We start from the raw sequence: 55,407 nt of genomic DNA, 5'->3' as shown, positions 1-55,407 counted from the left end.
GAGGTCATCGGCAAGAGTGTCATGCAGAGCAGCCTGGCCAGCGAGGCGCAAGCCAACCAGTATCATGCCGACTATCTGCGGGTGGTGGCCGAAGGCAAGCCGCTGATCGTTGACCGCCCGCTGCATATTCGCGGGCAACACCTGACGATCTACCACTGGATCCTGCCTTACCGTAACTCCGTTGGTGAGGTCCAGGGCATCATCGGCGGCTGGATCGACATCAGCGAACGTCGCCAATTGTTCGATGACCTGCGCGCAGCCAAGGACCGCGCCGATGAGGCCAATCGCGCGAAAAGCACGTTCCTGGCAACCATGAGCCATGAGATCCGCACCCCCATGAACGCGGTGATCGGCATGCTGGAGTTGACCCTCAAGCGTGCCGACCACGGGCACCTGGATCGCCCGGCCATCGAGGTGGCCTACAACTCGGCCAAGGACTTGCTGGAGTTGATTGGCGATATTCTCGACATCGCGCGCATCGAGTCGGGCCGCCTGAGCCTGGCGCCGGAGCGCGTCAACCTGCGCGAACTGATCGAGTCGGTAGTGCGAGTGTTCGATGGCCTGGCACGCCAGAAGAATCTCAACCTGCTGTTGGCGTTCAATCCCGGCGTCGACGAGCGTGACGTACAGATCGATCCGCTGCGCTTCAAGCAGATCCTCTCCAACCTGGTGAGCAATGCCATCAAGTTCACCGAACAGGGCGAGGTAAAGATCAAGGTGGATATCCAGGCCACCGGGCAGCCGCAGCAAATCCAGATGAAACTGGTGGTCGAGGACACCGGCATCGGTATCAGCCGCGACGACCAGCAACGCCTGTTCGAACCTTTTTCCCAGGCCGACAATTCCGGGCACCTGGCCAGGAGCGGCGCGGGTCTTGGACTGGTGATCTGTCGCAGTCTGTGCGAGATGATGGGCGGGCAACTGGCCTTGAGCAGCGTGCCCAGTGTCGGCACCCAGGTATTTGTCTCGCTGCAGATGACCAGCCTGGCACCTGCCTACCCGCTGATCGAGCTCAAGCCTGCGCCCCAGGATGCGGCAGCAATCCTGAATGTGCTGGTGGTGGACGACCATCCGGCCAACCGCCTGCTCATGTGCCAGCAACTGGGCTTCCTCGGGCACCGGTTCACCGCGGTCCAGCACGGCGCGGCGGGGTTCCAGGCCTGGCGCCAGGAACACTTCGACCTGATCATCGCCGACTGCAATATGCCGGTCATGAACGGCTATGAACTGGCCCGTGCGATCCGTGAACATGAACAACGGGAAAACATGCCGCCCTGCATCATCCTGGGCTTCACCGCCAATGCCCAGCCGGAGGAAAAACAGCGCTGCCGGGATGCGGGGATGAGTGACTGCCTGTTCAAGCCCATCAGCCTTACGACACTGGAGCGCCACCTGGCCGAGATCACCCCGCTGGCGCCAGCGCGGATCTTCGACCTCGATAGCCTGAACGCCCTGACTGGCGGAGATCCGTTGTTAAGCCGGCGCCTGCTGGAAGAACTGTTGAGCAGCAGCCGTCGTGATCGCGAGGAACTGATGGCATTGCTCGCACAAGGCGCTCACCAGGACCTGATCGACCAGGCCCATAAGATCAAGGGCGCCGCCAGGATCGTCCAGGCCCGCACGCTGGCCGAGCAATGCGAGATGCTGGAGCAGGCTGGCGAGGATGCGGATCGGGCCCAACTGGCCATCTGGGTCAAGGCCATCGAAAACGCCATGTGCGATCTTGAGCAAGTGCTGCAAGAGCAACTGGATACCCTCACCCTGTAGGAGCCGGTTTGCCGGCGATGGTCGCTAACGAAGACGTGGGGCACCTGACACCCCCACGCCATCGCAGGCAAGCCAGCTCCCACAGGCAATGCAGCTCATTCAGCAGGCAGTCAACCGCAGAAAAATTGCCGCCAGCCGCTCAATGCCCGCCTGATCCTCTTGCCTGAAACGCGCCAGTTTCGGACTGTCCAGGTCCAGCACCCCAATCAACCTCCCATCCTTGACCAAGGGCACCACCAACTCGCTGTTGGAAGCACTGTCGCAGGCAATATGCCCAGCAAACGCATGTACATCCTCCACCCGCTGGGTTTGCCGCGAAGCCGCCGCCGCACCACACACCCCTCGACCAAACGGAATCCGCACACAGGCGATCTGCCCCTGGAAAGGCCCGAGGACTAGTTCCTCATCACGGTTGAGATAAAAGCCCGCCCAGTTCAAGTCATCTAGCTGGTTGAACAGGAACGCCGAAAACTGCGCCGCGTTGGCGATAAAGTCACGCTCATCGGCCAGCAGCGATTCCAGTTGCGCACAAAGCATGGCGTAGCCATCAAGGCCGCTGCCCGCCTTCTGTAAATCGATCATGGCTGGCGCTCCAGTAATTTAAGGCCCACCCAGTACCGGGCGAATTGGTAGGCGCACCGGCCGTTGCGATTGCCGCGACCCGTGGCCCAGCGCACCGCAAGGATGTCGAGGGCTTCATCGCGCTGCCACGGCAAACCCGCCTTGTTCGCCAGCTCGCCGATCCAGTGCTCCACCACGTCCAGGAAGTGTTCCTGGGTGAACGGGTAGAACGACAACCACAGGCCAAAACGGTCGGACAAGGCGATCTTGTCTTCCACCGCCTCACTGGGATGCAACTCACCATCCACACGTTTCCAGTTGTCGTTGTCGCTCTGGTTTTCCGGCACCAGGTGACGACGGTTGGAGGTCGCGTAAAGCAACACGTTTTCCGGGGCCTGCTCCAGCGAGCCGTCGAGCACGCTCTTGAGCACACGGTAGTCGCCTTCGCCAGCCTCGAACGAGAGGTCATCGCAGAACAGGATAAAACGCTGCGGCAGCTTGAGCAGTTGCTCGACCACACGCGGCAGATCGGCCAGGTGGTCACGCTCGATTTCGATCAGGCGCAAGCCGGCCTTGGCATGCTGGGCCAGCAAGGCGCGGACCATCGACGATTTGCCTGTGCCACGCGACCCCCAGAGCAACGCATGGTTGGCGGGCAGGCCGTCGAGAAACTGCTGGGTATTGCGCGCCAATTGCTCGCGCTGTTTGTCGACACCGATCAGGTCGGACAGGCGCATATCCAGGCTGACTTCCAGGGGCAGCAAAAAGCCGCTGCGCCCCTCGCGCTGCCAGCGGGCCGCCAGGCAGTGGTTCCAGTCAACAGCCACGCGAGGTGCGGGCAACAGGGGTTCCAGACGAGCAAGCACCGCATCGGCCCGCTCAAGAAAGGCATTCAATCGAGAATCCATGACTATTCCTGTGGCAAGTTCTTGAAAAAGATGGCGTATTGGCAACCCTGACGCAGTTGCCAGACGGCTGCACCTTAAAAAACGATTCATACCGGGCAAGGCTGGCGCTGAGGATGTTCAGCTATGCTTGCCGGGCGAAGGGAAACGTGAAGTGGCTCAGCACCCAATGGATATCAAGTTCGCCCACCGCTTGTCTTATAAACAAGCCAGACTGACTGTGCTGGTTGGTTTCGTGTTGGGAACCTTACTCAGCCTGATCCAAATCGGCATTGATTATGCCAGCGAAGACGCGTCCATCAACCGTGAAATACACGCGCTGCTTGAAATCAGTCACAACCCCGCCTCACGTATTGCCTACAACATCGACGCCGAACTGGCCCAGGAGTTGACCCTGGGCCTGCTGCACTCCCCCGCCATCACGCGGGCACAGTTGGTCGACAACAATGGCCTGGTGCTGGCTGACGTTGATCGGCCCCGCAAGGAGAGCAGCTACCGTCCTATCAGCGACTTTTTGTTCGGCGCCAACCGCCAGTTCGAAGACCGCCTGTACCTCACCCATATGCCCGGCGAATCCCTCGGCGTGTTGCGCCTTGACGTCGACACCTACGCATTCGGCAGCCGATTCCTACGTCGAGCAGAGATCACCCTACTCAATGGCTTTGCTCGTAGCCTGATCCTGACCGGCATCCTCCTGGGCCTGTTCTACGTGATGCTGACCCAGCCCCTGGTGCGGATCATCCGTGAGTTGAGCACCCGCAGCCCCGGCAGCGCGCCCCTGGCTCGCCTGGATTGCCCGCCGGGGCACGAACACGATGAGATCGGCGTGCTGGTCAACGTCGCCAACCAACAGTTCGAGAACATGGAGACCGAAATCCAGCAGCGGCGCCACGCCGAGGACCGCCTGACCGAGTACCTTGGCCAGTTGGAGGACATTGTTTCGGCGCGTACCACCGAACTCAAGGCGATCAACCACCGGCTAAGCCAATCCAACGAAGAGCTGGAGGCCTCGAAAATCAACGCCCTGGGCATGGCCCAGGCGCGTGCGGCGTTCCTTGCCAACATGAGCCATGAAATCCGCACCCCGCTCAATGGGCTGCTTGGCATGATCGCGCTGTCTCTGGACAGCGCGCTGAACGCCGAGCAGCGCCAACAATTGTCGATCGCCCATGACTCCGGCAAGGTTTTGGTAGAACTGCTTAACGATATTCTCGACCTGTCCAAGTTTGACGCCGGGCAACTGGAACTCGAAAGCATCCCCTTCGACCTCGGCTCCCTGGTGGAAGACACCGCCAACCTGTTGTCGCAGAACGCTGCGCCCAGCGTGGAGTTGACCTGCCTGATCGATCCGCAGTTTCCTGCCCAGGTCGTGGGTGATCCGACGCGGGTCCGGCAGATTGTCAGTAACCTGCTGTCCAATGCCTTGAAGTTCACCCGGTTCGGTCGCGTCGATGTGCGTCTCAGTGCGCAACCCGACGGCGTGCGCATCGAAGTGTGCGACACCGGCATCGGCATTGCGCAGGAAGCCCAGGCGCGGATCTTCAAACCCTTCACCCAGGCGGGCGCCGGCATTACCCGCCAGTTTGGCGGGACCGGCCTGGGGTTGGCGCTGACCCACAATCTTTGCGAAGCCATGCGCGGTCGGCTGACCATCAGTTCGGAAACCGGCTTCGGCAGCCAGTTCTGCGCCGAACTGCCACTTCCTGCACACACCCCAGCGACACGACTGGCGCCATTGAGCGGTGAAGTCGCGGTGATTACCGGGGCCAGCAGCGGGCTGGCAGAACTGCTGCACACCCTGTTGCCGCACTGGGGGCTGACGCCGCACTGCTACACCATCGACGATGACTTGACGGGCCTGGCACCGGACATCCTGATCACCGACTGCCCCGAATGCCTGTTCCGCCTGCGGCCGACCGTCAGCGCTCCGATCCTGCTGGTCACCGCCTACGGCAATTTCATGCCCAGCGAAGAAGTGGCCGCCCTGGCGCCGCTGCAACAGCAGGCGCGCCCGCTGAGTCGCACGGCGCTGTATCAGGTCTTGCACCGTACCCTGCGCGCCGACAGCGAAATCGTCCTCGACCTGGCCCAATTGGAGACCAGCCCGGTTGCCCATCGGGCGCGTATCCTCTTGGTGGAGGACAACCCGGTCAATCAACTGGTGGCCAAGGGCATGCTCGGCAAGCTGGGCTGCGAGGTGGTGGTCGCGGCCCATGGCGGCGAGGCGCTGAAGCAGCTGGAAGAACAACGTTTCGATATGGTGCTGATGGACTGCAACATGCCGGTCATGGATGGCTACGAGGCGAGCCGGCAGATTCGCCGCAGCGGGCGCTGGCCGCAGCTGCCGATCGTCGCGCTGACCGCCAATGCCCTGGCCGAGGAACGCGAACGGTGCCGGGCCGCCGGCATGAACGACTACCTGGCCAAACCCTTTCGCCGCGAAGAACTCAACGCCCTACTCGACCTCTGGGTGCCGACTACGACAAATCTGTGATCTGCCGGAGCAACTGGTCCAGGCCATGGCGCAGGGTGTCCGCCTGGCTCAGGTCCACGCCGCTGTCGCACAACAAGCGAGCCTTCAGCGGCTGGACGCGCTCACGCAGCGCCTGGCCCGCTTCGGCAAGGCTCAAGTGCACTTCACGCTCATCATGGGTACTGCGCCGGCGCGTGATCAACGTCAGTTGCTCCAGGCGTTTGAGCAGCGGCGTCAGCGTTCCGGAATCGAGTAACAGCCGTTCCCCCAGCGCCTTGACCGTCGGCTGCGGCGGGGCAGCGGCGTGCCACTCCCACAACACCAACATCACCAGATATTGCGGATACGTCAGGCCCAACTGGTCGAGCATTGGCTTATAGGCCCGTGTCACCGCCCGGGAGGCGGCGTACAGTTTGAAGCACAGCTGGTCATCCAGGGCCAGGGATACGGCAGGCAAGTCAGTCATTTGAGCAGCGCTTCGATCTCTTGGGTCAATTCCTGGGGTTTGGTGGTCGGGGCAAAACGCTGGACCACCTGGCCGTCGCGGCCGATCAAGAACTTGGTGAAGTTCCACTTGATGCCCTTGGAACCCAGCAGGCCCGGCGCGCGCTGTTTGAGTTGCACAAACAGCGGATGGGCCTCGCCCCCGTTGACATCGACCTTCTTGAACAGGGGGAAACTGACGCCGAAATTCAGCTCGCAAAACTCGGAAATAGCCCCCTCGTCACCCGGCTCCTGCTTGCCGAACTGGTTGCACGGAAAGCCCAGCACCACCAGGCCCTGGTCCTTGTACTGCTGCCAGAGCTGCTCCAGGCCTTTGTACTGCGGAGTGAAGCCGCATTTGCTGGCGGTGTTGACCACCAGGATCGCCTTGCCGGCGAAATCCGCCAGGGTCTTTTGCTCGCCCTTGATGGTGGTGCAAGGGATGGACAGCAGGTTATCGCTCATGAGATCGCCTCGGACACAAAGAAGAACATGAAACATAGTGTACGATTAAATTGCATGCAATTTAATTGACCAGACTAATGACTCGACATCACCCCGTAGGAACCGGCTTGCCGGCTCCTACGAGGGGCATGGTGTCAGCGTGGAACCAGGTCCAGGCACACCGAGTTGATGCAATAGCGCAGGCCTGTAGGCGGCGGGCCATCAGGGAACACATGGCCCAAATGCGCATCGCACTTGGCACAGGTCACTTCCGTACGGATCATCCCGTGGCTCACGTCACGAATCTCAATCATCGCGCTATCAGCAATCGGCTCATAAAAACTGGGCCAGCCACAACCGGCATCGAACTTGGTCTTCGAGTCGAACAGCGGCTCATTGCAGCAAATGCAGTGATACACGCCATCGGTCGTAGTGGCGTTGTACTTGCCAGAAAACGGCCGCTCGGTGCCCTTGAGACGGCACACCTGATACTGCGCCGGGTCGAGCATTTCCCGCCATTCATCCAGGGTTTTATCCAACTTTTCCATCAATGCACCTCGACAACTGAAAAAGCCTGATCTGTGTCTTTTCCATGGATCAGGCGGCACGTATGATTGCGCCTCTTCAAAGCGCCAGTCTGGCACCCGCGTTATCGGCATTCAAACGTATTTATGGGTCAGGCCACACGCAGGATTCCCAGCACGGTAGTCTTCACATCGTCTGGATCGTTCATTTTCGGGATCACATCGCCATGCAGGTCAGCAAATCGAACAAGCTCGCCAACGTCTGCTACGACATTCGCGGCCCAGTGCTCAAGCACGCCAAGCGCCTGGAAGAGGAAGGCCATCGCATCCTCAAGCTGAACATTGGCAACCCGGCGCCCTTTGGTTTCGAAGCACCGGACGAAATCCTCCAGGACGTGATCCGCAACCTGCCCACCGCCCAGGGCTACAGCGACTCCAAGGGGTTGTTCAGCGCGCGCAAGGCAGTCATGCAGTACTACCAGCAAAAGCAGGTAGAAGGGGTTGGTATTGAAGATATCTACCTGGGCAATGGTGTCTCCGAGCTGATCGTGATGGCCATGCAGGCCTTGCTCAACAACGGCGACGAAGTGCTGGTGCCGGCGCCTGACTACCCGCTGTGGACCGCTGCCGTGACCCTGGCCGGTGGCCATCCGGTGCATTACCTGTGCGACGAGCAAGCCAACTGGTGGCCGGACCTGGCCGATATCAAGGCCAAGATCACGCCCAACACCAAGGCGCTGGTGATCATCAACCCGAACAACCCGACGGGCGCGGTGTATTCCAAGGAAGTGCTGCTGGGCATGCTCGAACTGGCGCGCCAGCACAACCTGGTGGTGTTCTCCGACGAGATCTACGACAAGATCCTCTACGACGACGCCGTGCACATCTGCACCGCCTCCCTGGCCCCGGACCTGCTATGCCTGACCTTCAACGGCCTGTCCAAGTCCTACCGGGTCGCGGGCTTCCGTTCCGGCTGGGTCGCCATCTCCGGGCCCAAGCACAATGCCCAGAGCTACATCGAAGGCATCGACATGCTGGCTAATATGCGCCTGTGTGCCAATGTGCCGAGCCAGCACGCGATCCAGACCGCCCTGGGCGGCTACCAGAGCATCAACGACCTGGTGCTGCCCGCCGGCCGCCTGCTGGAGCAGCGCAACCGCACCTGGGAGTTGCTCAACGATATTCCCGGCGTCAGTTGCGTCAAACCCATGGGCGCCTTGTACGCGTTCCCGCGGATCGACCCGAAAGTCTGCCCGATCCACAACGACGAGAAGTTCGTCCTCGACCTGTTGCTCTCGGAAAAGCTGCTGGTGGTCCAGGGTACGGCGTTCAACTGGCCGTGGCCTGATCACTTCCGCGTGGTGACCTTGCCCCGTGTGGATGACCTGGACATGGCCATCGGCCGCATCGGCAACTTCCTGAAGTCCTATCGCCAGTGACCTCGCTTTCGCTGTACGACCCACAAGAGGTCGTACAGCGAGTATCTGGCAACACATCTACGCGCCACACTGGCAGAAACACCCGTTGGCTTCACTCTCGTCCCTTTTATCCTGCACTTTCCAGTAATCACGGGGCCCAACGGCTTACGGAGGGGAATTTCCATGGGCATAAAGCCTCGGAAAATCCCTGCAAGGTTCTACATTCGCGCTGTAGGACACAGTTTGAAATAGTCGCCCGGTTGAATAGCCCACTGCCGCACCTTATATACCCCGCAGTACGCGACATATTAAGCATGAGGAGAATTCTACAACCATGATGCGCATCCTGCTGTTCTTGGCCACTAACCTGGCGGTCGTGCTGATTGCCAGCATCACCCTGAGCCTTTTCGGCTTCAACGGGTTCATGGCGGCCAACGGGGTTGATCTGAACCTCAATCAGCTGCTGGTTTTCTGTGCCGTCTTTGGTTTTGCCGGCTCGATCTTCTCGCTGTTCATCTCCAAGTGGATGGCGAAGATGAGCACCAGCACCCAGATCATCACCCAGCCGCGCACCCGGCATGAGCAATGGCTGCTGCAAACCGTCGAGCAACTGTCCCGCGAAGCCGGGATCAAGATGCCTGAAGTCGGGATCTTCCCGGCCTACGAGGCCAACGCCTTTGCCACTGGCTGGAACAAGAACGATGCTCTTGTTGCCGTCAGCCAGGGTTTGCTCGAGCGTTTCTCGCCCGACGAAGTGAAGGCCGTGCTGGCCCACGAGATCGGCCACGTCGCCAACGGTGACATGGTTACCCTGGCACTGGTGCAGGGCGTGGTGAACACCTTTGTGATGTTCTTTGCGCGGATCATCGGCAACTTTGTCGACAAGGTGATCTTCAAGAACGAAGGCGGCCAGGGTATCGCCTACTACGTGGCGACCATCTTTGCCGAACTGGTACTGGGCTTCCTCGCCAGCTCCATCGTGATGTGGTTCTCGCGCAAACGCGAGTTCCGCGCCGACGAAGCCGGTGCCCAACTGGCCGGTACTGCCGCGATGATCGGTGCCCTGCAACGCCTGCGCTCCGAACAGGGCCTGCCAGTGCACATGCCTGACACCCTGAATGCCTTCGGCATCAACGGTGGCGTCAAGCAAGGCCTGGCGCGGATGTTCATGAGCCACCCGCCACTGGAAGAGCGGATCGACGCACTGCGTCGTCGCGGCTGACAGCCAAAGGGTAGAAAAAGGGGCGACTGAATCGCCCCTTTTTTGTGGGTGCGTGTTTTACCGCTGCGCCAACTGGTAAACCCGCTCCTCAAGGCGCGTGACACCGCCCTGGGCGAACTTCGGGCTCTCGGCCAGGATATCCCGCTGCTCCAGGACGCTCAGGCGCCAGCGTCCTGCCAGCAGCCTCCGGACTTCCTCATCACTGACCGCAAACGGCGGCCCGGCCTTCAGGGCCTGCTCATAATCCAGGCTGATCAACAGGCCACTTTGCACCTGGGGCGCAATCGCCTGCAAATGCGCGGCATAGCGCTCACGCATCAACGGCGGCAAGGCAATCAGCGCCGCACGGTCATACAGGGCGGCGCACCCTGCCACATTTTCACGGCTCAATTCGAAGAAATCGCCGCACCACAGCTCGATAGTGCCGGCCTGATAAACCTTGAAACTGCCCCGCTGGCTGACTTGTGCAGCCAGGCACTGCTCCTGGAAAAACTCCTCCACGGCCTTTTCCGACAGCTCCACACCCAGGACCCGGCAGCCCTGCTGCGCCAGCCACATCAGGTCCAGACTCTTGCCGCACAGCGGCACCAGCACCCGGGCCCCGCTGACCAACCCCAGCCCCGGCCAGTGTCGCTGCAAATAGGGATTGACCTCAGGCAGGTGAAAGCCGATCTGATTACGTGCCCAGCGGTCATGCCAAAAGGTGGATTCCATGAATAGCCCAGAAAATTCGATCAAATGGCGCTAAAACTTATATTAGATTTAGATCAATGATCTGATTAAAGATGGTCCCATCTTAACCTTGAGGACCCTGCTCATGCTGCCCAGCCTGTTTATTTCCCACGGCTCGCCCATGCTTGCCCTACAATCTGGCGCCAGCGGGCCGGTTCTTGCACGCCTGGCCGCCACCCTGCCCCGCCCCAAAGCAATCGTTGTGATGTCCGCACATTGGGAAAGCCGTGAACTGCTGGTCAGCGCCAGCCCTGCCCCAGAGACCTGGCACGACTTCGGTGGTTTCCCTCGCGAGCTGTTTGCGGTGCAGTATCCAGCGCCCGGCGATCCGGCACTGGCGCAACAGATCGTCGAGCTGCTCGCCGCCGATGGCCTGCCCGCCCGCCTAGACCACCAGCGCCCGTTCGACCATGGCACCTGGGTGCCGCTGTCTTTGATGTACCCAACGGCCGATATCCCTGTGGTGCAGGTCTCCCTGCCCAGCCACATGGGTCCGACGCTGCAAACCCGAATCGGCCAGGCATTGCGCAGCTTGCGCGAACAAGGCGTGTTGTTGATCGGCTCGGGCAGCATCACCCATAACCTCGGTGAGCTGGACTGGCGGGCCGGCCCGGAAAGCATCGAGCCCTGGGCACGAGAGTTCCGCGACTGGGTCGTCGACAAACTCGACACCCAGGATGAAGCCGCCTTGCACGACTACCGCCGCCAGGCGCCCCACGCGGTGCGCAGCCATCCCAGCGATGAGCACTTATTGCCGCTGTACTTCGCCCGCGGCGCGGGTGGGCAGTTCAGCGTGGCCCATCAGGGGTTCACCCTGGGCGCGTTGGGGATGGATATCTATCGCTTTGATTAGCCGCGGCTTTTTGTAGGGGCCCGGTAAAACCCAGGCATAAAAAATCCCCGAACCAGTCGGGGATTTTTTATGTTCGATCAATCAACCCAAGGGTCGATCAATCTTCGCGATAGCGACGCAGCTTGAGCTGCTTGCCAGCAACACGGGTGTCCTTCAGCTTGGCCAGCAATTTCTCCAGGCCATCTTCCGGCAGCTCCACCAGGGAGAAGCTGTCACGCACCTGGATGCGACCGATCGCTTCACGTGCCAGGCCACCCTCGTTGAGGATAGCGCCCAGCAGGTTCTTGGCAGCGATGCCATCACGCGCGCCCAGCGCGGTACGGCAGCGAGCACGGCCTTCGGCCAATGGAACCGGAGCACGACGCTCACGATCGCCACGGTCCGGACGATCACCGGTACGCTCTGGACGATCACCGCGCGGAGCGTTGTTCGGCACCAGTGGACGTTCTTTTTCGATCGCGGCCAGAGTCAGGGCCTGACCGTTGGTAGCCTTGCGCAGCAGGGCCGCAGCCAGGGCACGCGGGGTGCAACCGATATCGGCGGTCAGGCGGTCCAGCAGGTCGCCGTGGGTCGATTCAGCGTCAGCCACCAGCGGCGACAGGCTGTTGGTCAGTTTCTTGATGCGCGCATCGAGAACAGCCTGGGCATCCGGCAGACGGACTTCAGCAACTTTCTGACCGGTTACACGCTCGATCACTTGCAGCATGCGGCGCTCACGTGGAGTCACCAGCAGCAGTGCACGACCTTCGCGACCGGCACGGCCAGTACGGCCGATACGGTGAACGTAGGACTCTGGATCGTACGGCATGTCCACGTTGAACACGTGGGTGATACGCGGAACGTCGAGACCACGAGCCGCTACGTCGGTCGCCACAACGATGTCCAGACGGCCATCCTTGAGGGAGTCGATCACGCGCTCACGTTGGTTCTGGGCAATGTCACCGTTCAGCGCAGCGGCTTTGTAGCCTTTGGCTTCCAGGGCACTGGCCAGGTCCAGGGTCGCTTGCTTGGTGCGCACGAACATGATCAGGGCGTCGAAGTCTTCGACTTCCAGCAGGCTCAATACAGCCGAGGTCTTCTGGTCAGCGTGAACCAACAGGTGAGCCTGTTCGATCGCGGTAACGGTCTGAGTCTTGGTCTGGATCTTCACGTGTTGCGGATCGCGCAGATGGCGTTCGGCAATGGCGCGGATAGACTGTGGCAGGGTAGCCGAGAACAGTACGGTCTGACGGGTCGGTGGCAGTGCCTTGAAGATGACTTCCAGGTCATCCATGAAGCCCAGCTTCAACATTTCGTCAGCTTCGTCGAGAACCAGGTGGTTCACGGTCGACAGTACTTTTTCGTCACGGCGCAGGTGGTCGCACAGACGGCCCGGGGTGGCGACAACGATCTGTGCACCATTACGGATTGCTTTCAGTTGTGGGCCCATAGGCGCGCCGCCGTAAACGGCCACAACGGTAACGCCTGGCATTTGCTTGGCGTAGGTTTCGAAAGCGGTTGCTACTTGCAGCGCCAACTCACGGGTTGGCGCCAGGATCAGGGCTTGCGGCTCGCGCTTGGCAGGATCGATGCAGTGCAGGATAGGCAGGGCGAACGCGGCGGTTTTACCGGTACCGGTTTGCGCCTGGCCAATCATGTCTTGGCCGGCCATGATGATCGGGATCGATTGCTGCTGAATAGCCGAAGGTTCTTCGTAGCCGGTCGCAATGACGGCAGCAAGAATGTTCGGGTTAAGATTAAAAGCGGCGAAGCCGCCGGTTTCCTGGGTCATGGGTCTGCCTCTAAGTGCATCCGCAAAGACCCATGCTCCAAAGCTGCGCATGCCGTGTTGAGACTCAAGAGTCGCCCTGGCTGCTTTGTCGGCGGGGATTTGCGAAAACGAATGAATGAAAAAGATTCGTCAAGGGAGAGTCCGCTGTGCGGACGTGCAGCCGAAGCTGACTTCGGGGAATTGCGCTACCTAAACGCGGCCCGGTTAAAGGCCGGCGCGCACTATACCGGAAATCCCTGAAAAAGGGAGCTTTTTTTATCGGAAAAGACCATTCGACTGCTCTGCGTCACAGGCTTTGCGCATCCTCGCAGGAGCGTCTATTTTTCAAAGGCCCGGCCCTGTTGGTCATTGCGCTTAAACGCTTCACCTTTTGCAGCGGGCCCTTCGGTCCGAAACTGCCTTTCGCGCCCGAGGATCCAGCCATGAGTCAAGCCAGCAGCAGCCGCGTCAGCCGTGAACTACAAGGGCATGTCCTGCTGCTTGGGCTGGATCGGGTAGCCAAGCGCAACGCCTTTGATCTCGACCTGCTCAACGAACTGAGCCTGGCCTATGGCGAATTCGACCGCAACGAAGAAGCACGGGTGGCCGTGGTGTTCGGGCATGGCGACCACTTCACCGCCGGGCTGGACCTGATCAACGTCGCGCACACCATGGCCCAAGGCTGGCAACCGCCGCTGGGCGGATGCGATCCGTGGGGTGTGTTCGCCGGGCCCAGGGTCAGCAAACCGGTGATCGTGGCCGCCCAGGGCTACTGCCTGACCATCGGTATCGAATTGATGCTCGCAGCAGACATCAACCTGTGTGCCAGCAATACGCGCTTTGCGCAGATGGAAGTACAACGTGGGATCTTTCCTTTTGGTGGCGCCACCCTGCGCCTGCACCAGATTGCCGGCTGGGGCAACGCCATGCGCTGGCTGCTCACGGGTGACGAGTTCGATGCCCATGAAGCCCTGCGCCTGGGGCTGGTGCAGGAGGTCATGGCCAGCGAAGACCTGCTGCCCCGGGCGCTGGCGCTGGCCAACCGGATTGCCAGCCAGGCGCCGTTGGGCGTGCAGGCGACGTTGACATCGGCACGCCAGGCGCGAGATGAGGGCGAGACCGCTGCGGCGGCCGGGTTACCGGCGCTGGTGGAGAAACTGCTGGGCAGCGAGGATGCCAAGGAAGGGGTACGGGCGATGCTGGAGAAGCGGCCGGGGGTGTTCAAGGGGTTGTGAACAGACAGTGATGGCCTCATCGCCGGCAAGCCAGCTCCCACAGGGGGAGATCTTGGCCATGCAGAATAGCCACAGAACAAATGTGGGAGCGGGCTTGCCCGCGATGAGGCCAGTGCAGGCACCTAAGTCGCCGGCCGAACCGCCTTGATCAACGCCTGCAACGAATACCCCAGGCGCGGCGCCAGCGCCTCGGCCCGCGCAGAAACCGCCGCCAGGTCCAGCGTCTGGTCCAGGTCCGCCGGCACGATCAGGATCACATTGCCCTCCTTCACCGGCAACTCCCAGTAATGTCGATGATAAAGCCCACGCAACAACGCAGCGCCCAGGGGCTTGCCATCATCGGTGGCCCACTGGTTGATCACCAGCCAGCCACCCGGATTGAGCTTCTTCTGGCAGTTTTCCAGGAAAGTCCAGGCCAGGTGACCAACCCCCGGCCCGACATCGGTATACAAGTCGACGAAAATCAGGTCCGCCGGCTCCGCTGTCTCCAGCAATTCCAGGGCATCGCCAACACGGATGTACAGCCGTGGATCATCATCCAGCCCCAGGTATTCAATGGCCAGGCGCGGCACATCCGGGCGCAGCTCAATGGCCTCGACGTCTTCCAGCGGCAGGAACTTGAGGCAGGCCTGGGTCAGCGTCCCAGCCCCCAGGCCAAGAAACAGCGCACTTTCGGGCTGCTCATGGCACAAGGCGCCAATCAACATGGCACGGGTGTAGTCGTACTCCAGCCAACTTGGGTCGGCAGTGAACACACAGCTCTGTTCGATGGCATCGCCAAACTCGAGAAAGCGGTAATCAGCCACTTCCAGCACACGGATCAAGCCGAAGTCATCATGGACCTCAGCCAACAGGCGCTCGACGCGCTCCTCAGTCATTTCATCTCCTAATGGGCCCGGGCACGGGTTCAAGCCGCCTGGTACCAAGCGGGAAAGGCGCGATTGTCGGCCAAGCGGCGCCAGCAGGTCACGCACTAATTGCTGATAACATGCACGCTCCCGACATTCATTCGAGTTCACGATGAGCCAACCCTGGAGCCCCGACAGCTGGCGCGCCCTGCCGATCCAGCAACAACCCCGCTACCCCGACGCCGCGCACTTGCTGCAGGTCGAGCAGAGCCTGGCCAGCTACCCGCCGCTGGTGTTCGCCGGCGAAGCCCGGGAGCTGCGCCGCCAGTTTGCCGAGGTGACCCAGGGTCGCGCGTTCCTGCTGCAAGGTGGCGACTGTGCCGAGAGCTTTGCCGAGTTCTCTGCCGCGAAAATCCGCGACACCTTCAAAGTGTTGCTGCAGATGGCCATTGTCATGACGTTCGCCGCAGGCTGTCCGGTGGTCAAAGTCGGGCGCATGGCCGGCCAGTTCGCCAAGCCGCGCTCGGCCAACGATGAAACCATCGATGGCATCACCCTGCCCGCCTACCGTGGCGACATCGTCAACGGTATTGGTTTCGACGAGAAAAGCCGCGTCCCGGACCCCGACCGCCTGTTGCAGTCCTATCACCAGTCCACCGCCACCCTGAACCTGCTGCGCGCCTTCGCCCAGGGCGGTTTTGCCGACCTGCACCAGGTGCACAAGTGGAACCTGGACTTTATCGCCAACTCCGCCCTGGCCGACAAGTACAGCCAACTGGCAGACCGTATCGACGAAACCCTGGCCTTCATGCGCGCCTGCGGCATGGACAGCTCGCCACAATTGCGCGAGACCAGCTTCTTCACCGCCCACGAAGCACTGCTGCTCAATTACGAGCAAGCCTTCGTGCGTCGTGACAGCCTGACCAACGACTACTACGACTGTTCGGCCCATATGCTGTGGATCGGCGACCGCACGCGCCAACTCGATGGCGCGCACGTCGAGTTCCTGCGCGGGGTGAACAACCCGATCGGGGTCAAGGTCGGCCCGAGCATGAACCCCGACGACCTGATTCGCCTGATCGACATCCTCAACCCGGATAACGACCCCGGCCGCCTGAACCTGATCGCGCGCATGGGCGCCAACAAGGTCGGCGATCACCTGCCCAACCTGATCCGCGCCGTGCAGCGCGAAGGCAAGCAGGTGTTGTGGAGCAGCGACCCGATGCATGGCAACACCATCAAGGCCAGCAGCGGCTACAAGACCCGGGACTTCGCGCAGATCCTTAGCGAAGTGAAGGAATTCTTCCAGGTCCATGAAGCCGAAGGCACTTATGCCGGTGGGATTCATATCGAAATGACCGGGCAGAATGTCACCGAGTGCATCGGTGGCGCGCGGCCGATTACCGAGGATGGCTTGTCGGACCGCTACCACACCCATTGTGACCCGCGGATGAATGCCGATCAGTCGCTGGAGCTGGCGTTCTTGATTGCCGAGACGCTCAAGCAGGTCAAACGCTAGGGCAGGCGCGGCCTGATCCACCGCTATCGCGGGCAACCCCGACTCCCACCGTGGTCAATGTGGGAGCCGGGCGTGCCCGCGATAGCGCCCTATCTGCCAGCCTCCAGTGCCAGCATCGCCACCCGCAACCGGGTCGCGCTATGCCGCTGACAATTGATCTGCACCTGCTCCAACCCCAGCCAATCCGCCATCTGCCGCAAGCTCAATGCCAGCGCCAACATCCCCGCCTCGTCCAACCCCAGCTCTTGCTCGTGCACGGCATGTACCGCCAGCCGGCCATTGGCCCGCTCGGCGCGCAAGTCCACCCGTGCGGCGATGCGTTCGTTGTGCAGGAACGGCAGCACGTAATAGCCGTACACCCGCTTGTCCTGCGGGGTGTAGATTTCCAGGCGATAGCGAAAGTCGAACAGGCGCTCGGTACGGCTACGCTCCCAGATCAATGAATCAAAGGGCGACAGCAAGGCACTGGTCGCGACCTTGCGCGGGACGGTTGGCTCGGGCAGGCAATACGCTGGCTGTTTCCAACCCTGGACCTGGCACACCTGCAATTGCCCGTCCTCGACCAATTCGGCGAGGCGCCCACGACTGTCTGCTGGGTCCAGGCGAAAGTAATCGCGCAGGTCCTTTTCCGTAGCGATACCCAGCGCCGTCGCGGCATGCCACAGCAGGCCACGCTGGGCGCTGTGTTCGCTCAAGGGCGCCTGTTGCAGAATCGCCGCCGGGATGACCCGCTCCGGCAGGTCGTACAGGCGCTCGAAACCACGGCGCCCGGCCACCGTCACCAGGCCTGCGGCAAACAGCCATTCCAGCGCGTGCTTTTCATCACTCCAATCCCACCATGGCCCGGCGCGCTCTTCCCGGGTCGACAGGCTGCCCGCGCCCAACGCGCCCTGCTGCTCGACGATGGCCAGCACGCGGCGGATAGTAGCCTGTTGCTCGCGACCAAAACGCGCCATCTGCTGATAGATCCCCCGCCCCTCGGATGCGCGCTGCATGCGCCAGCGCATCAGTGGATAAAGGGCCATGGGCAGCAGCGAGGCTTCATGCCCCCAATACTCAAACAACGTGCGCTGGCGCCCCTGGCTCCAGGCCGCCTGCTCGAGCAACAACGGCGAGTAACGGCCCAGGCGGGAAAACAGCGGCAGGTAGTGGGAGCGCACCACGGCATTGACCGAATCAATCTGCAACACGCCCAGGCGCTCGATCACACGGTTAACCTGGGCGGCCTTGATCTGCGCGGGCGGCTGGCGCCCGGAAAAGCCTTGGGCCGCCAGTGCCAGGCGGCGCGCCTGCTTGAGGGAAAAACTCAGTTCTGCGGGCATGTACATCTCCTGATTGCGCCCGCGAACTGTAGCGCGATGCCGGTCATTTACCCAACGGGTCGTTCCAGAAATGGCGGTGGCGTTCCTGCTCGACATCGGCCCGGGTCAAGCCAATATCCTTGAGTGAGTCATCGCTCATTTGCGCCAGCACCTGACGCTCGCGCTGCATGGCGTACCAACGAAATACCCTTTGAAACAGCCCGGCGAATGGACGTCTCACCAGCAACACATAACCTTTTTGGCCTTTCATCATCTCGCCCTCCAGTGGGGATGACTAAAGTCTGTGCCCAGGACTATGATCAATCCAACGAATGTTTCTTATGCAATACATCTCTGAGATTGATCAATTGAACCACTACCCGAGCATCGATACCGACGTGCTGCGCACCTTCGTCGCCATCGCCGACCAAGGTGGCTTCACCCGCGCCGGCGAGAAAGTCAATCGCACCCAGTCGGCGGTGAGTATGCAAATGAAGCGCCTGGAGGAGGACGTGCTGCAACGCAAGCTGTTCGAGCGCGACGGCCGGCAGGTCCGGCTCACGCCCGAGGGCCAGGTGTTGCTGGGGTATGCGCGGCGCATCCTGAAGCTGCACAGCGAGGTGTTCAATACCTTGCGCGAGCCGCATATGGTCGGGCTGGTGCGCATCGGCACGCCGGACGACTACGTGATGCGCTACCTGCCCGGTATCCTCAAGCGCTTTTCCAAGGCCTACCCGCTGATCCAGATCGAGATGCACTGCGAAGGCACGCCAGTGCTGATGCAGCGACGTGACCTGGCGTTGACGGTGGTCAGCCGCGAACCGGGAAATGAAATCGGCGAACTGCTGCGCAACGAGCGCATGGTCTGGGTAGCGTCACCGTGCTTCTGCGTGGATGAACATGAGACCCTACCCCTGGCGATCGCCGGCCTGGACAGCTTTTGCACGCAATGGGCCCGCGCCTCGCTGGACGCCGTGGGGCGCGAGTACCGCCTGGCCTATCACAGCTCCAACGGCGCGGCGATCCAGGCAGTGGTCGGTGCCGGGCTGGCGGTGACGGTCATGATGGAAAGCCTGGTCACCGAAGACCTGCGCATACTTGGCAGCGACGAAGGTTTCGGCCCGCTGCATACGGTCAACCTGCGCCTGCTGCGCAACCCGAACATGACCTCGCCCATCACCGAATGCCTGGCCGAGTACATCCTCGACGGCTTCAGACTTTAAAGGTCAACATCACCGCGCACACCACCAGGAAGCCGCAGAACAGACCGCGCAGCAGGCGCTCTGGCAATGCGTGGGCGATTTTCACCCCCCAACTGATACTCAGCAGCCCACCGACCGCCAGGGGCACGCCGATCAGCCAGTCCACTTCCTGGTGCCATGCGTAGGTCACCAGGGTCACGCCGGTACTGGGCAAGGCCAGTGCCAGGGACAGGCCCTGGGCAACCACCTGGGTGGTGCCGAACACACTGGTCAAGACCGGCGTTGCAACCACCGCGCCGCCGACACCGAACAGGCCTCCCATGGATCCCGACGCCGCGCCCAACACACCCAGCCATGGCCAGGAATAGCGCATCTGCGCAGAAGGTGGCGCATTGCTGGTGACCATGCGCAACAGGTTGTATGCCGACAGGGCCAGCAAAAATGCGATAAAGCCAATGCGCATCACGCCCGCATCGATGCCCACCGCCCAGATCGACCCCAGCCAGGCAAAGCAAAAACCCGTGATTCCAAGAGGCAAGGCATGGCGCAGCTCAATGCGATTGCGCTGGTGATAACGCCACAACGCCAGCATCACATTGGGTACGACCATCACCAGCGCCGTGCCTTGGGCAATCTGCTGATCCAGGCCAAACAGCACGCCCAGCACCGGAATCGCGATCAGCCCGCCACCAATGCCAAATAGCCCGCCCACGGTACCCAGGGCTATGCCCAGCACCACATACATCGCCATATCCACCACAACCACACCCCTGCACTGTCTCAAGCCCTGCATGCTACGCAGTCCACTCTGGCATGGATACGCATAGCAACGCACAATGGCTATGCCAAATCCGCACAAGCGAGCGCCCTATGAGCCCCACTACCCTGACCGATCAACTGGGCCTGTTTCTCGATGTGCTGGAGGCCGGCAGTTTTTCCGCAGCGGCGCGACGCCATCCGCTGACCCCCTCCGCCGTGGCCCGGCGCATCGACAGCCTGGAAAGCGCCTTGGGCAGCCAACTGTTCCTGCGCAGCACCCATGCGGTATTGCCCACCCCTGCCGGGCTCGCGTTTGCCGAGCGCGCGCGGCGGATTGTGCGGGAGCTGCAATTGGCTCGGGCCGAGGCCGTGTCGCTGAGCCACGCGCCCGAAGGCCTGATTCGCGTGGACGCACCCGCCGCGTTTGGCCGGCGACACCTGGCGCCGGCAATTGCGGACTTCCTGACGGTCTACCCGGGCCTGGACGTACACCTGCATCTGATCGACAGCTTTGTCGACATGCAGGGCGAGCACCTGGGCAAGGTGGACCTGGTGCTGCGCGCGGGGCATATCGTCGACACGCGGTTGATCGCCACACCCTTGGCCAGCATTGTGCGAATCGCCTGTGCCAGCCCGACCTACCTGAAAAACCGTGGCACACCGACCCATCCCAGCCAGCTCAACGAACACGACGGCCTGGATTGGGAAGGCCTGGCGCCGATGTTCGCCTGGCGCTTTGAACTTGATGGGCGCAAGAACATTTACCGTCCGCAGCGTATCCGCATGAGTGCCAACAATGCCGAAGCCCTGCTGTCCGGTGCCCTGGCCGGGCTGGGCATCGCTCACCTGCCTACCTGGCTGGCCAGCGAATACCTGGTTCGCGGTGAACTGGTGCCGTTATTCTGCGAAAATGGCCTACCGACCGCAGAAAGTGCCGGCATCTACGCGCTGCGCCTGGAGCAGCAGGCCAACGCCCGCAGCCGCCTGCTGCTGGAGTACCTCAAGAGCCGTTTCAGCCCCGTCCCACCGTGGGATCTGGCGTTGCAAAGTGGCTGGGGCTGACTGCTGCTATAGCCACCGCCATCAACCCGGAGCAACTGTTCGCCGCTCATGTAGGCATCGGCCAGATTCCCGGTGGTTTTGGCCTGGATATCGACCTTTACGTATCCCTCCACGGACGGGAGTAAAACGAAGCGCAAAGCCTGGTGGACGCCGCGCATCAGGTCTGCCCGTACTCCAACGCGACCCGTGGCAATGTCGATGTGCGTTTGCATATCACCGTGTGACTGGCCAGCAGGCATAAAAAACCCGACTCTTGGCCGGGTTTTTTATCAGTAACGCCAGAATTACTTCTTGGCGCGACCTTTGTACGAACCACCTTCACGGGTGTCGATCTCGATCATGTCGTCGATTTCGATGAAATCAGCAACTTGCAGTTCGGTACCGTTAGCCAGCTTGGCAGGCTTCATCACTTTGCCCGAAGTGTCACCGCGAGCGGAACCTTCGGTGTAGGCAACCTTACGCACGATGGTGGTCGGCAGCTCTACGGAAACCAGACGCTCTTCGAAGAAAATAGCTTCGCAGACGTCGGTCATGCCTTCTTCGATAAACGGCAGAACGCCTTCGATATCTTCAGCGTTCAGTTCGTACATGGTGTAGTCGGTGGTGTCCATGAACGTGTAGGTGTCGCCGCTGATGAAGGACAGGGTCGCTTCCTTGCGGTCGAGGATCACGTCTTCCAGCTTGTCATCGGCACTGTAAACGGTTTCGGTCTTGTAACCGGTCAGCAGGTTCTTCAGCTTGGTCTTCATGATCGCGCTGTTACGGCCCGATTTGGTGAACTCAGCTTTTTGAACCAACCATGGATCGTTGTCGATCTTAATTACGGTACCGGGTTTCAGTTCTTTACCAGTTTTCATTGCATATATCCGAAATTTGGATGGGATTGACAAAAATCAAGGTGGCGTATCATATCCAATTTTCATAAAACTGTACCAGCGCCGTCGCAAGATCAGCCTGCGAGGCCTGTTCCAGACACCATTTCTCGGCATGCACGGTCAGTTCCGGCCAATGTTCAAGCACGGTTTCCCAGCTTGAGGCCATGTCGCTATCCGTGTTCCAGGCCTGCCATAGGGCAATCAGCGCAGTTTTCGCGGGTGCAGACAGGTCCTGGGTGTACAGCGCGAGGAACGCATCGAGCTTGTCCAGGTGAATGTCTTCATCCTGGCGGTAGATATGCCATAGCAACGGGCGCCCAGCCCATTGCGCGCGCACAAAGGAGTCTTCACCGCGCACGGCATTGAAGTCGCAGCACCACAGCAAGCGGTCGTACTGCTCCTGGCGCACGAACGGCAGCACCTGCACCGTCAGCATACCGCGCACATGAATATCCCCTGCCGCCAATGCCTCCACTCCCAGCCAGCGCTGCACATCGCCGAGGATGCGCCCTTCCGGCACGAGCAGATGGGTGGCTTGCCCGTCCGCTGTCAATACCTGCAGCCAACTGGCCAGGCCGGCATTTTCGTAGGCAAACAGCGAGATCAACCGCGCGCCCACCGCCGGAAAAACACCCAAGCACTGTAGGAACTGTTGCTGGGCCTGGGGATCACCCTGAAACGCCTGACGCCGCTCGATCAACCCGGCCTCACGCAGCAAGCCGCCTGTGCCCGGACGGAAGCCTGGAAAGAAGAAGTACTTTTGCACGCCCTTGAACTTGACCGATGGCAGACCGTGACAGCCTACCACCCACTCCTCGGCACTCAGGTAATCCAGGTTCATCCACAACGGCATGCGCTCGCGGGCTGCCATGGCCTCCATGTAGTCCGGTGGCAATTGGCAGGCGAAGGCGGCGATCACCACGTCCGCCGTCGGCGTGGCCGGCCAGTCTGCGGGCCAGTGGCGCACATCCACACCCTCGCGCCACTGCTGCGCCAACTGCACATCCACCTCGGGGCACATGCGCTCGAATGCCCGCAGGTCATCGACCCACAGTCGCACCGCACAGCCCTGTTCTGCCACCAGTTGCCGGGCCAGGCGCCAGGTCACGCCAATGTCGCCGTAGTTGTCGACGACGCTGCAAAAAATATCCCAGCGGGCTTTCATTCCGGGCTCCATCAGTCAAAGGCTCGATTGTCCGCATAAATGCCGCCAGGCAGAAGGGTTGATCGCGATTATTCTGCACACAGGCTGTGCGACAATCCAAAGCTTGCCGCAACCGCCCGCCAGGAGGCCGTCATGTCCGATCGTCCGTTGTCGATGTTCAAACTCAGTATTGCCGTGGCCCTGGGCCTGTGGCTGGGCTTTGTCGCCATCGCGCTGACAGGCTGGCTGGCCTCGCGCTACCTGCTTGAACAACCCTTGGCCGCCGTCACCCAGGCCGCTCAACAACTGGGCAAGCCGCCAGCCGCAACCCCAGAGCCGCCAAACCGGATGTTCGAGCAATACCAGCAAAACCTGCACAAGCAGGAACAACAACAGGCGCTGGATCAGGCCCGGGACAACCCGCGCAACCTGGCCAACCCCAAATGCCAGTTCTGGCTCCAGCAGGACCAGAACGCCCCCAACGACAAGAGCCGGGCCAACGTCCTGCAATTTTGTGATTGAGCTGTAAGCCCCCATGAATAAACACGCCGTCCTCCAGTTGATCCTGGAAAAACTCGCCGCCGACCTGGATGTGGCGCAACGCGCCGCGCAAACCGCCTATGAAACCGCAACCCACGAAGAAAACATCGCCGAGAACAAGTACGACACCCTGGGCCTGGAAGCCTCTTACCTGGCCGCCGGGCAAGCCAAGCGCGTCGAGGAAATCAAACAGTCACTGGTGGTGTGCCAGAACCTCAACCTGCGGCCCTACGAGGAACAACGGGGGATCGAGGTGGGCGCCCTGCTCGGCCTGGAAGATGACAACGGCCGTCAGCAATGGCTGTTCCTCGCGCCGGACGCGGCAGGCCTGAAAGTCTATGTAGTGGGGCAGTTGGTGACCGTCATCACCCCTCGCTCGCCGCTGGGCAAAAGCCTGCTGGGCAAGTTCGAGGGCGATGAGGTGGAGATTCTGGTGGCAGGCGCCCGGCAACAATTCGTGGTGACCGAGGCCCGCTAGGCCGATCAGTGAACCGGCAGTTCAACGCCGTCGAACAGTTCTTCGAGTTCCTGCTTGTTATGGCACTGGATCGCCTTGGCCATGACTTCACGGGTCAGGTGTGGGGCGAACTTCTCGATGAAATCGCACATGAAGCCGCGCAGGAACGTGCCCCGACGGAAGCCGATCTTGGTCACGCTGGACTCGAACAGTTCGCTGGCATCCAGCACCACCAGGTCGCTGTCGAGCTTGGTGTCGACGGCCATCTTGGCCACGATGCCGACGCCCAGGCCCAGGCGCACGTAGGTCTTGATCACGTCGGCATCAGCCGCAGTGAACACTACTTTTGGCGTGAGGCCGCGATGGCTGAAGGCTTCGTCGAGTTTGGAGCGGCCGGTGAAGCCGAACACATAGGTCACAATCGGGTATTCCGCCAGCGCTTCTAGGGTCAGCTTCGGCAGTTTGGCCAGTGGGTGGCCCTGGGGCACCACGACGCAGCGGTTCCAGCGATAGCACGGCATCATCACCAGGTCACCGAACAGCTCCAGGGCTTCGGTGGCGATGGCGAAGTCGACGGTGCCATCAGCCGCCATCTCGGCGATCTGCATCGGCGACCCCTGGTGCATGTGCAGGGCCACGTCCGGGTACTGCTTGATGAACGAACTGATCACCGGCGGCAGCGCGTAACGGGCCTGGGTGTGGGTGGTGGCAATCGACAGGGTGCCTTTTTTCTCGTTGGAAAATTCCTGGGCGATCTGCTTGATGCTTTCGACCTTGCGCAGGATTTCGCCGGCAGTGGTGATGATGCGCTCACCGGCAGGCGTGACACGGGTCAGGTGCTTGCCGCTGCGGGCGAACACTTCGACGCCCAATTCATCTTCGAGCAGGCGGATCTGTTTACTGATACCCGGTTGCGAGGTGTAGAGGCTTTGAGCCGTGGCGGAAACGTTGAGGTCGTGGTGCGCCACTTCCCAGATGTAGCGCAGTTGTTGAAGCTTCATATGTGTCCCTCAAAGCAGATAGACGCCACGGATATCAGCGACGGTATATAACTATATTAAAGGTTGGATTGATAAATCTAGAACTTTTTATCGTTTACGCCCCATCACACATCTTCACTGCGTCGACGCTGCAACAAAGGCACCAGATACACCGGCACCTGGGACAACTGCAACACCCGCGCCGCCGTCCGCCCCAACGGGGTCGAGATTCCTGCGCCCTGGCTATGACTTCCTACGATCAACAAATCGACCGAGAGTTTCTGCGCCTGGTCGAGAATCACTTGGGCGGGGTCCCCCTGGATCACCCGCACCGAACGAATCGCCTGCAAGTCCTGCTCGCCGTCCTGCAACTCTTCACGAAAACTGTCCAGCACCCGCTGTTCGATGCTCGCCATTACCGTGTTCAGCCCCTGGCTCTGCCATTCGCTCAAGGCCTGCTCATCAAGATAGGTTTGCAGCACCGATTCTGCGAACAGTCCGATCGGCTCCACCACATGAATCACATACAGGTCCGCCTTGAACGTACGCGCCATCGCCAGCGCATGTTGCATCACGTAAGGCGCATACACACCCAGGTCTGAGGCATACAACATCGACCGAATCATAGAACCTCCTGGACTGCCAGGATGGCGGGGATTGTTTCAGCTTAGCAGCGCCTCCGCGACTGCGATGAACTTAGCTCTGGACCTGGACTTTGGGCTCATTGCTCACGCCATGGGGCACATGTCCGGTGGCCACGACCTCCCTGGCTTTTTCGCAATGGCCGGCCTGGTCGTCAAAAAAAACATCGGCAGCGAACGCTTCTAGGAACGCTGATTTTTCCAGGCCGCCGAGAAACAGCGACTCGTCCAGGCGGATATCCCACTCACGCAAGGTGCGGATCACCCGCTCGTGGGACGGCGCCGAACGTGCCGTCACCAGCGCCGTGCGGATCGGGCATGACTCATCGGGGAACTCGCGCTGCAACAGATTGAGGGCCGCCAGGAATCCCTTGAATGGCCCACCCCGTAGCGGTTCGCGGGCCGCTTGCCGCTCGCTGGCCTGGAAGGCTTCCAGGCCGCCACTTTGGTAGACGCGCTCGGACTCGTCGGAGAACAGCACCGCGTCACCGTCAAAGGCAATCCGCAGCTCGGCACTGGACGCGCGACGGGCGCCGCCGGACAAAATGGTCGCTGCCGCAAAACCGGCATCCAGCGCGCTGCGCACATCTTCGGCGTGAGTCGAGAGAAACAGGTGGCTGCCAAACGCCGCCAGATAAGGGTGGGGGTTACGCCCACCGACAAAGGCTGCGCGGGAAATATCCAGGCCGTAGTGCTGGATCGAATTGAACACGCGCAGGCCGGTATCGGCACTGTTGCGCGACACCAGCACCACTTCGACCCGCGCACGGCCGAGGCTGGCATTGAGGGTCAGGAGTTTCTTGACCAGAGGGAAGGCATCCCCCGGCTCAAGGATTTCTTCCTCGTGGTCGATCTGGTATTTACGGTAGGCCTCGACGCCCTGGGCCAGGTAAACCTTATGGCTTTCGCCCAGGTCGAACAGGGCCCGCGAGGAAATCGCCAGTACCAGTTTGTCGCTCATGCCTTTGGCCATGTCTGTTCCTCAGCTCTTGCGTCGATCAATAAAGCCCAAGGCCTGATACAGCGCCTGCATCCGCGGCAATTGGCAGCCGGCGGCCCGGGCGGCGGCCAGCGGGCGGGCGTAGATCGCGGCCAGTTCCAGGGGGCGCTGGTGCAGGTGATCGTGATACATGCTGGGCCAGTAGTCCGTCAAACGCTCGGTCATGCTGAACATTTGCTCAGCGTAGCCCGGCGCGATCTCATGGCCGCACGCCTGGGCGCCCTGCACCACTTCGGCCATCAGGCCCTGGATCAACTCCCGACTGGATTCGTCGGCCATCAACTGCGAGGTATTGGCACCGAGCAACACCGACAGGCCGTTGTAAGGCACATTCCACACCAGTTTATGCCAGCGCGCCTGGTCCAGGTCTGGCATGGCCTGGGAGTCGATCCCGGCCTGGCGGAACAGGCCCGCGCCCTCCTCGACAATCGCCTGGCGGCGTACAGCATCATCCGTCGCATTGCCGCTGTGATAGCCAAGGCTGACCCGGCCCATGGCCTGGTGCTCGACAATCCCCGGCCCGGAACGGTGCACGCAGATGTAACAAAGCCCGCCAAGCAAATGCAGGGACGGCGGCAGATGCTCGCGCAGGCCATCTTCGACACCCAGGCCATTTTGCAACAGGACAACCTTGGCATCGGGCGCCGCCACCTGGGCAATGGTTGGCGCCAGTTCAACGTTGCCGGTGGTCTTGGTGCCCACCAACAGCCAGTCGCAAGGCGGCATGTCGGCCGCATTGGCGTAGGCCTGGACCGGGTGCAGGCTCAACGCGCCATGCACCGCGCTATTAAGTTGCAAGCCGCGCTCACTGACCGCTGCGAACTCACTGCGCAGCAGGAAATGTACGTCGAACCCGGCGCGCGCCAGCATCAACCCGTAAAACCCACCGATGGCACCGGTGCCGATAATCCCAATGCGTGGCCCTGGCTCAACTGCATTCGTCATGGCAACTCCTCTGGTTCCTGTTTGAGCGCCTCATCTATAGCGGCACTGAGCTCGCCGGCGTTCAGGCCAACCTGTAGCGCACCGTGCAGTTGACCCTCGCACACTACAAATATGGCCGGCAAATGAAAGATCCCGTAACGCTGCACTGCGCCACCATTATGCCCAGCGTCGACCCAGCAGATGCGCGCAACCGGCAGGTTCCACCCCGGCATCTGTTGGCGTGCCCAGCGGCAACTGGCACAGCCAGCGCCGGTAAATACCAGCAGTGAAGCGCCAGGTAGCGCCCACAACTGCTGGTCGATATCCAAATCCGTCAATTCAAACGCTTTCACTCGATCTGCACCACGACCTTCAACCAGGCAACACACTATCAGGCCGCACGACAACGCGCGCAATTGCCCATTGTCGAGCAGGCTTGTACGCGCTAAGGTTCGGCTCCCCGCTGCATTTAAATCATGCTGTGCTCCGCCGCACGGGGTTCGCTGGCGGCCGGCACCCGTGACCCTGACGAGTAACACGATGGCTGATTTACCGATCAACGACCTAAACGTCGAATCCAACGAGACCCTGATCACGCCCGATCAGCTCAAGCGCGAAATCCCTTTGAGCGACGCTGCCCTGCAGACCGTCACCAAGGGCCGCGAAGTCATTCGTGACATCCTCGACGGCACTGACCACCGCCTGTTCGTGGTGATCGGCCCTTGCTCGATCCACGACCTCAAGGCTGCCCACGAGTACGCCGAGCGCCTCAAAGTGCTGGCGGCGGAAGTGTCCGACACCCTGTACCTGGTGATGCGCGTGTATTTCGAGAAGCCGCGCACTACCGTCGGCTGGAAAGGCCTGATCAACGATCCGTACCTGGACGACTCGTTCAAGATCCAGGACGGCTTGCACATCGGTCGCAAGCTGCTGCTGGACCTGGCTGAAATGGGCCTGCCAACGGCCACCGAAGCCCTGGACCCGATTTCCCCGCAATACCTGCAGGACCTGATCAGTTGGTCGGCGATCGGTGCGCGTACCACCGAATCGCAAACCCACCGCGAAATGGCCTCTGGCCTGTCCTCGGCCGTGGGCTTCAAGAACGGGACCGATGGCGGCCTGACCGTGGCGATCAACGCGCTGCAGTCGGTTTCCAGCCCGCACCGTTTCCTGGGGATCAACCAGGAAGGTGGCGTGTCCATCGTCACCACCAAGGGCAACGCCTATGGCCACGTGGTACTGCGTGGCGGCAATGGCAAGCCCAACTATGATTCGGTCAGCGTGGCCCTGTGCGAACAGGCCCTGAGCAAGGCGAAGATCAAGCCGAACATCATGGTCGATTGCAGCCACGCCAACTCCAACAAGGACCCGGCCCTGCAGCCGCTGGTGATGGAGAACGTGGCCAACCAGATCCTGGAAGGCAACCAGTCGATTATCGGCCTGATGGTCGAGAGTCACCTGAACTGGGGCTGCCAGGCGATTCCAAAGGATCTGGCCGACCTGCAATACGGCGTATCGATCACCGATGCCTGCATCGACTGGTCCGCCACCGAGACCACCCTGCGCAGCATGCACGCCAAGCTCAAGGACGTATTGCCCAAGCGCAAACGCACCTGACGCACACAAAAACGCCGGGCTAAGCCCGGCGTTTTTTTATGCCTGCATGCTGGCTTTTACAGCTTCGCGGCGTGGCGCTGGTGGCGCTCCATGTAGCGCTCCACGTAGGAGCAGGACGGGATTACCGTATAGCCCATGCTCTCGGCGTATTGCAGCGCCTCTTCGGTCAACGCAGCGGCAATGCCACGCCCACGCAGGGCATTGGGCACAAACGTGCGGTAGATATCCAGGGTCTGCTTCCCCAGGTCCATGTAGGTCAGATAGGCACGATGACCGTCCACATTGGTCTCGAACTGATGACCAGCCTGGTCATGGTGGATGGACAACGCCTCGCTCATCACTACTCCTCGCGGGTCTTGGTTTCTGACCCCTACCTTACCGATGTTTTTCCGGCGAAGGAACATCTACGCCACCCCGTGCCGGTTTCGACAACGAGAAAAGCCCTACAGTACTCACGCCCCGCACCAAGGAATAGTAGGCACCAATCCTGTCATTGCTCAAGAGACGCTCGTCAACCATCGGGCTGGCGGACATAGAAAGGGCTGATCGAACATCCTGTGGTCGATAGCCTGAACATTGCCGACAGTTGAAGCTTGAGACGAACCACCGCTTTTAAAGTCACCTCTACATGCGCGAAAGATGCCCATCAGCGTCTGGACAATCTGAACAATAGTATTGGCGCAGATATATAAATTGACATCGACTTACAACGTTTAACACTTGCCAGGCGGCGCTTTCAGCCTGGATCCAATCTTTGACCGCGCAGCAAAAACTGGATATTTTTTATACAAACTCGCTAAAGATTAGCCAAAATAGATTCGGCACAAGAATTTTTTTTGCTTCTTGCGCTACGTCAGTTTACTTACTACAAGTAATGGGTAGTATGTACGCCGGCTATTAGCTCACTCTGAGATACTAGCCATTAAATAGAAAGTCCTTGAAGGGGAACACGATGAACAACGTTCTGAAATTCTCTGCTCTGGCTCTGGCCGCAGTTCTGGCTACCGGTTGCAGCAGCGTCTCCAAAGAAACCGAAGCTCGTCTGACTGCAACTGAAGACGCAGCAGCTCGCTCCCAGGCTCGTGCAGACGAAGCCTACCGTAAAGCTGATGAAGCTCTGGCTGCTGCTCAAAAAGCACAACAGACTGCTGACGAAGCTAACGAGCGCGCTCTGCGCATGCTTGAAAAAGCTAGCCGCAAGTAATAATCCTTCGGGGTTGTTATCAAGCCGATCCATTTTTGGATCGGCTTTTTATTGCCCGGGATTGGGCTTCAGATTCCAGGCAATAAAAAGCCCGCCAGGGGCAATCCGTGGCGGGCTTCGTCTGGCACCAGTCACTACTGCTGCAGATCGACCGGCATGCTACTGACCATCGGCGCCGTGCCCGGCTCGCCGATTTGCGCAGGCAAGCCATCTTCGGCCGCCACCACATCACGCACCTCATCCCAGTTGACCCGCAGGTTATTGGCCAGGTCTTCACGCTTAAGCATGGCGTTGATCACAGCGGTGTGCTTGTCGACCACCGACGGCGTACCGTCGTCATTCAAGGGCGCGTGCGCCTCCAGGTAGACCTTGCCGCCGCTGATACCGAACTTGTAGGCATCATTGATGATCCGCACAGGCGTGCCCACCGGAACCATCTTGGCCATCTCCAGCACGTTGCTGTTGAACATGCGGAAGCAGCCATGGCTGGTACGGGTGCCGATGCCGAACTTCTTGTTGGAGCCATGAATCAGGTAGCCCGGCGTCCCCAGGGTGAACTTGAACGGACCCAGGGGGTTGTCGGGACCGGCCGGTACCACGTTGGGCAGCGGGTCGCCGTCTGCCGCGTGCTCGGCCTTGATCGACGCGGGCGGGGTCCAGGTCGGGTTGGGGGTCTTGGCAATGATGCTGGTATGGGCAATCGGCGAGCCCCAGCCTTCACGACCGATCCCCAACGGGAAGGTGTACACCACGTCCTGGCCCTTGGGGTAGTAGTACAGACGGTACTCGGCCAGGTTGATCACGATGCCTTCCCGGGGCCCCGGTGGCAAAATGAAACGGGTCGGCAGCACAATCTCCGCCCCAGCCCCCGGCAACCAGGCATCCACGCCGGGGTTGGCCGCGACCATCTCCGAATAGCCCAGGTCATAGGTAGCACCGAGGTCGGCAAAGGTGTCTTCGTACTTGGCCTTGATCACCTGGACCTGGCCGACAATGTCTTCACCCGGCGGCGGCAGGGGCAGTTGCAGGGCCGCGACAGGACCGGCTGCACACAAGGCAGCGAGAGACAGGCAACGGGTGACGACAGGCAAGCGCGACAACATCCGGAAAATCCTTCGCAGATCGACGGGGGTAAAATGGCGATTGTAGCGTGTACCTGCCCTTAAAGCTCGAAGCGCAGCTCAGGCCAGATAGGCGGCGTACCACGTTTTTGCGATTCGAGAATCGCCCGGCACAAGGGGCATAGGCGCTGGTCCTGGAAGATCGAGCGATCCACCGAGGACCAGCGGGGCTGGGCTGGCAGCAATGTGCCGCAGAGCGTCCGGTCGATGGTACCGCCCAGCTCCAGCTGGCGCGTCACCAGGTGTACCTTCACTTCCTGGCAGGCGAACAGATCCAACTGCTCGTCGGGCTCGATCAGTTGGTAGGCAAACAGGGACCAGGCGGGACGCGACGACATCGGGGGCTCCAAATCGGGGGCGCCACCTTAGCCGAAAGACCGCTGCTAGAAAAGCGTCATAACAGCGGTTTTAGCGTCGGCCAGACATTTTCCAGCAACTTGGCCTGGGCACCGACTGCCGGGTGCAGCTGATCAGCCTGCATCATGTCCGGATGGCCACCCACGCCCTCCAGGAAAAACGGCACCAGCGGGACGTTTTTTTCCTTGGCCAGCACACCATAGACCTCAGCAAATGCCGTGGTATATCGCGGGCCATAATTGGGCGGCAACTGCATCCCCAGCAGCAACACCTTGGCGCCACCGGCCTTGGACTGGTCAATCATCGACGCAAGATTTTGTTGCAATTGCGCTGGAGGCTGCCCGCGCAAGCCGTCGTTGCCGCCCAACTCGATCACCACCACGTCCGGCTTATGCTCTGCAAGCGCCGCCGGCAGCCGCGCCAAGCCTCCGGCGCTGGTGTCGCCGCTGATGGAGGCATTGACCACCTTATCGTCGAAACCCTCCTTCTTGAGCCGTTGCTCCAGCAGTGCCACCCACCCTTTGCTGGTATCCAGGCCGAAACCGGCACTGATACTATCGCCAACGATCAGGACAGTACCCGCCGCTGCGTTCTGGGCCATGCACATCAGGGCCAGGCCAGCACTCAAAAACCATATTCGCATCGGATTCTCCATGGGCGCATGCATTCTCACCGCGCAGAACCTTAGCAAAGTGGTTCCCAGCGCGGAAGGTGAACTGACCATCCTGCACGAACTGAGCCTGGAACTGAACAAGGGCGATAGCCTGGCTATCGTCGGCAGCTCCGGTTCCGGAAAATCCACGCTCCTTGGCCTGCTGGCCGGGCTCGACCTGCCCAGCAGCGGTGAAGTAACCCTCGCCGGCCAGGCGCTGAGCGTCCTCGATGAGGACCAGCGGGCACGTATCCGTGCCGAACACGTCGGTTTTGTGTTCCAGTCATTCCAACTGCTCGACAGCCTCAATGCCCTGGAAAACGTCATGCTGCCCCTGGAACTGGACGGTCGCAAGGATGCCCGCGAACGCGCCCGGCACTTGCTCGAGCGGGTCGGCCTGGGCCAGCGCCTGACCCATTCGCCCCGCCAGCTTTCCGGTGGCGAACAACAGCGAGTCGCGATTGCCCGGGCGTTCGCGGCCGAGCCGGACGTACTGTTTGCCGATGAACCCACCGGCAACCTCGACAGCCATACCGGCGAGCGCATCAGCGACCTGCTGTTCGAGCTCAATAAAGAGAACGGCACCACCCTGGTGCTGGTGACCCACGACGAGCGCCTGGCCCATCGCTGCCGACGCCTGATCCGCCTTGAAGCCGGCCTGATGGTCGAGCCCCTGGAGCCTTGATGGCACGATTGCCGCTGTTGCGTCTGTTCAGCCTTGCCCTACGCCAATTACTGCGCGATGCCCGCGCCGGTGAATTGCGTGTGCTGTTCTTCGCCCTGCTGGTGGCGGTGGCCGCCAGCACTGCCATCGGCTACTTCGGTGCACGGCTCAACGGTGCGATGCTGCTGCGCGCCACCGAGTTCCTTGGCGCCGACCTGGTGCTGGAGGGCAGTTCCCCAGCCCGTCCCGAGCAGATAATCAGCGGCACACAACTGGGCCTGACGCACGCCAGAGTGGTGGAATTCTCCAGCGTTATCGCCACTGACAACGGCATTCAGTTATCGAGTATCAAGGCGGTCAACGAGCAGTACCCGCTGCGCGGCCAACTGAAAAGCGCGGCCGAACCCTTCGCCGAAGAAACCTCGGGCGGCGGGCCGAAAGCCGGCGAGGCCTGGGTCGAGGCACGCCTGCTGACGGCACTGGACCTGAAAGTCGGCGACAGTATCGATGTCGGCATGAAAACCCTGCGCCTGGCCCGGGTGCTCACCTATGAGCCGGACCGGGCCGGCAACTTCTATAGCCTCACCCCACGGGTGATGATCAACCTGGCCGACCTTGAGGCCACCGGCGTAGTCCAGCCGGGCAGCCGGGTCAGCTACCGCGAACTGTGGCGCGCGCCACAAGCCAGCACCGCCCTGCAAACCTACCGCGATCAGATCACCCCGGGGCTGGCCGCCAACCAGCGCCTGCAAGACGCCCGGGACGGCAACCAACAGATCGGCGGCGCCCTGGGCAAGGCCGAGCGCTACCTGAACATGGCCAGCCTGGTCGCTGTGCTGTTGTCCGGGGTGGCTGTGGCCTTGTCGGCAAACCGCTTTGCCAGCCGCCGCTTCGACGCCAGTGCGCTGTTGCGCTGCCTGGGTCTGTCGCGCCGGGAAACCATGCTGCTGTTCAGCCTGCAACTGACCGTCCTGGGCTTGCTGGCCAGCCTCGCCGGTGCGGCGCTGGGTTGGCTCGCGCAACTGGGCCTGTTTTACCTGTTGCATGATCTGCTGCCGGCAGACGTGCCACCCGGCGGATTGCTGCCCGCTGTCGCCGGCATCGGTACCGGGCTGGTGGCCCTGGCCGGCTTCGCTTTGCCGCCATTGGCCGCCCTGGGCCGAGTGCCGCCGCTGCGGGTTCTGCGCCGCGACTTGCTGCCGATCCCCTCCAGTACCTGGATGGTGTATGGCGCGGCATTGTTTGCCCTGGGCCTGATCATGTGGCGCTTGAGCCTGGACCTGGTGCTGACCTTCGCCCTGCTGGGCGGCGGGGTGATCGCCGCGCTGATCCTCGGTGGCCTGCTGCTGTTGCTGCTGCAAAGCCTGCGCCGCCTGCTGGCGCGCGCCGCCCTGCCCTGGCGCCTGGGGCTGGGCCAGTTGTTGCGTCACCCGCTGGCGGCGGCGGGCCAGTCCCTGGCATTTGGCCTGATCCTGCTGTCGATGGGCTTGATCGCCCTGCTGCGTGGCGAGTTGCTCGACACCTGGCAGAACCAGTTGCCCAAGGATGCACCCAACTATTTCGCCCTCAACATCCTGCCGGCCGACAAGGATGCCTTCGGTGCTCGCCTGCTTGCACTGCAGGCCCAGGCCGCGCCCTTGTATCCGGTGGTGCCGGGGCGCCTGATCAGCATCAACGGTGAGCCGGTGCAGGAAATAGTCAGCAAGGATTCCAGTGGCGATCGTGCGATACAACGGGACCTGAGCCTGACCTGGGCGGCGGACCTGCCCCCTGGTAACACCCTGACATCGGGCGCCTGGTGGGCGAATCAGCCGGGCGATGAAATACCTGGAGTATCGGTAGAAGCCAAGGTCGCCGAAAGCCTCAAGCTCAAGCTCAACGACCACCTGATCTTCACCGTTGGTGGGGAAAATCGTGAGGCTCGGGTCACCAGCCTGCGGGAAATCAACTGGGATAACTTCCAACCCAATTTCTTCATGATTTTCCAACCGGGCACCCTGAAGGACCTGCCGGCCACGTACCTGACCAGCTTCTACCTGGCCGCCGGGCATGACCAGCAGATCGTCGATCTGTCCCGGGCTTTCCCGGCAGTGACCATCCTGCAGGTCGAGGCACTGCTGGCCCAACTGCGCAGCATCCTGGCCCAGGTCACGCTGGCTGTGGAATACGTGCTGCTGTTCGTCCTGGCGGCGGGCATGGCGGTGCTGTTCTCCGGCCTGCAGGCCACCCTGGACGAGCGCATTCGCCAGGGTGCCCTGTTGCGCGCCCTGGGGGCGGAGCGCAAGTTGCTGGTCAAGGCCCGGCGTATCGAGTTCGGGCTGCTGGGGGCGGTCAGCGGACTACTGGCGGCGCTGGGTACCGAGTTGGTGACCCTGGTGCTGTATCGCTATGCCTTCGACCTGGTCTGGCACCCACACCCGTGGCTGCTGGTGCTTCCGCTGATCGGCGCCGTGCTGATCGGCAGTGCCGGGGTATTCGGCACCCGCCGCGCGTTGAACGCCAGCCCGCTGGCGGTACTGCGCGAAGGCTGAGGAAAAAACCGGCTCCCCTCTGGGAGCCGGGACGGCAATCTTGCAGGCGCCATCGCCGGCAAGCCGGCTCCTACGTGATGTACTCGATGCCGGTGATCCACCAGCACACTTCGCCGCCTGGCGTCTGCACAATGGCCTCATCGTCCACCTCCTTGCGCAACAGGGCCCTGGCCATGGGTGAGTCAATGGAGATGTAGTCCATGCGCTCATAGATCTCGTCATAACCCACGATCCGGAAACGCTTGGTCTCGCCCTGCTCGTTCTCGATATCCACCCAGGCCCCGAAGAACACCTTGCCCTCCTGCTCGGGCATGTACTCCACCACCCGCATGTCTTCCAGGCGCTTGCGCAGGTAACGCACCCGGCGATCGATTTCGCGCAGCAGCTTCTTGTTGTACTGGTAGTCGGCGTTCTCGCTGCGGTCTCCCAGCGAAGCGGCCCAGGTCACCTTGCGCGTAGTATCCGGACGCTTTTCTCGCCACAGGTAATCCAGCTCTTTCTTCAGCGCCTCATGACCTTCTTTGGTAATCAGCTTGGTACTCAAAAGCGTCACATCCCCAGGAAATATCCATTGGTTCAAACCAGCCTTGCATCAGCCACGGATGCACTGGCTGGCTGCCGGCAACCGGTCGGGTTTGATAATAAATGAACGCCAAAAAGTAGCCAGGCCTGATTCCCTCAGGTCAGTCGGCCCTAGGCACGTTGCCCGGCTCCTGCTCGACCTTTCCCACAGGAAACAAGGTTCCATCCAGGCGATAGAGCAACGCCTTTAGATCCCCCCTGAATCCCGACAATTGCCCCAGGCCATTCGCCAACTGTTCAGCCTGCTGTTGGGATGCCCTGTCATGGGCCTGTAGCCTGAACGACTCATCTTCCAGCTGTCGCGCCCAATCTTCCAGGCGCCGTTGTTCCGCCTCCTGCAACTGCGTATCCCGGACCAGATTTGCCTCGCGGCTATCCAAGGCTTCTGTACGCTGTTGCAAGGTAACTTCCTGGGCGCTGACTTGTTGGTGAGCCCGCTCCAATGTTGCTTTTTCCTGGAGCAACTGGCTGCGCTGTTCCTCCAACTCCTCCTGTTGCTGGAGCACCGCGCGCTTTTGCTGCGTCAACTCATGTGCCACTCGGGCCAGATTGGTCAGGGTGGTGTCTACTTCAACCAGGGTCGACTGATCCGCGACTACAGGTGGCCGCTCCTGCACCTGCTGAACGGGGGCGGTTGGCGTCGGCAATGGCAAGGACTCAACGGCCCGTATGGCGGGCACCACCACCGGCGGTTCTTCCTGGGACTCAGGCGGCAAGTCCTCCGCATGACTTGCTGTACCGGGTGGCGACACCATTTTTGATGAGAAGCGAATAGACGGCACAATCAACTCGGTGCTCTCAATCGCGGGCAAGCCAATGACTGACGTCCCAAGGGTGATCACCTTCATCACCAATGCTTTCTTGATCATCAGCGAATGGTGATCCTCCGGCCGAGCCGTCGGCAGCTTGCTGCCCTTCAGGTCGATGAAGTGATAAGGCACCTGCGACTCTGAGGCGTTGCCATCCTTAGCGCCAGATGCCGTGGCCAGGGTGATGATCTGCTTGAGGACGCTCATTGCCAGTTGCAGGCTCTCCTTGGACTCGATGCCTCCAAGAAAATACCGCTCGGCTTTTTTGCGCAAGGCGGCGAGATAGACCCGGGAGCTTCCGGGCTCGACCTCTTCATCCAGGCTATAGACAAGAAAGTTCGATGCGATTTGCGGTACCGCAAAACAACAGAGCAATGCACCGTTAACCGGGGAATCATGACCAGAGTGTTCAAGAACAAGAGTACGTAGAAGCATCATGAGTGTCGAACTCCATTACGGTAGTACTTCATATACACGCCATCTATAAAATCAAAAATCAACACCACACCAAGAGCAATGCAATTGTTTCAGCGAGTGATTGGGGCACATGTAGGACTTACCTTATTCGCGCGTCCTAGCGTTTCCAAGCGCCCCCATTGAACGTACCATTTTTTAACAATGCCGCAGATCAATACTTTTCATCTTAAACCTTTGGCAACTCGCAGCCTGAAGACACAGGTTAATTGAGGCCGTGTCCAACCTGGCGCGTCCTGGCAAACAACCAAGCAGAAAAGAATAATGATCGAAATAACAAATCTAACAAAGAAAGCCGGACGCACTACGATCCTCGACAACTTGACATTCAGCGCTCAGCCCCGGGAATGCATAGGATTGTTCGGACATGATGGCGCCGGCAAAAGCACCCTACTAAAACTACTTTCAGGTGGCATTCCTGCAACTTCCGGAAATATAAAAATATACGATCTGGCTATATCCACACACCCTATAAAGACCAGAAAGATAATAGGTTACCAGCCTGAATCCGCACTCAGCCATGGCAGCATGAAGGTTAAGAGCTTTCTGGGTTTCATGGCTGAAGTTCGTGGGTTCCGGGGCCTGGAAAAACGCAAGATGGTGGATCGCGCCATCACCCGCCTGGAGCTATGGCGGGTACTCAACTCACCCGTCGCCGCTTTGCCTGCGGGGCACCGACGCAAAGTGGCACTGGCCCAGGCCATTGTGCATGACCCCAAGCTGCTGCTGCTCGATGAACCCACCGAAGGCCTGGACGCCCTGCAAAAACATAAGGTCGGGATGCTCATCCAGTCACTGACCGAAGACATGACCGTGATGATCGCCTCGCGTAACCCCGAGGAGTTTTCCTCGATCTGCCAGCGGGCGCTGGTCCTGGCCGAAGGCCGCCTACTGGCTGATGCCCCGGTCACGCAACTGCTGCGCAGCTCGCGTCATTACCAGGCAATCACCCTGGCCGCCGATGCTCCCCTGGACCTGCTGGCGCTGGCCGTACTTCCTGGGGTGGCCGGTATTGAAGAAGACCGGCATGCCGACGGCAGCGTGACGGTACTCGCGATGCCGGGGCAAATCATTTATCCCCACGTCAATGCCCTGGTCGCCAATCGTCGTTGGAAGATCAACGCCTTGAGCATTGAGCCGGGACGCCTAAGCGATGTCATCCACCATATGAGCCAGGAGGCACCCAATTGAAACGTCTACCCGTGATATTCAAGCGCCAACTCAGCAGTTACTTGTCGAGCCCAGCCACTTACTTCGGCATCGCACTCTTCCTGCTGACCAATGCTGCGCTGGGTTTTTATGTAGGACACTTCTTAGATAAAGCCCCGACTAATTTACATGCTTTTTTTCAGTTCCATCCCTGGCTCTATCTAATTTTCATTCCATTTATTTCCACATTACTTTGGCTGGATGAGCATAAAGATACTGCACTGGTCTTTACCAACACCCTGCCAGTTTCCGCATTAGAACTGACATTGGGCAAATTTTTCGCCGCATGGGTCCTGTGTGCCCTGACCCTGCTGTTAAACTTTCCGCTGATTATTGCCATCAACTATCTGGCCCCGGCGGACAACTCAACGATCCTCGCGCAATGTATCGGGAGTTGGCTGCTGGCTGGGGCCTATCTTTCGTTCTCCGGTCTTATCTGCGTCCTGGCCTGTAACCGACTGATTATCTTCAGCCTCACCCTTACGTTGCTATTGATAACCAGCACTTTATCATCCGTGCTGGATATGCTGGCCCATCAGACACCGATCTGGATTATTGACAGTTTGATCTCACTCAATCCACGGCTACGTTTCGGCGCCATCGACAGCGGCCTGTTGACGCTGCAGGACACCTCGTATTTCGTCAGCATGATCATCGCTTTCCTCACTGCAACCACCCTCACTTTAAATTTCAGAAAAGGCTGAGAACGGATATCCCATGAGGAACCTTATAAACTTTGGCGTGACGTTGGTCGTCATCGCCCTGCTTTTTCTCGCCTTCAATCTGGTCTGGGTCCTGAAACTGCCCAACTATCGCCTGGACCTTTCCGGGCACCAAATCCATACCCTGTCTCCCTCCACCGATGCCCTGCTCGCGACACTTGAAATGCCCATGGACCTGTACTTTTTCAACGCCAGCCACCCCCGTAAAAGTGAAGTTTTGAACAATCATGGCGAACACATCGCAATGCTGCTCAAGGCTTATGAGAGCGCGGCAAACGGCAACATCAATCTGCACCTGATCGACCCCCGGCCCTTTTCCGAAGATGAATATAAGGCGCAGGTATTGGGACTGGACAGTAAACAAGGACTGTTTGGCCTGATCGGCATCCGTGCAAACCAGGAGCCGCAGAAAATCGAAAGGTTCGACCCCAGCCAAGCGGACTTCCTGGAATATGAGATCAGCCGCCTGATCCACAACGTCGCCCGCCAGGAGCAACCGACTATCGGGCTGATCTCCGGATTACCCATAGATGGCAGCCGGGACGAGCTCAATCAGGCCACCGCGCCGCCGTGGCAGTTGCTCAAGGAGTTGCGCAGCCATTTCAACCTGATGAGCCTGGGCAACGACATCCCGCGCATCCCCGAACACATCAAGACCTTGATGGTCGTCCAACCCGCTCGACTCGCGCAACAAACACTTTTTGCCATTGACCAATTTGTCCTGGCAGGGGGCAGGTTGATGATGTTTATCGACCCGCTGAACGATCTGGACTCGACCGCCCACACCGCCATCCAGCAAAGCCTGCTCGCGGCTTGGGGCGTGCAGATGCCGGCGAATATGGTATTGGCGGACAGCCTCTATGCAACCCCGGTAGTCATGACCAGCGGCCAGCCGCCTGTACGCCACCCCGGGGCAATTACCCTGCCCAGAGAGGCGATGGCGCAGCACGATATCAGTAGCTGGGGCGTCGACAGTGTGACGCTGTTAAATCCCGGCACGCTCATGCCACTGAAAAAAAGCCGCACCACCTTCACCCCGCTGCTGCAAAGTTCCGAGCAAGCCAGCACGTTCGATGGGGCACGTTTCACTCAAAAGGACGCTTTCGACGCCATGCTCGGCGAGGCGGCCAATCGTGGTCGGAGGAATGTAATCGCCGCCCGCATCGAAGGGCCCGCCTATTCCGCGTTTGCGGACGGTATCAACGGCCAGAAAGCTACGCTGCAAAAGGCCACGAATATCCAAGTAGTTGTGGTTGCCGACATTGACCTGCTCAGCGATCGCGTCTGGCTGGCCCCACGCAATGCCAACGGGCAAAAAGCGCCGCGTCCAGGCAATGCCAGGTTTGTCTTGAATACCCTGGACAACCTCGCAGCACCCGACACGCTGCGCGCGATCAGCCCACGTGCGAGTGACCAGCGACCACCAGGGTTGCTGGAACGGCTGCGCAACGAGGCCGCACAAACCTACCGAAAAAAGGCGGCCCTGCTGGAACAACGCCTGGACCAGGCAGAAAAGGAATGGCAATTACTGAACACGCCGCCATCAATGCTGGGGGGGCAGGCTGTCCCTTCGAGCGCGCTGTTGCAGGCGCTGAACAAAGAACGCCTGCGATTACGCATGGAGCTTCACACCTTGGAAAATACGGCCTACAAGAGCGTCCGCCAGTTGGAGCTCAGCGTGGTGCTGCTCACCAGCATCACCGTTGCGCTGATCGTAAGCCTGTTGGGCTTGGGGATCTTCGTCTCGCGTCGCCGTCGCCAGCACCCGCCTGCCGCAGCGTTCTACTGAGCGTCGCGGCTTAACGCCGGGTAATCAAACCCTGGCGCGCCACGCGGGTCAGGTGGCGGATGAACTCGCTGGCATCCTCGGCGTTCGGCGCCTGGATCACCGCCAGGTCAAAGCTGTTGGTGGCAAAGCGCGCCAGGGACTCACCATCTTCGACAAACTGGATCAGGAACGCCGAAGGACGGCCAGTGCGGCGGGGCCAGCCATCCAGGTAACGCAATAGCGTCGGCTGGTGCTTGCCGCCAAGGAGGATTTTCGGGTTGCGCTGAGTCAGGCCCGCAGTGATCGGGGCCAGGCGTACAAGAGGTCGTAGTGCATTCATCGTGTCGTGTCTCTGCCTCAAAAGTCTGCGGGCAGGTGAGAGGCAACACCGAACCAGCGCTTTAGCGGTATTTCGAAACCTGGAGCAGGCTTCTGTCGGGACTGCAGCGAGTCCCTGTGGCGCCCCGCAATTAGCTGTTTAAATCGGCGCATGCAGCATCCTAGAGAAGCCGGTGGGGCGGTGTCAAGAATCCCGTACAACGAAAAAGGCCCGCACGGGGCGGGCCTTTAACACGTGTGCAGCGCGATCAATTGGCGATGGCGCGGTCAGCAGACAGTTTGCCAGCACCTTCGAACAGCACCGCCACTGTGCCACCTAGCAGTGCCAGGGCGAACTCATAGCCGTTGTTGGCCATGAACAAACCGTTGCTGATATGCACCGAGAAGATCGCCACCAGCGAGACAATGGTCAAGCCCAGCGCCGCTGGACGTGCCAGCAAGCCAATGATCAGCGCCAGCCCGGCAAAGAACTCAGTACCGCCCGACAACAGTGCCATCAGGGTACCCGGGGCCAGGCCGATGCTCTCCATCCACTGCGCCGTGCCTGCCAGGCCGCCGCCGCCGAACCAGCCGAAAAGTTTTTGCGAACCGTGGGCGGCAAAAATGATACCGACGAAAATCCGCAGGACTGTCAGGCCGTAGCCTGCGCGGGTGGACAGAAGGTTTTTGATCATTGGGCTCATAGTGATAATCCTTTTCGAAGTAGGGGTTGGTTGGCCGCTATATTAATCAGTTTAAATAATGATAAAAGCCGAAAAAAGCGCTAATCAATATCGATAAATTAGATTATTTGCGTGAGACGATCTTGGCGCCCACCGGCTCCAGGGAGTCCCGTTCCCGATCAAAGGCCAAGTAGTACTTGTTCACGCTATTAACATAGCTGACGCCGCCCATTCCGACCTGCTCCATGGCGATGCGCTCGACCTGGAAGAACCACTGATTGGGGTTCAAGCCCCGGCGTCGCGCCTCGGCGCGCATGCCCTGCACCCGTTCCGGGCCCATGTTGTAGGCCGCCAGGACGAACGCCATGCGCTCGCGCTCATTGAGCTTAGGGCTGGCGAAGAACTTGCGCCGAATCAGCGCCAGGTAGCGCGCACCCGCCTGCACATTGCTGTCCAGGGTCTGGATATTGTTGACCCCTACCCGCTGGGCGGCCGACGGAGTGATCTGCATCAGGCCGGTTGGCCCGCTGCCGCTTTTCGCGCCGGGATTGAGGGACGACTCCTTGAAAGCCAAGGCCGCCAGGTTCAGCCAGTCCATGCCTTGCTCACGTGCATGCTTTTGCAGGATCGGGCGCAGTTTTTCCAGGCGCTGTCGATCCGCCCGCGCCAAGGGGTAACGCACCTGATAGAGGCGGCGATAAATACGCTGGAAGGCCACATCCTGGTCTGACGGAGTCTTGTAGGTTTTCAGGAAGCGATCGATGCTCGCCCGCAGCATCGAGGCATCCTGACGTACGAACCAGTACTCCTCCCCCGGCTCACTGATCGCTACTTGCTTGTCAAAACGCAACTTGGGCAGGATCTTCGACCAACGCTCGGCAATCGGCCGCTCGACAATGGTCAGGTGGAAGATCCCCGCCTGGACCATCTCCAATACATCTTCCACCGCCAGGCTGGGGTCCACCCATTCCACCTTGACCGGCGGCAGTTTGCGCAGCGCCAGTTTCTGGTTGATCTGGTTGACCGCCTCCCCCGCTGCACTCCCCGTCGTCAGGGCCAGGGTGCGCCCCGACAACTGCTCCAAGCGGGTAAACCGTCGCTCGCCCTTGAGGCCCACCAGCCACAGCGGCACATCGCTGGCAATCGGGTCACTGCTGCTGATCTTGTGGGCCGCCGTCGCATCCAGCAGTTCACCGGGCGCCACCAGGTCACCTTCACCACGGGCCAACGCGCCCAGCAACTGATCCTTGGCCTTGGGGATGATTTTGAGGTTGATTTCCTGGCCATCGCGGGCACGGCCATTGAGGTAGTGTTCGAAGGCGCGCAGGCGGTGGTACTCAACGCCAATGGACTGGCCCTGGACCTCACCGGAACTGTTACGGCTCTGGTTGACCAGCACCCGCAAGGTGCGGCTGCTGCGGATTTCTGCCAGGTCCCGGACTTTGCTCGGCTTGGTCACTTCCAGCGGCCCGTCCAGACGCGCAACCGCCGCAGTGGGCAGCAGCAGGGTCAGGCACACCATGAGCATTGCCGAGGGTCGGATCATCCGCTCTCCGGAAAGAACAAGGCCCCATGCACCGCGAAAAACGCCGCATTGGGGGACAGAAACAGAGCGCCAGAGGCGCAGACTTTGCACGCAAGGGTGTCACAGCAGCAGGCCATCGGCCAACCACGGTGTTACTTGCGACGTTCAAAGACAGCGATAACTCGTTGTAGTTCTTGGTTTTTCTTATAAATCTACAGCTCTGATAGACTTTCCGGCCGCAGGCGGAGATAGCACCATGCAACTCATTGATATTGGCGTCAACCTGACCAACCCCAGTTTCGACGACAAGCACCAGGCCGTGCTCGACCGCGCCTATGCCGCTGGCGTGGGCCAATTGGTCGTCACCGGCACCAGTGTGCAAGGCAGCGAGCAGGCCCTGGAACTGTGCCAGCGTTGGGATGAAAGCGCCCGGCGACTGTTCTCCACTGCGGGCATTCACCCCCACAGTGCCAGCGACTGGAACGCCGACAGCGCCCGGCAACTGCGTGATCTGCTCAGCCAGGACCGGGTACGCGCGGTGGGTGAATGCGGGCTGGACTTCAACCGTGACTTCTCACCCCGCCCCCAGCAGGAAAAAGTCCTCGAAGCCCACCTGGCATTGGCCGTCGAATTGCAGTTGCCGGTGTTTCTCCATGAACGGGACGCCAACCAGCGCCTGCTGGAGATCCTGCGCGACTACCGTGATCAACTGCCCGCCGCCGTGGTGCACTGCTTCACCGGCGAGCAACGCGCGCTGTTCAGCTACCTCGATCTGGACCTGCATATCGGTATCACCGGCTGGATCTGTGACGAACGCCGTGGGATGCACTTGCACCCGCTTGTAAGGGAAATCCCTCGGGGCCGCCTGATGCTGGAAAGCGACGCGCCCTACCTGCTGCCACGCACCCTGCGCCCCAAACCGAAGAACGGGCGCAATGAGCCGGCCTATCTGCCGGAAGTCTTGCGCGAAGTCGCCCTGCACCGCGAAGAAAGCCTGGAAGACCTGGCCCAACACAGCACCGCCTGCGCCCGCGCCTTTTTCGGCCTGCCTGCGTTGGATTGACGCGGTGCATTGACCCATATCAACACCCATTTCCCGGATAGCGGCACAATAATGGCACCTTGCCAATACTGTTTCCGCTATCAGAGAAAACCTTCCATGGGTGCCTGGCTTAGCAATATCTCGCTGAAGTACAAATTCTGGGCCGTGAATGCGGTCGCGTTCATCACCACACTGCTGTTGGTGCTGTATGCCGTGCAGCTTGAACAACAGGCCCGCAGCCATGCCTCCCAAGCCTCGGCACAAGCCCAGGGCCGCTTGCTCGGTGCCTGGCCGGCCGGGCAAGCGCTGCCCACAGGCGAGCACTGGCTGACATTTGCCCGGGGCCAGGTTCCCGAGTTGGCGGACCAGGACTTGTCCGCCCTCAGCGAAGCCAGCGGCTGGGTCGAGTTCAATCACATGCCGCTGTTCGGCGAGAACCCGTTGATGGGCGCCGAAGTCGTCGCCCGCGCCGATGGCCAGCAAGTTGCGGTATTGGCCTATGCACCGAGCCTGAGCCAGGTGTTTACCGAACGTTTCACCAACTACGCGGTGGCGGTGCTGATCCTGATGCTCGCCATGCTCTGCGCCTCGCAGTTACTGATCCGCTTTTTGCTGGCCCAACTCAACACCTTGAAAGACGTAATGCTGCACGTCGAGAAAACCGGCGACCTCTCGGCCCGCGTGCCCCTGGCGTGCAAGGACGAAGTCGGGCAGATGGCCAGTGCCTTCAACGCCATGCAGGCCGGGTACCAGCGGGTGGTCAGCACCGTGGCACGCACCGCCAAGCTGTTGGACGATGGCGCCGCGCGCCTGGCCAGCAGCATGAATGAGGTCCAGCACGGCATGCTCGGCCAGCAAAGCGAGACCGACCAGGCGGCCACCGCGATCAATGAAATGACCGCCACCGTGTATCACATCGCCCAACACGCCGGTGCCACCCGCGACTTGTCCCAGACCGCCGACACCCTGGCCGGCAGCGGCCAGGAAGTGGTGACCCGCGTCCAGCGCTCGATTGCCGGGTTGTCCACCGGTGTACAGCAAACCGCCGAGATGATCCAGAAGCTGGCCGAGGACAGCCAGAAAATCAATGGCGTGGTCGGCGTGATCCACAGCATCGCCGAACAAACCAACCTGCTGGCCCTCAACGCCGCCATCGAAGCCGCGCGCGCCGGGGAAATGGGCCGCGGCTTTGCGGTGGTGGCCGATGAAGTACGCAACCTGGCCAAGCGCGTGCAAAGCTCCACCGATGAGATCACCCGCATGGTCTCTGCCCTGCAGGCCGGTACCCGGGATGCGGTGGACTTTATGCAGGAAAGCTCGTTCAAGGCCGACGACTGCGTGCAGCAGGCCCAGGAAGCCGGCGCCTCACTCGCCGAAATCACCAGCGCCGTGGCGCAGATGCGCGAGAGCAACACGCAAATTGCCGTTGCCGCCGAGCAGCAGAGCCATGTGGCCGAAGAGATGAACCGCGCGGTGGTGAGCATTCGCGATGTCACGGAAAACACCGTGCAACAGACTGTGGATTCGGCCACCACCAGCAACGAACTGGCGACCCTGGCCGGCGAGTTGAGCAAGGCTATCGGCCAGCTCAAACTGTAACGTTTGCCCACCGATCAGCCAGCGCACGCCGCTGGCTTGCTCCATCAAAACGCTATAACCCCCATAGCCAACCCCAATTCGCCGCCCCTGCCCGCCCGACCTAAACTCTGTTCATCAAGTATCAATGGACAGAGGATTTATCATCATGGGCAAACGTCACCCCAATCTCCCGGCCTGGCAATGGCGCGCCTACCCGCAAAACCATCAGCACCCGACCAACCTGGTATTGCACCTGATTGCCGTGCCGTTGTTCATCGTCGGGTTCCTGCTGATTGTGTCCGGCGTGTTCAGCCTGAGCCTGGCCAGTTTCGCCATCGGTGTGGTCGGCGTAATGGCCGGCCTGGCGCTGCAACGCCACGGCCATAGCCTGGAAGCCCAGGCCAGCGAGCCGTTCAGTGATCGTAAAGATGCAGTGCAGCGCCTGGTGGTCGAGCAGTTCGTGACCTTCCCGCGCTTTGTCCTCAGCGGTGGCTGGTGGCAGGCCTGGCGTCAGCGCCACCGCCACTGAGGATGGCTCAGGCGAAGACCACCACGGTCTGGCGGCTGATGGCGATCAATTGGCCGTCAGGCCCCCACAACATCGCCGCAGCATGGCCGTAACCGTCGCGGGCATGCTCGATCTGGACGTGGTACTGGCACCAGTCCAGCGTCGTCAACTGCGCCAGGGGCTGGATGAATTCGATGGTCCAGGTCAGGGTGCTGCCGGGTGCCGGCTTCTTCAGGTGCGGCAAGAGCGCCGGCGGCCAGGCATCCACCAGGGCGAGGATATGGGCTTCGGTCAGAGGCTCTTCTTTCACATCCCCCCGCAAGCGCACCCAGCCGCCCATTTCCCGGGATTTGTTGCCGGTGAACGGCAAGCCACCGACACTCCAGCGCATCGCCAGGTGGCGCATGAATTCAGGCGTCACGCCTTTGATATAGGGCAGTTCCTGGCACTCGTCCCAATGCTTGAAGGCCGGCGCGGGCAAGGCCGGCACGTCGATCTCTGAAGGCCGCGATGCGCCGAAGCTGGCCTGGGCCAGGGTCATCACTTCACCGCCCTGCACCACCCGCCCCAGCAACTGGCTGACCGCCTTGCCTTCGCGCAACACTTCCACTTGATAGCTCGCCGATAGATCTGGCGCCACTGGCCCGACAAAGGTCACGGCCAACGAACGCAACGGCCGATCCACCGGCACCTGGGCGCGCAACGCTTCGTATTGCAAGGCGGCAACCAGCCCGCCAAACGTGGCGCGACCCTGGGCCCACTCGGCCGGAATAGACACGTCCAACGGGTTGTTACGGGCAGCGTCGAGCAAATCACTAAAGCGCATGGCGACCTCACATCAAGAAAACCGATGAGCGATCTTAACCAGCGCGCCAGCCCGGTACAGCACTTATTCCGGCCAAATACCCAGACAGATAAGCCGCAGACTCAGAAACAGTCCGCCGCCAGCTTGTCGAGGACCCGGTCCGCCTTGCCCTCGGCCTGAGCCATGGTGCGCTGCCAGACCGCGACACAGGGCTGTAGATCGGCCTGCTGCGCGGCTTGCGCCAGCCATTGCCAGCAGTCATGCCAATCCCCCAGCGCGCCCTGGGCAGACTTGAGGCGGGACATGGCCTTGGCCGGCACCTGGCCCAATTGCGGGTAGGCCTCGGCCGCGTAGCGCACGCGCTTGATCAACAAGCGCAGGCGATGGCGGTCGTGATCGGGATCGTGCAGTGCCACTTCCAGTGCCTGCCATTGCTTGGCCAGGCGCTTTTCGATGCGCGTGCGCAGGCCCTTGAGCAGTTTTTGCTGCTGGGATGCGCGGATAAATCGTGGAAAGGCTTCGAGGATCAGCAGCAGTCGCGCCAACTCCGGGCTTTTCGCCACCTGTTGATAGGTCTGCGACTGCAGGCGCAGGCGCCGGGCGGCTGCTTGGTGATAACCGTGCTGCTGCAGATACGCCGCCAACACCTCGCGGTCGCGCAGCGGCGTGGTCAATTGGCCGACTGCGCTGGCGGCCGTCTCCAGTTGCTCGACGCCGGGCAGCCCGCGCAAGGGCCGCAACAGGCTGCGCAGACGGCGCACGGTGGTGCGCAGGTCGTGCAACGCTTCGTCATCGGTAACCGCCGCCAGACGCGCCTGGCAACTCAACAATCCGACTTCCAGGCCAATGACCTGGGCGACTAACTGATCCACCAACGCCGACATGCTGCTTCCCCTGTTAAACAACGTCCATGCACCTGCGCAAAACAGGTGTCTGGAACCACCTTAACCATTCCCCCCGCGGGTTGCGCTGACTCGGATCAACGCCCGGCGCGCGACTCACGGATATAGAAACGGGCTTTTTCGGCTTTGCTGGCACAGCCTTCAAACGCTTCGAATTGCTGCTGGGTCTTGGCGCCGGTCAGCAACGACAGGGCCTTGGAATAGCTGACCGTGCCGGCAAACCCTTCGGCCTTGGCCAGGTCCAGTTCGTGCCACGCAGCATCCAACTGGCTGCCACAGCTATCGCGATAGGCCGTTTTGCCGGCACAACCGGCCAGGGCCAACACAATCACAGGCAAACACATCCAGGCTTTCATCAATGACACCTCAAGAAAAGAAAACAGTCGTGGGATGTAGACGCTGCCTACATCGAAAAGTGCCTTGTCACACAGCCTGAAATGCCCAGTACTGATAGCCAAAGCATACCCGAGCAAATAGGTCGGTTTACGAAATTTATCGCTCCGGTCAACTAGGATTGAAGCAGCCCCCTGGTTAGGTGCATTGTGGACAGCTGTTTTGCGAAGGATCCGGTCATGAAAAAACGCGTTGCATTGGTCCTGGGCTCCGGCGGAGCAAGGGGTTATGCCCATATCGGGGTGATCGAAGAGATCGAAAAACGAGGCTATGAAATCGCCTGTATCGCCGGCTGTTCCATGGGCGCGGTGGTGGGCGGGATCTATGCGGCGGGCAAGCTGCAGGACTACCGGAACTGGATCGAAAGCCTGGATTACCTGGATGTGCTGCGCCTGGTAGATGTGAGCTTTCGCCTGGGGGCGATACGCGGCGAGAAGGTCTTCGGGCAGATCCGCAAGATCGTCGGCGAGATCAATATCGAAGACCTGCGCATTCCCTACACCGCGGTGGCCACCGACCTGACCAACCAGCAGGAAATCTGGTTCCAGGAAGGCTGCCTGCACCAGGCCATGCGTGCCTCGGCAGCGATCCCCAGCCTGTTTACCCCGGTGATGCAAGGCAACCGCATGCTGGTGGACGGCGGCCTGCTCAACCCGCTGCCTATCGTGCCGGTGGTGTCGAGCCATTGCGACCTGATCATTGCGGTCAACCTCAACGCCACCAACCAGAAACACTACACCCTGCCGGTGATCCAGCGCCCGCCGGCGTTCAAGAGCCGCTTCGATAACCTGGTGCGTTCACTGGGCTCGCACCTGCCGTTTCGGCGCAAGCAGGCCGAGCAATTATTGTTGCTGGAACAGGAAGCACTGCAGGCGCAAGCCGCCGATATCAACCCTTGGCTCGAAGGCGCCGAGCCCGAATCCCAGCAACCGGCTGCGGCCCCGGAAACGCCCGGCGCCCCCAAGTCGGCCACCGGTTCGTTCATCATCGACAACGTGGGGCCGGCATCGCTGCTGGACTTGATCAACCAGAGTTTCGAGGTGATGCAGACGTCGCTGGCCCAGTACAAAATTGCCGGCTACCCGCCGGATGTGCTGATCAACGTGCCCAAGCGCGTGTGCCGGTTCTTTGAGTTCTACAAGGCGCCGGAACTGATCGCGTTGGGGCGGGAGATTGCCAGTGATACGCTGGATCGGTATGAGAGTGAGCAGAGTTGAGCTCTGCGGCGGGGTTTATGGCCTCATCGCGGGCAAGCCCGCTCCCACCTTTTGCATGTGTTCACACAGCTAAATGTGGGAGCGGGCTTGCCCGCGATGAGGCCGGCCCAGCAACCACAATCCCTCAGCAGCCCCCAACAACCAATACCCCACCTTTTGCATGTATTCGCACAGCTAAATGTGGGAGCGGGCTTGCCCGCGATAGGGCCGGCCCAGCAACCACAATCTTTCAGCCCTCCCCCCCCAACAACCGATACCCCACCCCCGCCTCGGTCACGATAAAACGCGGCTGGGTCGGGTCATCCGCCAGCTTTTGGCGCAAGTGCCCCACCACAATCCGCAGGTAGTGGCTGTCTTCGGTATGGGTCGGGCCCCAGATATCCTTGAGTAGTTGCTGCTGGGTGATCACCCGGCCCGGATGACGCGCCAGTTGCGCCAGGACCGCGTATTCCTTGCGGGTCAGGGCCACATCGACACCGTCCAGCAGCACCCGCCGATACGCCAGGTCGACCGTCAGCGGGCCGAAACTCAGTGCGGCTTGCTGCGCTTCGCCGGTGGGCGCCTGGCGCAGCAGCGCACGCACCCGGGCGAGGAACTCCTGGATGCCAAATGGCTTGGTCACATAGTCGTTGGCGCCCCCATCCAGGGCCTGGACCTTCTGCCCTTCGCTGGCACGCACCGACAACACCAGCACCGGGGCGCTCGACCATTCGCGCAGCTCGCACAGCACCTGTTGGCCGTCCATGTCCGGCAGTCCCAGGTCCAGCACCACAAGGTCCGGCTTGCTCAAGGCCGCCTGGGCCAGCCCTTCGGCGCCGGTCCCGGCCTCAATCACTTTGTAGCCCTGGGAGGCCAGGCTGATGCGCAAGAACTTGCGGATCTGCGGCTCGTCGTCAATGACCAAAATCGTCGCAGTCTGGCTCATGGTGTTCCATCACAATCGCTGAAAAAAGATAAGAGTAGCGCAGCGGGTATCACGCTTCACTCTCCAGACTCGGCTGCGTCTGCAACGGCAGGAACAAGGTGATGCAAGTGCCCCGCCCCTCGATGCCCTCGGCCACGCTGATATGCCCGCCGTGGGCGCCAACCATGCCCTGGCAGATTGCCAGGCCGAGTCCGGTGCCCTGCCCGCCCCGGTCGCCCCGTGCGGCGGTGTAGAACATATCGAAAATCTTCGCCCGTTCGTCTTCGGGAATCCCCGGCCCTTCGTCACTGACCGAGAAAAACAGCGCCTGCTCCGCCACGCCGGCGCGCAGTTGCAAGCGGCCATGGGGCGGTGAAAAGCGTGCAGCGTTTTCCAGCACATTCACCAGTGCCTGCTCGATCAACGCGGCATGTACATAAAGCAGCGGCAACTCGGGCGGCACATCGGTGCTCACCTGCAACGGCGCCAGCACCGCGCGCAAACGGGCGAGGGAACTGCCGACGATATCGCCGGGCGACACCCAGTCCCGCGCCAGCTTCAAGGCGCCATGGCCCAGGCGGGTCATGTCCAGCAGGTTCTGGATGTAGCGGTCCAGGCGCTCGGCTTCATCGCGGGTGCCTTCCAGCAACTCACGCCGATCTTCCAGGGGAATCGCTTCGCCCAGCGCCAGCAGGCTGTCGATGCTGCCGCGCATGGAGGTCAGCGGCGTGCGCAAGTCATGGGACACCGAGGCCAGCAAGGCGCTGCGCAGTTGTTCGGTCTCGCCGTGCAAACGGGCGGCCTCCAGGTTCTGGGCCAGTTGCGCGCGGGCCAGTGCCTGGGCCAACGGTTGGCTCAAGGCCGTGAGCAAGCGCCGGCGTTGGCCACTGAGTTCCAGGCCGGCCTTGGGGCTGACGCCGAGTAGGCCCAGCGGACCGTTTTCAGCAGACAACGGCCACCACCACCAACGCCCAAACGGCAAGGTGCCGGTGCCCATGCCCGCTGGCTGATCGTGCTGCCAGGCCCAGTCGGCGGCGGCACGTTCAGCCTCGGTAAAGGTGATCGGCCCACCGGTCTCGACCTTCCAGTCACTGGGCCCGTCGCGATTGACCAGGCACAGCTGCAAGTCGCTCCAGCCCTGCAGATGGTGGGCCGCCGCGCTGACCACCGCCTGGCGATCGGTGGCGGCGGTGAGTTTGCGCGACAGGTCGAGCAGTTCACTGGTTTCTTCCTGGGTGTCGCGCAGGGCCTGCAACTGCCGACGCTGGCGCGCAGCCAGGTTGCCGGTCAGCGCCGCCATCAGCAGAAAGAACAGCAAGGTCAGCACATCCTCTTCACGCTGGATGGCGAAGGAGAAATTCGGCGGGATAAACAAAAAGTCATAGGTCATGAACGACAACGCCGCACACGCCAATGCCGGCCCCAGGCTGCTGCGCACCGCCACCAGCAGCACCGCCGCGAGGAACACCAGGGAGATATTGGGCAGCGGCAGGACACTCGACACGCCCCATGCCAATGCACTGGCCAGCACGGTTGCCAGCAGCGCCAGGGCGTAGTCGAACCACACCAGACCACGTACATCGGGCAAGCGTGGCGGCACCGGCGTTTCATCGCTATCGAGGACGTTGATCTCCAGGCCCCGGGCATTGCGCAACAGGCGCGCCGCCAAGCCACCGCCGAACAGCCGGCGGCGCCAGCGCGGGCGCGACTGCCCCACCAGCACCAGGCTGGCACGGCGTTCGGCCGCGTGCTGGATCAGGGTCTTGGCCACTTCGCCGGCCCGCAGCAACACCACTTCGCCGCCCAGGCGCTCGGCCAGTTGCTGGGCGTTTTGCAGGCGCAGCCGCGACTGTTCGTCACGTACCCGACCGTTGTCCACATGCACCAGGCTCCAGGGCAAATGCCGGCGCTGGGCCACACGGCTGGCGTGGCGCACCAGGCGTTCGGCCTCGGCATCGCCATCCACCCCCACCAGCAAGCGCCCGCGCACGGTGGGCGCGGCCTGGCCCAGTTGCCGGTAGCCCTGGGCCAGATCGTCATCGACGTGCGCGGCGGCGGTCTGCATTGCCAGCTCGCGCAGGGCCATGAGGTTGGTCTGGGTAAAGAACGCATCGATGGCCGCGCGCGCCTGCTCCGGCACGTAGACCTTGCCGTCACGCAGGCGCTCCAGCAGCTCGCGGGATGGCAGGTCGATCAGCAATAATTCATCGGCTTCCTGCAATACCCAGTCCGGCAGGGTTTCACGCACCTGCACGCCGGTGATGCCACGTACCTGATCATTGAGGCTTTCCAGGTGCTGGACGTTGACCGTGGTGAACACGTTGATCCCGGCAGAGAGCAGCTCCTGGATGTCTTGCCAGCGCTTTTCGTGGCGACTGCCGGGGGCGTTGCTGTGGGCCAGCTCGTCCACCAGCACCAGCTTGGGCTTGGTGGCGAGCAAGCCGTCGAGGTCCATTTCTTCGAGCATCACCCCACGGTATTCGGAGCGCAGCAGCGGCTGCTGGGGCAAGCCACTGAGCAAGGCCTCGGTCTCGGCGCGGCCGTGGGTTTCCACGACGCCGGCCACCAGTTTGACGCCCTGGCGCAGTTGGGTGTGGGCGGCCTGGAGCATCGCGTAGGTCTTGCCCACGCCCGGTGCGGCACCGAGGAACACTTTGAGCCGGCCACGGCCGTGCTTGGGTAGGTCGGCTAGAAGGGCGTCGGCGCGGCCGGAGTCACTCATGGGGCAGTCTTCTTTCAGTTAGGGATGTTGGGAACAGGTTGGCGCCATCGCGGGCTTGCCCTAATGCCAGTCAGTTAAGCGCAGATCCCCTGTGGGAGCGGGCTTGCTCGCGAAAGCAGTGGGTCATGGGCCGACGTCTTCGCGGCGATGCGGCGATCCGACAAGCCCGCTCCCACATTTGATCTTCACTGCTTTGAGCATTGCGTTCGCTTAACTGATCGGCACCAGGGCAAGCCCTCGATGGCGGCGCAACGGTCTACAACTTTTCCAGCGCCATATTCAGCGCCAGTACATTCACCACCGGCGGCCCCACCAGCGGCTGTTCGATATGCTCGTCCATCAAGCGCTCCAGGGTCGACACCGGCAACTGGCGTGCCGCTGCTACCCGCGCCAGTTGATAGGCAATCGCCTGCGGTGGCAAGTGTGGATCAAGACCGCTGCCGGAGGTAGTCAATAGCGCCAGGGGCACCGGGCCCTGGCCGGGGCCCTGGATTTTCGCGGCGTCGTCAAACACCCGCGTCGCCAGCGCCGGGTTGCTCGGGCCGAGGTTGCTGGCGCTGCTGGACACGGTGGCAAACGCACCCGCCGAAGGCCGCGAGTGGAACCAGCGCTCGCCGGTAAATTCCTGGGCAATCAGGCTGGAACCGCGCACCTTGCCTTGGTCGTCACGCACCAGGCTGCCATTGGCCTGATCGGGAAAGGCCACCTGGGCGACACCGGTCACTACCAACGGATAGGCCACGCCCGTGATCAGGGTCATCAATACCAACAGGCTCAAGGCCGGACGGATCATGCTGGACATTTCATCTTCCTCAATTGATTCGTGACCTGTAGGAGCCGGCTTGCCGGCGACAGCGGTGTGTCAGTTACACCGCGTCAAGCGGATCGCCGGCAAGCCGGCTCCTACAGGGTTGGGTCAGACCAGGTGCAGCGCGGTCAAAAGCATGTCGATCGCCTTGATCCCGGCGAACGGCACCACAAGCCCGCCCACGCCATAGATCAACAGGTTGCGTCGCAGCAGCGCCGCCGCACTCGCCGCCTGCACCCGCACACCGCGCAGGGCCAGGGGGATCAGCACCACGATGATCAGCGCGTTGAACACAATCGCCGAAAGGATCGCGCTCTGCGGGCTGTTCAGGTGCATCACGTTAAGCACGCCCAGTTGCGGGTAGATCGAGGCAAACAGCGCCGGCAGGATCGCGAAGTACTTGGCCACGTCGTTGGCGATGGAAAAGGTGGTCAACGCGCCCCGGGTCACCAGCAATTCCTTGCCGATCTGCACCACGTCCAGCAGCTTGGTCGGGTCGCTGTCGAGGTCGACCATGTTCGCCGCCTCGCGGGCCGCCTGGGTCCCGTCATTCATGGCCATGCCCACATCCGCCTGGGCCAGGGCCGGGGCGTCGTTGGCACCGTCGCCACACATGGCCACCAGGCGCCCGTCGTTCTGCTCATGGCGGATGCGCGCCAGTTTTTTCTCCGGC

Annotated in this window: 56 protein-coding genes and 1 pseudogene (2 of these 57 running past the window's edge); 23 read left to right on the top strand and 34 right to left on the bottom strand. The window is 61.2% G+C overall.

The features are described 5' to 3' along the window. A protein-coding gene (locus HBO12_RS17660; protein ID WP_170042823.1) for a transporter substrate-binding domain-containing protein crosses the window boundary here: on the top strand, positions 1–1,767 show its end. It extends 1,857 nt beyond the left edge of the window; 1,767 of the gene's 3,624 nt are visible here — the last part of the coding sequence; the start codon falls outside the window, past its left edge; the stop codon is at positions 1,765–1,767. Positions 1,768–1,866: 99 nt separating this feature from the next. Here the strand turns inward: HBO12_RS17660 and HBO12_RS17655 are convergent, their stop codons facing one another. After that, on the bottom strand, positions 1,867–2,349 hold the full coding sequence (locus HBO12_RS17655) for a GAF domain-containing protein (RefSeq protein ID WP_170042822.1): 483 nt from the start codon (positions 2,347–2,349) through the stop codon (positions 1,867–1,869). Beyond that, a complete protein-coding gene (locus tag HBO12_RS17650; RefSeq protein WP_170042821.1) occupies positions 2,346–3,236 on the bottom strand; it encodes an ATP-binding protein in 891 nt (296 codons plus the stop codon). Before HBO12_RS17650 ends, HBO12_RS17655 begins: the two co-directional genes overlap by 4 nt. Positions 3,237–3,402: 166 nt before the next feature. Here HBO12_RS17650 and HBO12_RS17645 point away from each other — a divergent pair, with 166 nt between their 5' ends. Beyond that, entirely contained in the window at positions 3,403–5,727 is a 2,325-nt protein-coding gene (locus HBO12_RS17645; RefSeq protein ID WP_169952863.1) for a hybrid sensor histidine kinase/response regulator, read from the top strand. Here the strand turns inward: HBO12_RS17645 and HBO12_RS17640 are convergent. The 3 genes from HBO12_RS17640 to msrB all read right to left on the bottom strand — a co-directional run bounded on the left by HBO12_RS17640 (position 5,711) and on the right by msrB (position 7,181). After that, positions 5,711–6,172 carry a MarR family winged helix-turn-helix transcriptional regulator gene (locus tag HBO12_RS17640; RefSeq protein WP_169952628.1) on the bottom strand — a complete coding sequence of 154 codons (462 nt, stop codon included), beginning with the start codon at positions 6,170–6,172 and terminating at the stop codon, positions 5,711–5,713. The genes HBO12_RS17645 and HBO12_RS17640 overlap by 17 nt on opposite strands. After that, on the bottom strand, positions 6,169–6,654 hold the full coding sequence (locus tag HBO12_RS17635; RefSeq protein WP_169952630.1) for a glutathione peroxidase: 486 nt from the start codon (positions 6,652–6,654) through the stop codon (positions 6,169–6,171). Before HBO12_RS17635 ends, HBO12_RS17640 begins: the two co-directional genes overlap by 4 nt. Before the next feature lie 134 nt (positions 6,655–6,788). Then, complete coding sequence (gene msrB, locus HBO12_RS17630; protein ID WP_029298046.1) at positions 6,789–7,181, bottom strand: peptide-methionine (R)-S-oxide reductase MsrB; 393 nt, start codon at positions 7,179–7,181, stop codon at positions 6,789–6,791. A 203-nt stretch (positions 7,182–7,384) separates the two neighbouring features. Between msrB and HBO12_RS17625 the strand changes: the two genes are divergently transcribed. Both HBO12_RS17625 and htpX read left to right on the top strand, forming a co-directional pair. Next, positions 7,385–8,596 (top strand): pyridoxal phosphate-dependent aminotransferase, encoded by a 1,212-nt coding sequence (locus tag HBO12_RS17625; RefSeq protein WP_029298044.1) that lies wholly within the window; start codon positions 7,385–7,387, stop codon positions 8,594–8,596. Positions 8,597–8,909: 313 nt separating this feature from the next. Continuing rightward, a complete protein-coding gene (gene htpX / locus HBO12_RS17620) occupies positions 8,910–9,797 on the top strand; it encodes a protease HtpX (protein ID WP_029298042.1) in 888 nt (295 codons plus the stop codon). 57 nt (positions 9,798–9,854) lie between these two features. On the opposite strand, the gene HBO12_RS17615 is transcribed toward htpX, so the two are convergent. Continuing rightward, a complete protein-coding gene (locus HBO12_RS17615; protein ID WP_170042820.1) occupies positions 9,855–10,511 on the bottom strand; it encodes a thiopurine S-methyltransferase in 657 nt (218 codons plus the stop codon). A 103-nt stretch (positions 10,512–10,614) separates the two neighbouring features. Between HBO12_RS17615 and HBO12_RS17610 the strand changes: the two genes are divergently transcribed. Further along, complete coding sequence (locus HBO12_RS17610; RefSeq protein WP_170042819.1) at positions 10,615–11,382, top strand: DODA-type extradiol aromatic ring-opening family dioxygenase; 768 nt, start codon at positions 10,615–10,617, stop codon at positions 11,380–11,382. Between the two features lie 97 nt (positions 11,383–11,479). On the opposite strand, the gene HBO12_RS17605 is transcribed toward HBO12_RS17610, so the two are convergent. Next, complete coding sequence (locus HBO12_RS17605; RefSeq protein WP_017136163.1) at positions 11,480–13,153, bottom strand: DEAD/DEAH box helicase; 1,674 nt, start codon at positions 13,151–13,153, stop codon at positions 11,480–11,482. A gap of 422 nt (positions 13,154–13,575) precedes the next feature. On the opposite strand from HBO12_RS17605, the gene HBO12_RS17600 reads away from it, so the two are divergent. Further along, positions 13,576–14,367 (top strand): crotonase/enoyl-CoA hydratase family protein, encoded by a 792-nt coding sequence (locus HBO12_RS17600; protein WP_169952637.1) that lies wholly within the window; start codon positions 13,576–13,578, stop codon positions 14,365–14,367. Positions 14,368–14,489: 122 nt separating this feature from the next. On the opposite strand, the gene HBO12_RS17595 is transcribed toward HBO12_RS17600, so the two are convergent. After that, positions 14,490–15,245 (bottom strand): spermidine synthase, encoded by a 756-nt coding sequence (locus HBO12_RS17595; protein WP_169952639.1) that lies wholly within the window; start codon positions 15,243–15,245, stop codon positions 14,490–14,492. Positions 15,246–15,387: 142 nt separating this feature from the next. Here HBO12_RS17595 and HBO12_RS17590 point away from each other — a divergent pair, with 142 nt between their 5' ends. Further along, positions 15,388–16,734, top strand: coding sequence for a class II 3-deoxy-7-phosphoheptulonate synthase (locus HBO12_RS17590; protein ID WP_170042818.1), 1,347 nt, complete (start codon positions 15,388–15,390; stop codon positions 16,732–16,734). 89 nt (positions 16,735–16,823) lie between these two features. Here HBO12_RS17590 and HBO12_RS17585 read toward each other — a convergent pair whose 3' ends face one another. Beyond that, positions 16,824–18,056, bottom strand: coding sequence for a winged helix-turn-helix domain-containing protein (locus tag HBO12_RS17585; RefSeq protein WP_170042817.1), 1,233 nt, complete (start codon positions 18,054–18,056; stop codon positions 16,824–16,826). Between the two features lie 43 nt (positions 18,057–18,099). Further along, on the bottom strand, positions 18,100–18,306 hold the full coding sequence (locus tag HBO12_RS17580) for a DUF1127 domain-containing protein (RefSeq protein ID WP_169952645.1): 207 nt from the start codon (positions 18,304–18,306) through the stop codon (positions 18,100–18,102). Positions 18,307–18,376: 70 nt separating this feature from the next. Here HBO12_RS17580 and HBO12_RS17575 point away from each other — a divergent pair, with 70 nt between their 5' ends. Beyond that, positions 18,377–19,258 carry a LysR family transcriptional regulator gene (locus HBO12_RS17575; protein WP_169952647.1) on the top strand — a complete coding sequence of 294 codons (882 nt, stop codon included), beginning with the start codon at positions 18,377–18,379 and terminating at the stop codon, positions 19,256–19,258. Here the strand turns inward: HBO12_RS17575 and HBO12_RS17570 are convergent. Next, a complete protein-coding gene (locus HBO12_RS17570; protein ID WP_169952650.1) occupies positions 19,248–19,997 on the bottom strand; it encodes a TSUP family transporter in 750 nt (249 codons plus the stop codon). The two genes, HBO12_RS17575 and HBO12_RS17570, sit on opposite strands and share 11 nt — an antisense overlap. A gap of 110 nt (positions 19,998–20,107) precedes the next feature. Between HBO12_RS17570 and HBO12_RS17565 the strand changes: the two genes are divergently transcribed. Together HBO12_RS17565 and HBO12_RS17560 are read left to right on the top strand one after the other, a co-directional pair. Then, positions 20,108–21,058, top strand: coding sequence for a LysR family transcriptional regulator (locus HBO12_RS17565; RefSeq protein WP_170042816.1), 951 nt, complete (start codon positions 20,108–20,110; stop codon positions 21,056–21,058). Continuing rightward, positions 21,055–21,282, top strand: a pseudogene (locus HBO12_RS17560) (OsmC family protein); the annotation flags it as partial. The gene HBO12_RS17565 and the pseudogene HBO12_RS17560, both read left to right, overlap by 4 nt. 60 nt (positions 21,283–21,342) lie before the next feature. Here HBO12_RS17560 and HBO12_RS17555 read toward each other — a convergent pair. Further along, complete coding sequence (locus tag HBO12_RS17555) at positions 21,343–21,915, bottom strand: elongation factor P (RefSeq protein WP_170042815.1); 573 nt, start codon at positions 21,913–21,915, stop codon at positions 21,343–21,345. A 49-nt stretch (positions 21,916–21,964) separates the two neighbouring features. Next, positions 21,965–23,098: an elongation factor P maturation arginine rhamnosyltransferase EarP gene (earP, locus tag HBO12_RS17550; RefSeq protein ID WP_170042814.1), complete on the bottom strand. Its 1,134-nt coding sequence runs from the start codon at positions 23,096–23,098 to the stop codon at positions 21,965–21,967. A gap of 132 nt (positions 23,099–23,230) precedes the next feature. Here earP and HBO12_RS17545 point away from each other — a divergent pair, with 132 nt between their 5' ends. Then, entirely contained in the window at positions 23,231–23,599 is a 369-nt protein-coding gene (locus HBO12_RS17545; RefSeq protein ID WP_170042813.1) for a hypothetical protein, read from the top strand. A gap of 13 nt (positions 23,600–23,612) precedes the next feature. Beyond that, entirely contained in the window at positions 23,613–24,095 is a 483-nt protein-coding gene (locus HBO12_RS17540; protein WP_170042812.1) for a GreA/GreB family elongation factor, read from the top strand. 5 nt (positions 24,096–24,100) lie between these two features. Here the strand turns inward: HBO12_RS17540 and cysB are convergent, their stop codons facing one another. The 5 genes from cysB to HBO12_RS17515 form a co-directional block, all read right to left on the bottom strand. Then, entirely contained in the window at positions 24,101–25,075 is a 975-nt protein-coding gene (gene cysB, locus HBO12_RS17535) for an HTH-type transcriptional regulator CysB (RefSeq protein WP_010176165.1), read from the bottom strand. 104 nt (positions 25,076–25,179) lie between these two features. Next, positions 25,180–25,680, bottom strand: coding sequence for a universal stress protein (locus HBO12_RS17530; protein ID WP_170042811.1), 501 nt, complete (start codon positions 25,678–25,680; stop codon positions 25,180–25,182). Between the two features lie 70 nt (positions 25,681–25,750). Then, positions 25,751–26,668: a 5'-nucleotidase gene (locus HBO12_RS17525; protein ID WP_169952665.1), complete on the bottom strand. Its 918-nt coding sequence runs from the start codon at positions 26,666–26,668 to the stop codon at positions 25,751–25,753. 9 nt (positions 26,669–26,677) lie between these two features. Then, positions 26,678–27,640, bottom strand: coding sequence for a putative 2-dehydropantoate 2-reductase (locus tag HBO12_RS17520; RefSeq protein ID WP_170042810.1), 963 nt, complete (start codon positions 27,638–27,640; stop codon positions 26,678–26,680). Next, on the bottom strand, positions 27,637–27,972 hold the full coding sequence (locus HBO12_RS17515) for a YbbN family protein (protein ID WP_346343187.1): 336 nt from the start codon (positions 27,970–27,972) through the stop codon (positions 27,637–27,639). Before HBO12_RS17515 ends, HBO12_RS17520 begins: the two co-directional genes overlap by 4 nt. 187 nt (positions 27,973–28,159) lie before the next feature. Here HBO12_RS17515 and HBO12_RS17510 point away from each other — a divergent pair, with 187 nt between their 5' ends. Beyond that, positions 28,160–29,236, top strand: a complete 1,077-nt coding sequence (locus HBO12_RS17510) for a 3-deoxy-7-phosphoheptulonate synthase (RefSeq protein ID WP_099169512.1) — start codon at positions 28,160–28,162, stop codon at positions 29,234–29,236. 56 nt (positions 29,237–29,292) lie between these two features. Here the strand turns inward: HBO12_RS17510 and HBO12_RS17505 are convergent, their stop codons facing one another. Continuing rightward, positions 29,293–29,574, bottom strand: a complete 282-nt coding sequence (locus HBO12_RS17505) for a GNAT family N-acetyltransferase (RefSeq protein ID WP_029297992.1) — start codon at positions 29,572–29,574, stop codon at positions 29,293–29,295. 614 nt (positions 29,575–30,188) lie between these two features. Between HBO12_RS17505 and oprI the strand changes: the two genes are divergently transcribed. Beyond that, complete coding sequence (oprI, locus tag HBO12_RS17500; RefSeq protein ID WP_003172710.1) at positions 30,189–30,440, top strand: outer membrane lipoprotei OprI; 252 nt, start codon at positions 30,189–30,191, stop codon at positions 30,438–30,440. 134 nt (positions 30,441–30,574) lie between these two features. Here oprI and HBO12_RS17495 read toward each other — a convergent pair whose 3' ends face one another. The 3 genes from HBO12_RS17495 to HBO12_RS17485 are packed head-to-tail and all read right to left on the bottom strand — an operon-like array spanning position 30,575 to position 32,561. Then, a complete protein-coding gene (locus HBO12_RS17495; RefSeq protein WP_169952671.1) occupies positions 30,575–31,543 on the bottom strand; it encodes a L,D-transpeptidase family protein in 969 nt (322 codons plus the stop codon). Positions 31,544–31,602: 59 nt separating this feature from the next. Next, positions 31,603–31,899 (bottom strand): hypothetical protein, encoded by a 297-nt coding sequence (locus HBO12_RS17490; protein WP_029297976.1) that lies wholly within the window; start codon positions 31,897–31,899, stop codon positions 31,603–31,605. Between the two features lie 56 nt (positions 31,900–31,955). Further along, positions 31,956–32,561, bottom strand: a complete 606-nt coding sequence (locus tag HBO12_RS17485; RefSeq protein ID WP_169952673.1) for an arylesterase — start codon at positions 32,559–32,561, stop codon at positions 31,956–31,958. A gap of 10 nt (positions 32,562–32,571) precedes the next feature. Here HBO12_RS17485 and HBO12_RS17480 point away from each other — a divergent pair, with 10 nt between their 5' ends. Together HBO12_RS17480 and HBO12_RS17475 are read left to right on the top strand one after the other, a co-directional pair. Next, the gene (locus tag HBO12_RS17480; protein ID WP_029297972.1) at positions 32,572–33,255 is read left to right on the top strand and encodes an ABC transporter ATP-binding protein; all 684 of its coding nucleotides are present in this window, start codon (positions 32,572–32,574) and stop codon (positions 33,253–33,255) included. Beyond that, a complete protein-coding gene (locus HBO12_RS17475; protein WP_170042809.1) occupies positions 33,255–35,765 on the top strand; it encodes an ABC transporter permease in 2,511 nt (836 codons plus the stop codon). The genes HBO12_RS17480 and HBO12_RS17475 overlap by 1 nt, the downstream gene beginning before the upstream one ends. Positions 35,766–35,835: 70 nt before the next feature. Here the strand turns inward: HBO12_RS17475 and greB are convergent, their stop codons facing one another. Further along, positions 35,836–36,309, bottom strand: coding sequence for a transcription elongation factor GreB (gene greB, locus HBO12_RS17470; RefSeq protein ID WP_169952677.1), 474 nt, complete (start codon positions 36,307–36,309; stop codon positions 35,836–35,838). A gap of 139 nt (positions 36,310–36,448) precedes the next feature. Further along, entirely contained in the window at positions 36,449–37,594 is a 1,146-nt protein-coding gene (locus HBO12_RS17465; protein ID WP_178123759.1) for a hypothetical protein, read from the bottom strand. 300 nt (positions 37,595–37,894) lie between these two features. Between HBO12_RS17465 and HBO12_RS17460 the strand changes: the two genes are divergently transcribed. The 3 genes from HBO12_RS17460 to HBO12_RS17450 are packed head-to-tail and all read left to right on the top strand — an operon-like array spanning position 37,895 to position 41,350. Continuing rightward, positions 37,895–38,821 carry an ABC transporter ATP-binding protein gene (locus HBO12_RS17460; RefSeq protein WP_170042808.1) on the top strand — a complete coding sequence of 309 codons (927 nt, stop codon included), beginning with the start codon at positions 37,895–37,897 and terminating at the stop codon, positions 38,819–38,821. Further along, on the top strand, positions 38,818–39,543 hold the full coding sequence (locus HBO12_RS17455) for an ABC transporter permease (RefSeq protein ID WP_170042807.1): 726 nt from the start codon (positions 38,818–38,820) through the stop codon (positions 39,541–39,543). Before HBO12_RS17460 ends, HBO12_RS17455 begins: the two co-directional genes overlap by 4 nt. Positions 39,544–39,580: 37 nt before the next feature. After that, positions 39,581–41,350, top strand: coding sequence for a Gldg family protein (locus tag HBO12_RS17450; protein WP_346343186.1), 1,770 nt, complete (start codon positions 39,581–39,583; stop codon positions 41,348–41,350). 10 nt (positions 41,351–41,360) lie between these two features. Here HBO12_RS17450 and HBO12_RS17445 read toward each other — a convergent pair whose 3' ends face one another. The 3 genes from HBO12_RS17445 to HBO12_RS17435 all read right to left on the bottom strand — a co-directional run bounded on the left by HBO12_RS17445 (position 41,361) and on the right by HBO12_RS17435 (position 43,876). Then, positions 41,361–41,669 carry a class I SAM-dependent methyltransferase gene (locus HBO12_RS17445; protein ID WP_169952685.1) on the bottom strand — a complete coding sequence of 103 codons (309 nt, stop codon included), beginning with the start codon at positions 41,667–41,669 and terminating at the stop codon, positions 41,361–41,363. A gap of 247 nt (positions 41,670–41,916) precedes the next feature. Then, positions 41,917–42,351, bottom strand: coding sequence for a DoxX family protein (locus HBO12_RS17440; protein ID WP_057439195.1), 435 nt, complete (start codon positions 42,349–42,351; stop codon positions 41,917–41,919). A gap of 103 nt (positions 42,352–42,454) precedes the next feature. After that, entirely contained in the window at positions 42,455–43,876 is a 1,422-nt protein-coding gene (locus HBO12_RS17435) for an MltF family protein (RefSeq protein ID WP_169952687.1), read from the bottom strand. 235 nt (positions 43,877–44,111) lie between these two features. On the opposite strand from HBO12_RS17435, the gene HBO12_RS17430 reads away from it, so the two are divergent. From HBO12_RS17430 to HBO12_RS17420, 3 genes are all read left to right on the top strand, one after another. After that, positions 44,112–44,918, top strand: coding sequence for a TatD family hydrolase (locus tag HBO12_RS17430; RefSeq protein WP_169952689.1), 807 nt, complete (start codon positions 44,112–44,114; stop codon positions 44,916–44,918). Between the two features lie 96 nt (positions 44,919–45,014). Further along, on the top strand, positions 45,015–46,496 hold the full coding sequence (locus HBO12_RS17425) for a methyl-accepting chemotaxis protein (RefSeq protein ID WP_170042805.1): 1,482 nt from the start codon (positions 45,015–45,017) through the stop codon (positions 46,494–46,496). A 145-nt stretch (positions 46,497–46,641) separates the two neighbouring features. Continuing rightward, positions 46,642–47,004: an Mpo1-like protein gene (locus HBO12_RS17420; protein ID WP_170042804.1), complete on the top strand. Its 363-nt coding sequence runs from the start codon at positions 46,642–46,644 to the stop codon at positions 47,002–47,004. Between the two features lie 7 nt (positions 47,005–47,011). Here the strand turns inward: HBO12_RS17420 and HBO12_RS17415 are convergent, their stop codons facing one another. The 3 genes from HBO12_RS17415 to HBO12_RS17405 form a co-directional block, all read right to left on the bottom strand. Beyond that, positions 47,012–47,809, bottom strand: coding sequence for an acyl-CoA thioesterase (locus HBO12_RS17415; RefSeq protein WP_170042803.1), 798 nt, complete (start codon positions 47,807–47,809; stop codon positions 47,012–47,014). A 101-nt stretch (positions 47,810–47,910) separates the two neighbouring features. After that, a complete protein-coding gene (locus tag HBO12_RS17410; protein ID WP_170042802.1) occupies positions 47,911–48,672 on the bottom strand; it encodes a CHAD domain-containing protein in 762 nt (253 codons plus the stop codon). Positions 48,673–48,767: 95 nt separating this feature from the next. Beyond that, positions 48,768–49,046 (bottom strand): hypothetical protein, encoded by a 279-nt coding sequence (locus HBO12_RS17405; RefSeq protein WP_029300795.1) that lies wholly within the window; start codon positions 49,044–49,046, stop codon positions 48,768–48,770. A 216-nt stretch (positions 49,047–49,262) separates the two neighbouring features. Between HBO12_RS17405 and HBO12_RS17400 the strand changes: the two genes are divergently transcribed. After that, positions 49,263–50,300 carry a patatin-like phospholipase family protein gene (locus tag HBO12_RS17400; RefSeq protein WP_169952699.1) on the top strand — a complete coding sequence of 346 codons (1,038 nt, stop codon included), beginning with the start codon at positions 49,263–49,265 and terminating at the stop codon, positions 50,298–50,300. Positions 50,301–50,529: 229 nt separating this feature from the next. Here HBO12_RS17400 and HBO12_RS17395 read toward each other — a convergent pair whose 3' ends face one another. The 4 genes from HBO12_RS17395 to kdpB all read right to left on the bottom strand — a co-directional run. After that, a complete protein-coding gene (locus HBO12_RS17395) occupies positions 50,530–51,225 on the bottom strand; it encodes a response regulator (RefSeq protein WP_170042801.1) in 696 nt (231 codons plus the stop codon). A 49-nt stretch (positions 51,226–51,274) separates the two neighbouring features. Beyond that, positions 51,275–53,926 carry a sensor histidine kinase gene (locus HBO12_RS17390; protein ID WP_170042800.1) on the bottom strand — a complete coding sequence of 884 codons (2,652 nt, stop codon included), beginning with the start codon at positions 53,924–53,926 and terminating at the stop codon, positions 51,275–51,277. Between the two features lie 256 nt (positions 53,927–54,182). Then, positions 54,183–54,728: a potassium-transporting ATPase subunit KdpC gene (kdpC, locus tag HBO12_RS17385; RefSeq protein ID WP_170042799.1), complete on the bottom strand. Its 546-nt coding sequence runs from the start codon at positions 54,726–54,728 to the stop codon at positions 54,183–54,185. 114 nt (positions 54,729–54,842) lie between these two features. Next, positions 54,843–55,407: the 3' end of a potassium-transporting ATPase subunit KdpB gene (gene kdpB, locus HBO12_RS17380; protein ID WP_407073412.1), read on the bottom strand. It continues 1,499 nt past the right edge of the window; only the last 565 of its 2,064 coding nucleotides appear in the window; its start codon lies off the right edge, out of view — the gene reads right to left on this strand; it ends in the stop codon at positions 54,843–54,845.

Source organism: Pseudomonas sp. WS 5059 (assembly GCF_012985525.1).
Taxonomy (GTDB): Bacteria; Pseudomonadota; Gammaproteobacteria; order Pseudomonadales; family Pseudomonadaceae; genus Aquipseudomonas.
This window is presented reverse-complemented; position numbering and strand designations above follow the sequence as displayed.

What these genes read in the sequence shown, in the direction of transcription:
- HBO12_RS17425 (WP_170042805.1), top strand. Translation starts at nt 45,015, where the DNA reads ATGGGTGCCTGGCTTAGCAATATCTCGCTGAAGTACAAATTCTGGGCC.
- HBO12_RS17405 (WP_029300795.1), bottom strand. Translation starts at nt 49,046, where the DNA reads ATGAAAGCCTGGATGTGTTTGCCTGTGATTGTGTTGGCCCTGGCCGGT.
- HBO12_RS17640 (WP_169952628.1), bottom strand. Translation starts at nt 6,172, where the DNA reads ATGACTGACTTGCCTGCCGTATCCCTGGCCCTGGATGACCAGCTGTGC.
- HBO12_RS17505 (WP_029297992.1), bottom strand. Translation starts at nt 29,574, where the DNA reads ATGAGCGAGGCGTTGTCCATCCACCATGACCAGGCTGGTCATCAGTTC.
- HBO12_RS17510 (WP_099169512.1), top strand. Translation starts at nt 28,160, where the DNA reads ATGGCTGATTTACCGATCAACGACCTAAACGTCGAATCCAACGAGACC.
- HBO12_RS17490 (WP_029297976.1), bottom strand. Translation starts at nt 31,899, where the DNA reads ATGTCGTCGCGTCCCGCCTGGTCCCTGTTTGCCTACCAACTGATCGAG.
- HBO12_RS17615 (WP_170042820.1), bottom strand. Translation starts at nt 10,511, where the DNA reads ATGGAATCCACCTTTTGGCATGACCGCTGGGCACGTAATCAGATCGGC.
- HBO12_RS17555 (WP_170042815.1), bottom strand. Translation starts at nt 21,915, where the DNA reads ATGAAAACTGGTAAAGAACTGAAACCCGGTACCGTAATTAAGATCGAC.
- HBO12_RS17460 (WP_170042808.1), top strand. Translation starts at nt 37,895, where the DNA reads ATGATCGAAATAACAAATCTAACAAAGAAAGCCGGACGCACTACGATC.
- HBO12_RS17585 (WP_170042817.1), bottom strand. Translation starts at nt 18,056, where the DNA reads ATGCCCGCAGAACTGAGTTTTTCCCTCAAGCAGGCGCGCCGCCTGGCA.
- HBO12_RS17610 (WP_170042819.1), top strand. Translation starts at nt 10,615, where the DNA reads ATGCTGCCCAGCCTGTTTATTTCCCACGGCTCGCCCATGCTTGCCCTA.
- HBO12_RS17485 (WP_169952673.1), bottom strand. Translation starts at nt 32,561, where the DNA reads ATGCGAATATGGTTTTTGAGTGCTGGCCTGGCCCTGATGTGCATGGCC.
- HBO12_RS17655 (WP_170042822.1), bottom strand. Translation starts at nt 2,349, where the DNA reads ATGATCGATTTACAGAAGGCGGGCAGCGGCCTTGATGGCTACGCCATG.
- HBO12_RS17435 (WP_169952687.1), bottom strand. Translation starts at nt 43,876, where the DNA reads ATGATCCGACCCTCGGCAATGCTCATGGTGTGCCTGACCCTGCTGCTG.
- HBO12_RS17495 (WP_169952671.1), bottom strand. Translation starts at nt 31,543, where the DNA reads ATGTTGTCGCGCTTGCCTGTCGTCACCCGTTGCCTGTCTCTCGCTGCC.
- HBO12_RS17410 (WP_170042802.1), bottom strand. Translation starts at nt 48,672, where the DNA reads ATGTCGGCGTTGGTGGATCAGTTAGTCGCCCAGGTCATTGGCCTGGAA.
- HBO12_RS17465 (WP_178123759.1), bottom strand. Translation starts at nt 37,594, where the DNA reads ATGATGCTTCTACGTACTCTTGTTCTTGAACACTCTGGTCATGATTCC.
- HBO12_RS17475 (WP_170042809.1), top strand. Translation starts at nt 33,255, where the DNA reads ATGGCACGATTGCCGCTGTTGCGTCTGTTCAGCCTTGCCCTACGCCAA.
- HBO12_RS17545 (WP_170042813.1), top strand. Translation starts at nt 23,231, where the DNA reads ATGTCCGATCGTCCGTTGTCGATGTTCAAACTCAGTATTGCCGTGGCC.
- HBO12_RS17415 (WP_170042803.1), bottom strand. Translation starts at nt 47,809, where the DNA reads ATGCGCTTTAGTGATTTGCTCGACGCTGCCCGTAACAACCCGTTGGAC.
- HBO12_RS17590 (WP_170042818.1), top strand. Translation starts at nt 15,388, where the DNA reads ATGAGCCAACCCTGGAGCCCCGACAGCTGGCGCGCCCTGCCGATCCAG.
- HBO12_RS17565 (WP_170042816.1), top strand. Translation starts at nt 20,108, where the DNA reads ATGAGCCCCACTACCCTGACCGATCAACTGGGCCTGTTTCTCGATGTG.
- HBO12_RS17530 (WP_170042811.1), bottom strand. Translation starts at nt 25,680, where the DNA reads ATGATTCGGTCGATGTTGTATGCCTCAGACCTGGGTGTGTATGCGCCT.
- HBO12_RS17525 (WP_169952665.1), bottom strand. Translation starts at nt 26,668, where the DNA reads ATGGCCAAAGGCATGAGCGACAAACTGGTACTGGCGATTTCCTCGCGG.
- HBO12_RS17575 (WP_169952647.1), top strand. Translation starts at nt 18,377, where the DNA reads ATGCAATACATCTCTGAGATTGATCAATTGAACCACTACCCGAGCATC.
- HBO12_RS17440 (WP_057439195.1), bottom strand. Translation starts at nt 42,351, where the DNA reads ATGAGCCCAATGATCAAAAACCTTCTGTCCACCCGCGCAGGCTACGGC.
- oprI (WP_003172710.1), top strand. Translation starts at nt 30,189, where the DNA reads ATGAACAACGTTCTGAAATTCTCTGCTCTGGCTCTGGCCGCAGTTCTG.
- earP (WP_170042814.1), bottom strand. Translation starts at nt 23,098, where the DNA reads ATGAAAGCCCGCTGGGATATTTTTTGCAGCGTCGTCGACAACTACGGC.
- msrB (WP_029298046.1), bottom strand. Translation starts at nt 7,181, where the DNA reads ATGGAAAAGTTGGATAAAACCCTGGATGAATGGCGGGAAATGCTCGAC.
- HBO12_RS17600 (WP_169952637.1), top strand. Translation starts at nt 13,576, where the DNA reads ATGAGTCAAGCCAGCAGCAGCCGCGTCAGCCGTGAACTACAAGGGCAT.
- HBO12_RS17635 (WP_169952630.1), bottom strand. Translation starts at nt 6,654, where the DNA reads ATGAGCGATAACCTGCTGTCCATCCCTTGCACCACCATCAAGGGCGAG.
- HBO12_RS17625 (WP_029298044.1), top strand. Translation starts at nt 7,385, where the DNA reads ATGCAGGTCAGCAAATCGAACAAGCTCGCCAACGTCTGCTACGACATT.
- HBO12_RS17430 (WP_169952689.1), top strand. Translation starts at nt 44,112, where the DNA reads ATGCAACTCATTGATATTGGCGTCAACCTGACCAACCCCAGTTTCGAC.
- HBO12_RS17480 (WP_029297972.1), top strand. Translation starts at nt 32,572, where the DNA reads ATGGGCGCATGCATTCTCACCGCGCAGAACCTTAGCAAAGTGGTTCCC.
- kdpC (WP_170042799.1), bottom strand. Translation starts at nt 54,728, where the DNA reads ATGTCCAGCATGATCCGTCCGGCCTTGAGCCTGTTGGTATTGATGACC.
- HBO12_RS17445 (WP_169952685.1), bottom strand. Translation starts at nt 41,669, where the DNA reads ATGAATGCACTACGACCTCTTGTACGCCTGGCCCCGATCACTGCGGGC.
- htpX (WP_029298042.1), top strand. Translation starts at nt 8,910, where the DNA reads ATGATGCGCATCCTGCTGTTCTTGGCCACTAACCTGGCGGTCGTGCTG.
- HBO12_RS17420 (WP_170042804.1), top strand. Translation starts at nt 46,642, where the DNA reads ATGGGCAAACGTCACCCCAATCTCCCGGCCTGGCAATGGCGCGCCTAC.
- HBO12_RS17400 (WP_169952699.1), top strand. Translation starts at nt 49,263, where the DNA reads ATGAAAAAACGCGTTGCATTGGTCCTGGGCTCCGGCGGAGCAAGGGGT.
- HBO12_RS17605 (WP_017136163.1), bottom strand. Translation starts at nt 13,153, where the DNA reads ATGACCCAGGAAACCGGCGGCTTCGCCGCTTTTAATCTTAACCCGAAC.
- HBO12_RS17395 (WP_170042801.1), bottom strand. Translation starts at nt 51,225, where the DNA reads ATGAGCCAGACTGCGACGATTTTGGTCATTGACGACGAGCCGCAGATC.
- HBO12_RS17520 (WP_170042810.1), bottom strand. Translation starts at nt 27,640, where the DNA reads ATGACGAATGCAGTTGAGCCAGGGCCACGCATTGGGATTATCGGCACC.
- HBO12_RS17650 (WP_170042821.1), bottom strand. Translation starts at nt 3,236, where the DNA reads ATGGATTCTCGATTGAATGCCTTTCTTGAGCGGGCCGATGCGGTGCTT.
- HBO12_RS17595 (WP_169952639.1), bottom strand. Translation starts at nt 15,245, where the DNA reads ATGACTGAGGAGCGCGTCGAGCGCCTGTTGGCTGAGGTCCATGATGAC.
- HBO12_RS17540 (WP_170042812.1), top strand. Translation starts at nt 23,613, where the DNA reads ATGAATAAACACGCCGTCCTCCAGTTGATCCTGGAAAAACTCGCCGCC.
- HBO12_RS17645 (WP_169952863.1), top strand. Translation starts at nt 3,403, where the DNA reads ATGGATATCAAGTTCGCCCACCGCTTGTCTTATAAACAAGCCAGACTG.
- HBO12_RS17580 (WP_169952645.1), bottom strand. Translation starts at nt 18,306, where the DNA reads ATGAAAGGCCAAAAAGGTTATGTGTTGCTGGTGAGACGTCCATTCGCC.
- HBO12_RS17390 (WP_170042800.1), bottom strand. Translation starts at nt 53,926, where the DNA reads ATGAGTGACTCCGGCCGCGCCGACGCCCTTCTAGCCGACCTACCCAAG.
- cysB (WP_010176165.1), bottom strand. Translation starts at nt 25,075, where the DNA reads ATGAAGCTTCAACAACTGCGCTACATCTGGGAAGTGGCGCACCACGAC.